At 69.6% G+C, this 56,848-nt stretch carries 52 protein-coding genes (1 of these 52 cut by a window edge); 27 read left to right on the top strand and 25 right to left on the bottom strand.

Annotated features, from left to right (window positions below; translation table 11 throughout):
* The 4 genes in view from HCX50_RS07980 to HCX50_RS07965 are tightly spaced (at most 43 nt apart) and all read left to right on the top strand, a layout consistent with a single transcriptional unit that may run on beyond the window.
* A protein-coding gene (locus HCX50_RS07980; RefSeq protein WP_167633656.1) for a carbohydrate ABC transporter permease crosses the window boundary here: on the top strand, positions 1-97 show its 3' end. Its footprint begins 716 nt before the window's first position; only the last 97 of its 813 coding nucleotides appear in the window; its start codon lies beyond the left edge, outside the window; it ends in the stop codon at positions 95-97.
* A gap of 39 nt (positions 98-136) precedes the next feature.
* Positions 137-2,257, top strand: coding sequence for a hypothetical protein (locus HCX50_RS07975; RefSeq protein WP_205828933.1), 2,121 nt, complete (start codon positions 137-139; stop codon positions 2,255-2,257).
* Positions 2,258-2,300: 43 nt separating this feature from the next.
* Positions 2,301-3,476 carry a DUF4185 domain-containing protein gene (locus HCX50_RS07970; RefSeq protein WP_167633654.1) on the top strand — a complete coding sequence of 392 codons (1,176 nt, stop codon included), beginning with the start codon at positions 2,301-2,303 and terminating at the stop codon, positions 3,474-3,476.
* On the top strand, positions 3,473-4,201 hold the full coding sequence (locus HCX50_RS07965) for an SGNH/GDSL hydrolase family protein (RefSeq protein ID WP_167633652.1): 729 nt from the start codon (positions 3,473-3,475) through the stop codon (positions 4,199-4,201). The genes HCX50_RS07970 and HCX50_RS07965 overlap by 4 nt, the downstream gene beginning before the upstream one ends.
* A 151-nt stretch (positions 4,202-4,352) precedes the next feature.
* Here HCX50_RS07965 and HCX50_RS07960 read toward each other — a convergent pair whose 3' ends face one another.
* Positions 4,353-4,811: a VOC family protein gene (locus tag HCX50_RS07960; RefSeq protein WP_091033166.1), complete on the bottom strand. Its 459-nt coding sequence runs from the start codon at positions 4,809-4,811 to the stop codon at positions 4,353-4,355.
* A 103-nt stretch (positions 4,812-4,914) separates the two neighbouring features.
* On the opposite strand from HCX50_RS07960, the gene HCX50_RS07955 reads away from it, so the two are divergent.
* From HCX50_RS07955 to HCX50_RS07925, 7 genes are all read left to right on the top strand, one after another.
* On the top strand, positions 4,915-5,865 hold the full coding sequence (locus HCX50_RS07955; RefSeq protein WP_167633650.1) for a helix-turn-helix transcriptional regulator: 951 nt from the start codon (positions 4,915-4,917) through the stop codon (positions 5,863-5,865).
* Positions 5,866-5,988: 123 nt separating this feature from the next.
* Entirely contained in the window at positions 5,989-6,231 is a 243-nt protein-coding gene (locus tag HCX50_RS07950; protein ID WP_029263097.1) for a ribbon-helix-helix domain-containing protein, read from the top strand.
* Positions 6,228-6,689 (top strand): type II toxin-antitoxin system RelE/ParE family toxin, encoded by a 462-nt coding sequence (locus HCX50_RS07945; RefSeq protein ID WP_167633648.1) that lies wholly within the window; start codon positions 6,228-6,230, stop codon positions 6,687-6,689. Before HCX50_RS07950 ends, HCX50_RS07945 begins: the two co-directional genes overlap by 4 nt.
* An 81-nt stretch (positions 6,690-6,770) precedes the next feature.
* Positions 6,771-9,101, top strand: a complete 2,331-nt coding sequence (gene purL, locus HCX50_RS07940) for a phosphoribosylformylglycinamidine synthase subunit PurL (RefSeq protein WP_167633646.1) — start codon at positions 6,771-6,773, stop codon at positions 9,099-9,101.
* Complete coding sequence (locus HCX50_RS07935; protein WP_167381597.1) at positions 9,098-9,253, top strand: hypothetical protein; 156 nt, start codon at positions 9,098-9,100, stop codon at positions 9,251-9,253. Before purL ends, HCX50_RS07935 begins: the two co-directional genes overlap by 4 nt.
* Positions 9,254-9,405: 152 nt before the next feature.
* A complete protein-coding gene (locus HCX50_RS07930; RefSeq protein ID WP_167633644.1) occupies positions 9,406-9,729 on the top strand; it encodes a cupin domain-containing protein in 324 nt (107 codons plus the stop codon).
* Positions 9,730-9,876: 147 nt separating this feature from the next.
* On the top strand, positions 9,877-10,581 hold the full coding sequence (locus tag HCX50_RS07925) for a DUF2786 domain-containing protein (protein WP_167633642.1): 705 nt from the start codon (positions 9,877-9,879) through the stop codon (positions 10,579-10,581).
* Between the two features lie 32 nt (positions 10,582-10,613).
* Here HCX50_RS07925 and HCX50_RS07920 read toward each other — a convergent pair whose 3' ends face one another.
* Positions 10,614-11,186 (bottom strand): TetR/AcrR family transcriptional regulator, encoded by a 573-nt coding sequence (locus tag HCX50_RS07920; RefSeq protein WP_167633641.1) that lies wholly within the window; start codon positions 11,184-11,186, stop codon positions 10,614-10,616.
* Positions 11,187-11,256: 70 nt separating this feature from the next.
* Between HCX50_RS07920 and HCX50_RS07915 the strand changes: the two genes are divergently transcribed.
* From HCX50_RS07915 to HCX50_RS07905, 3 genes are all read left to right on the top strand, one after another.
* Positions 11,257-13,803 (top strand): MMPL family transporter, encoded by a 2,547-nt coding sequence (locus HCX50_RS07915; protein WP_167633639.1) that lies wholly within the window; start codon positions 11,257-11,259, stop codon positions 13,801-13,803.
* A 119-nt stretch (positions 13,804-13,922) separates the two neighbouring features.
* Positions 13,923-14,273 carry a TraR/DksA family transcriptional regulator gene (locus tag HCX50_RS07910; RefSeq protein ID WP_091033190.1) on the top strand — a complete coding sequence of 117 codons (351 nt, stop codon included), beginning with the start codon at positions 13,923-13,925 and terminating at the stop codon, positions 14,271-14,273.
* A gap of 39 nt (positions 14,274-14,312) precedes the next feature.
* On the top strand, positions 14,313-14,750 hold the full coding sequence (locus HCX50_RS07905) for a VOC family protein (protein ID WP_167633637.1): 438 nt from the start codon (positions 14,313-14,315) through the stop codon (positions 14,748-14,750).
* 410 nt (positions 14,751-15,160) lie between these two features.
* Here the strand turns inward: HCX50_RS07905 and HCX50_RS07900 are convergent, their stop codons facing one another.
* Positions 15,161-16,819: an Ig-like domain-containing protein gene (locus HCX50_RS07900; protein WP_091033194.1), complete on the bottom strand. Its 1,659-nt coding sequence runs from the start codon at positions 16,817-16,819 to the stop codon at positions 15,161-15,163.
* A 311-nt stretch (positions 16,820-17,130) separates the two neighbouring features.
* Here HCX50_RS07900 and HCX50_RS07895 point away from each other — a divergent pair, with 311 nt between their 5' ends.
* Both HCX50_RS07895 and HCX50_RS07890 read left to right on the top strand, forming a co-directional pair.
* On the top strand, positions 17,131-18,234 hold the full coding sequence (locus HCX50_RS07895) for a GntR family transcriptional regulator (RefSeq protein WP_167633635.1): 1,104 nt from the start codon (positions 17,131-17,133) through the stop codon (positions 18,232-18,234).
* A gap of 67 nt (positions 18,235-18,301) precedes the next feature.
* On the top strand, positions 18,302-19,708 hold the full coding sequence (locus tag HCX50_RS07890) for a mannitol dehydrogenase family protein (protein WP_244175976.1): 1,407 nt from the start codon (positions 18,302-18,304) through the stop codon (positions 19,706-19,708).
* Positions 19,709-19,791: 83 nt separating this feature from the next.
* On the opposite strand, the gene HCX50_RS07885 is transcribed toward HCX50_RS07890, so the two are convergent.
* The 7 genes from HCX50_RS07885 to HCX50_RS07855 all read right to left on the bottom strand — a co-directional run bounded on the left by HCX50_RS07885 (position 19,792) and on the right by HCX50_RS07855 (position 27,203).
* Positions 19,792-20,697, bottom strand: a complete 906-nt coding sequence (locus tag HCX50_RS07885; protein WP_237682403.1) for a carbohydrate ABC transporter permease — start codon at positions 20,695-20,697, stop codon at positions 19,792-19,794.
* Entirely contained in the window at positions 20,694-21,674 is a 981-nt protein-coding gene (locus tag HCX50_RS07880; RefSeq protein WP_237682402.1) for a carbohydrate ABC transporter permease, read from the bottom strand. Before HCX50_RS07880 ends, HCX50_RS07885 begins: the two co-directional genes overlap by 4 nt.
* On the bottom strand, positions 21,674-22,951 hold the full coding sequence (locus tag HCX50_RS07875) for an extracellular solute-binding protein (RefSeq protein WP_167633633.1): 1,278 nt from the start codon (positions 22,949-22,951) through the stop codon (positions 21,674-21,676). The genes HCX50_RS07880 and HCX50_RS07875 overlap by 1 nt, the downstream gene beginning before the upstream one ends.
* A 233-nt stretch (positions 22,952-23,184) precedes the next feature.
* The gene (locus HCX50_RS07870) at positions 23,185-24,048 is read right to left on the bottom strand and encodes a Gfo/Idh/MocA family protein (protein ID WP_167633631.1); all 864 of its coding nucleotides are present in this window, start codon (positions 24,046-24,048) and stop codon (positions 23,185-23,187) included.
* Positions 24,049-24,063: 15 nt separating this feature from the next.
* Positions 24,064-25,095 (bottom strand): Gfo/Idh/MocA family protein, encoded by a 1,032-nt coding sequence (locus HCX50_RS07865; protein WP_167633629.1) that lies wholly within the window; start codon positions 25,093-25,095, stop codon positions 24,064-24,066.
* Positions 25,096-25,151: 56 nt separating this feature from the next.
* Positions 25,152-26,153, bottom strand: a complete 1,002-nt coding sequence (locus HCX50_RS07860) for a Gfo/Idh/MocA family protein (protein WP_167633627.1) — start codon at positions 26,151-26,153, stop codon at positions 25,152-25,154.
* Positions 26,154-26,186: 33 nt separating this feature from the next.
* Complete coding sequence (locus tag HCX50_RS07855; RefSeq protein ID WP_167633626.1) at positions 26,187-27,203, bottom strand: substrate-binding domain-containing protein; 1,017 nt, start codon at positions 27,201-27,203, stop codon at positions 26,187-26,189.
* Positions 27,204-27,341: 138 nt separating this feature from the next.
* On the opposite strand from HCX50_RS07855, the gene HCX50_RS07850 reads away from it, so the two are divergent.
* The 6 genes from HCX50_RS07850 to HCX50_RS07825 all read left to right on the top strand — a co-directional run bounded on the left by HCX50_RS07850 (position 27,342) and on the right by HCX50_RS07825 (position 33,083).
* Positions 27,342-28,124 (top strand): 6-phosphogluconolactonase, encoded by a 783-nt coding sequence (locus HCX50_RS07850; RefSeq protein WP_205828929.1) that lies wholly within the window; start codon positions 27,342-27,344, stop codon positions 28,122-28,124.
* Positions 28,121-29,305, top strand: coding sequence for an N-acetylglucosamine-6-phosphate deacetylase (locus HCX50_RS07845; RefSeq protein ID WP_205828928.1), 1,185 nt, complete (start codon positions 28,121-28,123; stop codon positions 29,303-29,305). The genes HCX50_RS07850 and HCX50_RS07845 overlap by 4 nt, the downstream gene beginning before the upstream one ends.
* Positions 29,302-30,540 carry a D-mannonate dehydratase ManD gene (manD, locus tag HCX50_RS07840; protein WP_167633624.1) on the top strand — a complete coding sequence of 413 codons (1,239 nt, stop codon included), beginning with the start codon at positions 29,302-29,304 and terminating at the stop codon, positions 30,538-30,540. The genes HCX50_RS07845 and manD overlap by 4 nt, the downstream gene beginning before the upstream one ends.
* Positions 30,541-30,607: 67 nt before the next feature.
* Entirely contained in the window at positions 30,608-31,480 is an 873-nt protein-coding gene (locus HCX50_RS07835; RefSeq protein WP_237682401.1) for a hypothetical protein, read from the top strand.
* Positions 31,477-32,238 (top strand): spermidine synthase, encoded by a 762-nt coding sequence (locus tag HCX50_RS07830; RefSeq protein ID WP_337749328.1) that lies wholly within the window; start codon positions 31,477-31,479, stop codon positions 32,236-32,238. Before HCX50_RS07835 ends, HCX50_RS07830 begins: the two co-directional genes overlap by 4 nt.
* Entirely contained in the window at positions 32,235-33,083 is an 849-nt protein-coding gene (locus HCX50_RS07825) for an SMP-30/gluconolactonase/LRE family protein (protein ID WP_167633622.1), read from the top strand. The genes HCX50_RS07830 and HCX50_RS07825 overlap by 4 nt, the downstream gene beginning before the upstream one ends.
* A gap of 14 nt (positions 33,084-33,097) precedes the next feature.
* Here the strand turns inward: HCX50_RS07825 and HCX50_RS07820 are convergent, their stop codons facing one another.
* The 9 genes from HCX50_RS07820 to HCX50_RS07780 all read right to left on the bottom strand — a co-directional run bounded on the left by HCX50_RS07820 (position 33,098) and on the right by HCX50_RS07780 (position 45,419).
* Positions 33,098-34,210, bottom strand: coding sequence for a GntR family transcriptional regulator (locus HCX50_RS07820; RefSeq protein WP_167633620.1), 1,113 nt, complete (start codon positions 34,208-34,210; stop codon positions 33,098-33,100).
* Positions 34,211-34,221: 11 nt separating this feature from the next.
* Positions 34,222-36,477 (bottom strand): FAD-dependent oxidoreductase, encoded by a 2,256-nt coding sequence (locus HCX50_RS07815; RefSeq protein WP_167633618.1) that lies wholly within the window; start codon positions 36,475-36,477, stop codon positions 34,222-34,224.
* Positions 36,478-36,511: 34 nt separating this feature from the next.
* Positions 36,512-37,540, bottom strand: coding sequence for an NAD(P)-dependent oxidoreductase (locus HCX50_RS20165; protein ID WP_167633616.1), 1,029 nt, complete (start codon positions 37,538-37,540; stop codon positions 36,512-36,514).
* Positions 37,527-38,483 carry a carbohydrate ABC transporter permease gene (locus tag HCX50_RS07805; RefSeq protein ID WP_167633854.1) on the bottom strand — a complete coding sequence of 319 codons (957 nt, stop codon included), beginning with the start codon at positions 38,481-38,483 and terminating at the stop codon, positions 37,527-37,529. The genes HCX50_RS20165 and HCX50_RS07805 overlap by 14 nt, the downstream gene beginning before the upstream one ends.
* Positions 38,484-38,488: 5 nt before the next feature.
* Positions 38,489-39,430 carry a carbohydrate ABC transporter permease gene (locus HCX50_RS07800; RefSeq protein WP_167633614.1) on the bottom strand — a complete coding sequence of 314 codons (942 nt, stop codon included), beginning with the start codon at positions 39,428-39,430 and terminating at the stop codon, positions 38,489-38,491.
* A gap of 14 nt (positions 39,431-39,444) precedes the next feature.
* Entirely contained in the window at positions 39,445-40,758 is a 1,314-nt protein-coding gene (locus HCX50_RS07795; protein WP_167633612.1) for an ABC transporter substrate-binding protein, read from the bottom strand.
* Positions 40,759-40,944: 186 nt separating this feature from the next.
* Positions 40,945-43,392, bottom strand: coding sequence for a polysaccharide lyase 8 family protein (locus HCX50_RS07790; protein WP_167633610.1), 2,448 nt, complete (start codon positions 43,390-43,392; stop codon positions 40,945-40,947).
* Between the two features lie 184 nt (positions 43,393-43,576).
* A complete protein-coding gene (locus HCX50_RS07785; RefSeq protein ID WP_167633608.1) occupies positions 43,577-44,431 on the bottom strand; it encodes a fumarylacetoacetate hydrolase family protein in 855 nt (284 codons plus the stop codon).
* 13 nt (positions 44,432-44,444) lie between these two features.
* Positions 44,445-45,419: a C-terminal binding protein gene (locus tag HCX50_RS07780; RefSeq protein WP_167633606.1), complete on the bottom strand. Its 975-nt coding sequence runs from the start codon at positions 45,417-45,419 to the stop codon at positions 44,445-44,447.
* Between the two features lie 76 nt (positions 45,420-45,495).
* On the opposite strand from HCX50_RS07780, the gene HCX50_RS07775 reads away from it, so the two are divergent.
* Both HCX50_RS07775 and HCX50_RS07770 read left to right on the top strand, forming a co-directional pair.
* Positions 45,496-46,245: an SDR family NAD(P)-dependent oxidoreductase gene (locus HCX50_RS07775; protein ID WP_091033223.1), complete on the top strand. Its 750-nt coding sequence runs from the start codon at positions 45,496-45,498 to the stop codon at positions 46,243-46,245.
* Positions 46,238-46,582 (top strand): nuclear transport factor 2 family protein, encoded by a 345-nt coding sequence (locus HCX50_RS07770; RefSeq protein WP_167633604.1) that lies wholly within the window; start codon positions 46,238-46,240, stop codon positions 46,580-46,582. The genes HCX50_RS07775 and HCX50_RS07770 overlap by 8 nt, the downstream gene beginning before the upstream one ends.
* Positions 46,583-46,765: 183 nt before the next feature.
* On the opposite strand, the gene HCX50_RS07765 is transcribed toward HCX50_RS07770, so the two are convergent.
* On the bottom strand, positions 46,766-47,104 hold the full coding sequence (locus HCX50_RS07765; RefSeq protein ID WP_167633602.1) for an SdpI family protein: 339 nt from the start codon (positions 47,102-47,104) through the stop codon (positions 46,766-46,768).
* Between the two features lie 229 nt (positions 47,105-47,333).
* A complete protein-coding gene (gene dinB, locus HCX50_RS07760; RefSeq protein ID WP_167633600.1) occupies positions 47,334-48,530 on the bottom strand; it encodes a DNA polymerase IV in 1,197 nt (398 codons plus the stop codon).
* Positions 48,531-48,632: 102 nt separating this feature from the next.
* Here dinB and HCX50_RS07755 point away from each other — a divergent pair, with 102 nt between their 5' ends.
* Positions 48,633-49,463 (top strand): zinc-ribbon domain-containing protein, encoded by an 831-nt coding sequence (locus HCX50_RS07755; RefSeq protein WP_167633598.1) that lies wholly within the window; start codon positions 48,633-48,635, stop codon positions 49,461-49,463.
* 151 nt (positions 49,464-49,614) lie between these two features.
* Here HCX50_RS07755 and HCX50_RS07750 read toward each other — a convergent pair whose 3' ends face one another.
* From HCX50_RS07750 to HCX50_RS07735, 4 genes are read right to left on the bottom strand one after another with little or no spacing between them, the layout of a single operon-like run.
* Positions 49,615-50,691 carry an enolase C-terminal domain-like protein gene (locus HCX50_RS07750; protein WP_167633596.1) on the bottom strand — a complete coding sequence of 359 codons (1,077 nt, stop codon included), beginning with the start codon at positions 50,689-50,691 and terminating at the stop codon, positions 49,615-49,617.
* On the bottom strand, positions 50,688-51,443 hold the full coding sequence (locus HCX50_RS07745) for an SDR family NAD(P)-dependent oxidoreductase (protein WP_167633594.1): 756 nt from the start codon (positions 51,441-51,443) through the stop codon (positions 50,688-50,690). Before HCX50_RS07745 ends, HCX50_RS07750 begins: the two co-directional genes overlap by 4 nt.
* Positions 51,444-51,497: 54 nt before the next feature.
* Complete coding sequence (locus tag HCX50_RS07740; protein ID WP_091033242.1) at positions 51,498-52,889, bottom strand: hypothetical protein; 1,392 nt, start codon at positions 52,887-52,889, stop codon at positions 51,498-51,500.
* Between the two features lie 34 nt (positions 52,890-52,923).
* Positions 52,924-55,158: a DUF4148 domain-containing protein gene (locus tag HCX50_RS07735; protein WP_237682400.1), complete on the bottom strand. Its 2,235-nt coding sequence runs from the start codon at positions 55,156-55,158 to the stop codon at positions 52,924-52,926.
* A 149-nt stretch (positions 55,159-55,307) separates the two neighbouring features.
* Here HCX50_RS07735 and HCX50_RS07730 point away from each other — a divergent pair, with 149 nt between their 5' ends.
* Together HCX50_RS07730 and HCX50_RS07725 are read left to right on the top strand one after the other, a co-directional pair.
* Positions 55,308-55,964: a GntR family transcriptional regulator gene (locus tag HCX50_RS07730; protein WP_167633592.1), complete on the top strand. Its 657-nt coding sequence runs from the start codon at positions 55,308-55,310 to the stop codon at positions 55,962-55,964.
* Positions 55,965-55,972: 8 nt separating this feature from the next.
* Complete coding sequence (locus HCX50_RS07725; protein ID WP_167633590.1) at positions 55,973-56,815, top strand: SDR family NAD(P)-dependent oxidoreductase; 843 nt, start codon at positions 55,973-55,975, stop codon at positions 56,813-56,815.
* Positions 56,816-56,848: the final 33 nt, after the last annotated feature.

The following is a 56,848-nucleotide window of genomic DNA, read 5'->3' as shown; positions in this document are numbered from 1 at the left end:
GCTCGCCGCGGCCGTGCTCGTCTCGCTCCCCACCGTGATCCTGTTCCTCTGCACGCAGCGGTTCTTCGCCAAGGGCCTCGCGCTCGGCCAGTACTGACCCCTCTCCCGCCCCTCGCCCCGCCCCTCGAAAGGCATCATGCATCCGCTCATCCCCACCGTCGAGGACCTCGCCGCCGATGCGGTCACCCACCACTACGACGACATGATCGCGCCGACCGGCCTCACGAACATGTTCGGCACCGTGCGCGTCGACCACGACCTGACCGCGATCAGCGCCGTGCAGTTCCCGCCCGTGTCGCAGGGGCTCACCCAGACCGCGGTGCTGTTCGTCGACGGCCGGCTGTTCGCCTCGTACGGCGTGCCCGTCACGCACGAGTGGCGGGCGGACCGGGTGGTGCGGCGGGCGACAGTCGGTGAACTCGAGATCGAGACGACCACGGTGTGCGTGCCGGGGAAGACGGCGGTGGCGATCGACATCGCGGTGCGCAACACCGGATCGCAGGATCGGGAGGTGCGGATCGGGCTCTCGGCAGCTGCCCGGGTCACCCAATCGCAGGAGGCGTGGCTCGACGCCGAGTCGCCCTCGGAGCGCGACACCGCGACCGTCGACGGCGAGCGCCTGCTGTTCTCGTCGGCGGATGCCGCGGCCTGGAGCGCGCAGGGACTGGCGGGCGGATCGGCGGCGCTGAGCGGAGTGGCCTCGCTCCCCGAGGCGTTCGACACCGGCATCGGCGGGAACGGTCGTGGCGGCGAGCTGTCGGTGGCGCTCGACGTGCCGGCCGGGGGCACCGCGCGCACCGCGTATGTGCAGGCGGTCGGGATCTCGGCGGCGGATGCGGCGCGGACGTACGACGCCGTGATGGCCGACGTGCCCGGTGCCGTCGCCGCGGCCGAGGAGTTCTGGAACCGACAGCTGCACGCCGCCTTCGACCCCGACGACGGGGAGTTCTCCGGGGCGCTGCCCGTGCTCGAGACGGCATCCGCGCCGCTCCGTCGCCTGTACTGGTGGGCGGTGCTCGGAGTGATCTGGTTCCGCCGCGACTTCGCGGGCAACGTGCTCGGCCGCTCGTACGACACCCTCATGCCCAACTACTGGGGCACCACCACGTTCATCTGGGACTACAGTCTGAGCTCGGTCAGCCACGCGCTGCTCGACCCCGCCGAGATGCGCAACCAGGTGCGGCACTGGATCTCGCTCGACATCCACTCGCACTTCGGCACCTCGTCGCTCACCGGCGGACCGGTCGGCCGCTGGTACTCCGTGAACGACTACGCCATGACCCGGCTCGTGCACGACTACGTGCGCTTCACCGGCGACACCGCGTTCCTCGACGAGATCGTCGGCGATCAGACGGTCGCCGAGTCGGTACGGCAGTGGGCAATGGCGTGGAAGAAGTTACGCGCAGGCACGGCCCTCGCCGATTACGGCGAGATCGACAACCTGCTGGAGTGCGTCAGCTCGTACACGCACGAGGTCGCGAGCCTCAACGCCGCGAACGTCTGGAGCATGCGGACGGCCGCCGCGCTCGCCGAGCTGCGGGGTGACTCCGCCGGCGGCGGCGAGCTGCGCGCGGAGGCCGACGCCCTGCTTCCCGCCGTGATCGAGCGCTACCTTCCCGGCGAGGGTATCTTCGCCGCGGGACAGCCGGACGGCACGCAGCTGCCGGTGCGGCACTGCTACGACTTCAGCGTGGTGGGCACCACGATCGCCGACGACCTCGCCCCCGGCATCCGCGACGAGATGGTCTCGTTCTTCCAGCGCGAACTGCAGACCGACAACTGGATGCGCGCGCTCTCGCCGTGGGACCCCGACGCCAGCTACAGCCCCCGACCCGACCATCAGTGGAACGGTGCCTACCCCGCCTGGCCCGCGGATGCCGGACGCGCCCTGGCCGCCCTAGGCGCTCCCGAGGTGCTCACGTCGTGGGTCGAGGGGCTGTCGCGCACGGCGAACCAGGGACCGATGGGGCAGGCGCACTTCGTGGAGGAGGCGCTGCCCGGGATCAACGGCGGCGCCCGCAAGGCTCCGCCGCAGCTGCCGTACATCATCGACTGGTCGTGCTCGTCGTCGGGCGCCTGGGTCGAGCTCGTGATCGAGGCCCTGTTCGGCGTCTCGGTCGCGGCCGACGGCACGGTGCGCGCGTCCGGCTGCGTCGCCGCACTCGACCCGCACGCGGTGCTGCTCGGGTTGCGCGTGGGCGAGAAGACCTACGACATCGACGCCTCGGGAGGGATCACCGAAACCCCCGGGCGCTGAGCACGACCAGCTGTACCCACACGAACACGAAGGAGTGATCGAGATGAGAAGACGCATGATCGCGGCGGGTCTCGCCGCCGCATCCCTGTGCGCGGGCGCGCTGTTCGCGGCCCCGGCGAGCGCGGCGGTTCCGGCCGGCGGCGGGCACGGCAACGGGCACGGACACGGCCAGTGCTCGCTGGTCGACAAGACGCTCACGGCCACATCGAGCGTGAACCAGAACCTGACCGAGACGTTCACGACCTACGGGAACACCGGCGGCGAATGGACCGGGGGCGACAGCACCTACTCGATGCCGCTCGGCAAGGGGAAGACCGGCTGGTTCTTCTCGGACACTTTCCTCGGCACCGTGAACCCCGACGGCTCGCGGCCGACCGACTCTCCGTTCGTGAACAACTCCGTCGTGGTGCAGGACCGCCGCGGCGACCTCACGACCATCACCGGCGGCACCCCCGACGACCCGGCCGGCATCATCCCGCCCGAGCCCGACGGCAAGTGGTACTGGATCGGCGACCCGACGCCCGGCCGTCACGGCACGGTGCAGGTGCCGCTGCTGCAGTTCGCCCGAACCGGCACGGGGCAGTGGGACTTCGCGTGGACCGCGAACCGGCTCGCCACGCTCGACGGTCAGACGCTGCAGCTCGAGGGCATCGTGGATCTCCCCTCGGCGACCGGCATCAACTGGGGCTCGTGGACCCTCGAAGAACGCGGCACGACCTACATCTACGGCATCGCCGACCCCGGCGGAGTGCGCTCGGCCTACGTCGCCAAGGTGCAGGGCAAGGACGGCCTGAAGGGCACGTGGACGTACTGGAACGGCACGAGCTGGGTGGCGAACGAGGCGGATGCCGTGCCCGTGGTGCCCTACGTGGCCAACGAGTTCAGCGTCGCCCCCTTCCGCGACGGCTACCTGCTCGTGACGCAGGACACCTCGGAGCTGTTCAGCACCCGCATCGTCGCGCGCACCTCGTGCTCGCCGACCGGTCCGTTCACCGACCCGGTCGAGCTGTACCGCACGCCCGAGACCGGGGCGCTCGGCAGCTACGGAGACCCCGACGTGTTCACCTACAACGCGCACGAGCATCCGAATCTGCGTCAGGGCAACCGCATCCTCGTCTCCTACAACGTGAACACCTTCGACAACGTGGGTGACGTGTACGACGACGCCTCGATCTACCGTCCGCGGTTCATCGACGTGCAGCTTCAGGTGAGCCGTTGACGGATGACCGCGCGGCGCTCCGGGGGCTCCTCGCCTCCGGAGCGCCGGTCACCTGGGTGTTCACGGGCGACTCGATCACGCACGGCCTGATCCACACCCGAGGGACTCGCAACTACGTCGACCACCTGCACGAGCTGATCCGCGGCGATGCCGGGCGGGTGCAGGATGCCGTGATCAACACGGCGATCACGGGGTGGCGGGCCGATCTGATCCTGGGCGACTTCGACCGTCGCGTGGCGCACTGGCGGCCCGACGTGGCGACGCTCATGATCGGCACGAACGACTGCACCACCGAGTGGCTCGACCCCGTGATCGAGGTGTCGGCGTTCGCGGAGTCGATCGCGGAGTTCGTGCGGCGGGTGCGAGCGCTCGGTGCGGTGCCGGTGCTGCAGACACCGCCGACCGTCGATCTGCTGCATGCGCCCGACCGCGCACGCATCGGCGAGTTCGCGCAGGCGATCCGCGATGTGGCCGCGCGGGACGGTGTGGTTCTGGTGGATCAGTACGCCGCGTTCGCGGAGTTCTCGGCGGGAACCGGTCCGGGCAACGAGGGCATGCCGTGGGGGCTGCTCGACGACGCGTTCCACCCGAGCGCCGCGGGGCATGCCCTGCTCGCACTCGGGTGGGCCGAGGTGGTCGAGATCGGCGGTGCCGGCTCGCCCGTGCTCGCGGATCTCGCGGCGCGGGTGGCGCTGGCGCGGCATCCGCAGTGGCCACCCGCGTGACGCGCGGCGTGCCGGGTTCGCGCGGGGCGGCGTGCCGGGTGGGGCGGTACACCTGTCGGGAGTTCGGACGGATGCAGGAGCGAAACGCCGCGAACCCTCCTGCATCCGTCCGAACTCCCTGCATCCGTCCCGGGAAAGGGTACGTCGCGGGTCAGCCGGCCTGCACGTCGAGCACCCAGGTCACGCCGAAACGGTCGGTGAGCATGCCGAAGCCGGCCGACCAGGCCGAGGCTGCCAGCGGCTCGACAACCGTCGCGCCCTCGGCCAGACCGTCCCAGTACCCCCGCAGCTCGTCGAGCGATTCCGCCCGCAGCGACTGGAAGAACGTGCGGTCGGTGATGGTCGCGCCGTTCTCCCGGTGCGTGGTGCCGGCGGTCGCCGTCGGGTCCGGGTCGTCTTGCCCCGGGATGTCGTACGCCATCAGCCGGATCCCCGTCGCGGCTTCGAGCTGTCCGAACACGATCTTGTCGAACCCGGGCACTCCCTCCGGCATGCCGAACTGGCCGTATGTCGCGGCGGTGACCTCGCCGCCGAACACGGACCGGTAGAAATCGAGCGCCTGTCGAGCCGTGCCGCGGAAGTTCAGGTGGGTCGTGGTGTTGATGGTCATCGGTCTCTCCTTCTTGTGCGGCCCGCCGTTCGGAACCGCCTGAGAGAACGATCACAGGGGTAGCGGTCGGTTTCTGTCCTCTACTGCGGGCAGACTGAATCGCATGGCCTCAAGCTCGTCACGAATGCTCGCGCTGCTGTCGCTGCTGCAGACACCGCGCGACTGGCCCGGCCACGTGCTCGCCGAGCGACTGGAGGTCAGCCCGCGCACGGTGCGTCGCGATGTCGATCGCCTGCGAGAGCTCGGCTACCGGATCGCTGCGGTCAAGGGTCCGTACGGCGGCTACCGCCTCGAAGCCGGATCCGAGCTGCCGCCGCTGCTGTTCGACGATGACCAGGCCGTCGCTATCGCGGTGGCGCTGCAGGCCGTCCCCTCCAGCGGCATCGACATCGAGGAGGGCGCGGCGCGGGCGCTCGCGACCGTGCGGCAGGTGATGCCCTCACGACTGCGGCACCGTGTCGACGGCATCCGCTTCACGGGTGCCACTGCCGATGTGCGCGTCGATCCGGCGGTGCTCGAAGCGGCGAGCGCGGCCGTGCGCGACCGCCAGGTGCTGCGCTTCGACTACGGCTCCGACCGCGACCGACCTGCCCGTCGCACCGAGCCGCACGCGGTGGTCGCCCGTGAGGGCCGCTGGTATCTGCTCGCATGGGATCTGGAGGTTGCGGATTGGCGTACCTTCCGGCTGGACCGGATGCAGCCGCGCACCCCTACCGGACCCACGTTCAGCCCGCGTCCGCTGCCGGCGGCGGATGCTGCGACGTATCTCGCGGCTCGGGCGAAGGGGTCGGCGACCGAGGATCGGTGGCCCTGCGTCGGCGAGGTCGTGATCGAGCTCCCTGCCCGCGAGGTCGCACCCTGGCTAGGCGAGGGCGAGCTGGAAGACCTCGGCGACGGCACATGCCGCATCACGGTCGGCTCCTGGTCGTGGGTCGGGGTGCTCGCCGCGGTCGCCCGGTTCGATGCGCCCTTCACGGTGGTGGGTCCGGCGCCGCTGCGAGAGGCCGCGGGGGTTCTCGCGGCGCGGTTTGCGGCGGGGGACTCTTCCTCCTGATCCAGGAGTTCTTACGAGCTTCTCCCATTCTCTGCAGCTGCGCCGCCACGGGACGGAATCACTGCAGGCGATGACGTTCACTAGTGCTATGACAAACTTTGCCATCGGTATTAGCGTGGAGGTATGGCCACGATGAACATCTCTCTTCCGGACGCGCTGAAGGACTTCGTCGAAACGCAGGTGGCCGAGCGCGGCTACAGCAACAGCAGCGAGTTCATGCGTGAATTGATCCGCCATGAGCAGGCCCGCGAGCAGCTGCGATCCCTGGTTGTCGACGGGATGACGTCGGGGCCGGGTTCCGAAGTGGACCAGGCGTACTTCGATCGCCTCCGAGACCGCGTCCACGCAGACGCCGCCGACGCGTGACTGCGGGGCGAGTCGTCACCACCAGGCGGGCGGATGAGGACATCGACGGCGCGGTCACGCGCTACCTCGGCGAAGCAGGGCCGCCGGTCGCGATCGCGTTCATCGACGACCTCCAGCATGCGATGAGCCGGCTCGCTGCGTTTCCCTCGCTGGGATCGGTGCGCTTCGAGCTGGTGACCGAGATTCCCGACATCCGCGCCTTCCCTCTTCGAAACCATCCGTACCTCGTCATCTACACCGATGATCCGGACGCCGTGCGAGTCCATCGCGTGCTTCACACGAGGAGAGACATCGCTGCCGCCCTCACCGAGAGCGATCGTGGCACCGCGTGGTCGCGACTCGTGCGCACCGGAAGGGTCACCCTCCCCACGAAGAAGGGCGCCCTGTCGCACCCACCGCAGCAACAGGACGAGACATCCGCACAGATCCTCGACGCCATCCGCGCCGACCGCATCTGACCTCCCGCACCCGCGGGAGAGGCGCCTCACCCGCGCCGGTAGACTGAGCATGCCCCGCCGGCCCCTTCCTTTGGAGTGCGCGTGACCACCGCCCCTGCACCTTCCCCCCAGCACGTCCCCGACTCCGTCGAGAACGCGATCGCGACGCCCGAGAAGGAGCAGCCGTACGCGGCCCTCGGACTCAAGCCCGACGAGTACGAGCGCATCAAGGAGATCCTCGGCCGCCGCCCCACCTCGGGCGAGCTGGCGATGTACTCCGTCATGTGGAGCGAGCACTGCTCGTACAAGTCGTCGAAGAACTACCTGCGCCGCTTCGGCCAGAAGGTCTCCGACGAGATGAAGGAACGCCTCATGGTGGGCATGGGCCAGAACGCGGGCGTCGTCGATGTCGGCGAGGGCTGGGCCGTCACCTTCAAGGCCGAGTCGCATAACCACCCCTCGTTCATCGAGCCCTTCCAGGGTGCGGCGACCGGCGTCGGCGGCATCGTCCGCGACATCATCTCGATGGGCGCACGCCCGGTCGCGGTCATGGACGCCCTGCGCTTCGGTGCGGTCGACCATCCCGACACCGCCCGCGTCGTGCACGGCGTGACCAGCGGCATCAGCTTCTACGGCAACTGCCTGGGCCTGCCGAACATCGGCGGCGAGACGGTCTTCGACTCCGTCTACCAGGCCAACCCGCTCGTGAACGCGCTCGCGGTGGGCGTGCTGCGCCACGAAGACCTCAAGCTCGCCAACGCGACCGGCGTCGGCAACAAGGTCGTCCTGTTCGGCGCCCGCACGGGTGGCGACGGCATCGGCGGCGCGAGCATCCTGGCCTCCGACTCGTTCGACTCCACCGGCCCGACCAAGCGCCCCGCGGTGCAGGTGGGCGACCCGTTCGCCGAGAAGGTGCTCATCGAGTGCTGCCTCGAGCTGTACCGCGGCGAGCTCGTCGAGGCGATCCAAGACCTCGGCGCCGCCGGCATCTCGTGCGCGACCAGCGAGCTCGCGGCCAACGGCAACAGCGGCATGAAGGTCTCGCTCGACAACGTGCTGCTGCGCGACCCCACGCTCACGGCCGAGGAGATCCTCATGTCGGAGTCGCAGGAGCGCATGATGGCGATCGTCGCTCCCGAGAAGCTCGACGCTTTCCTCGAGGTCGTGAACAAGTGGGAGGTCGAGACCTCCGTGCTCGGCGAGGTCACCGGCGACGGACGCCTCATCATCGACTGGCAGGGCGAGCGCATCGTCGACGTCGACCCCTCGACCGTCGCGGTCGACGGCCCCGTCTACGACCGTCCGGTCGCCTACCCGACGTGGATCGACGCCCTGCAGGCGGATGCCGCCGAGAACCTGCCGCGTGCGAACGACCCGGAGACGCTGCGCGAGCAGTTCCTCGCCCTCGTCGCCTCGCCGAACCTGGCCGACACGAGCTGGATCACCAACCAGTACGACTACTACGTGCTCGGCAACACGGCACTGAGCTTCCCCGACGACGCCGGCATGATCCGCGTCGACGAGGAGTCGGGTCTCGGCTTCGCGATCTCGACCGACGCCAACGGCCGCTACTGCCAGCTCGACCCGTACGCGGGCGCGCAGCTGGCCCTCGCCGAGGCGTACCGCAACGTCGCCGTCACCGGCGCCGTGCCCACGGCCATCACCGACTGCCTCAACTTCGGCTCTCCCGAGAACCCCGAGGTCATGTGGCAGTTCGGTCAGACGGTCGACGGTCTGGCCGACGGATGCTACGAGCTGGGCACCCCGGTCACCGGCGGCAACGTCTCGTTCTACAACCAGACCGGCGACGTGCCGATCCACCCGACCCCGCTCGTGGGCGTGCTCGGCATCATCGACGACGTCTCGCGCCGCATCCCCTCCGGATGGCAGGACGAGGGTCAGAACATCTACCTCCTCGGCACCACCTCGACCGAGCTCTCGGGTTCGGCCTGGGCCGACGTCGTGCATGACCACCTCGGCGGACTGCCGCCGAAGGTCGACCTCGCGGGCGAGAAGCGCCTCGCGGGTCTGCTCTCGGCCGCCCGCGACGAGTGGCTCATCTCCTCGGCGCACGACCTCTCCGAAGGCGGCCTCGCGCAGGCACTCGCCGAGGGCGTCATGCGCTTCGGCGTCGGCGCCCGCGTCTGGCTGAACGAGATCATCGAGAGCAACGGCGTGGATGCCGCATCCGCCCTGTTCTCCGAGTCGACCGGTCGCGTGATCGTGACCGTGCCGCGTGAAGACGACGTGAAGTTCCGCGGACTCTGCGAGGGACGCGACTACCCGGTGATGCGCATCGGCGTGACCGACACCGAGGGCGCGAAGCTCGAGGTGCAAGACGTCTTCACCGTGTCGATCGCCGAGCTGCGCGAGCGCTCGCAGGCCACGCTCCCCTCGTACTTCGGCCCGACGGTCACGGAGGTCAGCGCATGAGCGACGTGAGCCGGCAGAACCCGAACGAAGAGGACTACGGCGACCTCGGCGAGAAGCGCAACCGTCGCATCCGCATCGTCGCGTGGACCGTGATCATCGCGCTCATCCTCGGCGGTGGCGGCGCGACCGTGATCACCCTCATCCTCGGCTGAGAGCGGCCGGCCCCTCCGCCCCAGGTCGCAGTTCCGCACCCGCGTCGCAGTTCCGCCCCCGCGTCGCACGGATTCCACGATTGCGTGCGACCTCGATGAGAGAGTGCGACGCGGCCTCGCCAGGCGTACCCTCGGGCGGGAACGGAGGAACCATGACCATCCACCTCAGAGACGTCACCGCTGACGAAGACATCGAGGGGTACCTGCTCGGCTCACCCGTGAGCATCATGCGTGAGTTCATCACGACACCCGGTCGAGGACCACGTCTGCACCGGCATCCGTACGCCGAGACGTTCGTGATCCGTCGCGGCCGCGCGCTGTTCACGGTCGGCGACGATCAGGTGGTCGGCGTCGGAGGGCAGGTCCTCGTCGTCCCCGCGCTCGTCTCCCACCGTTTCGAGGTGCTCGACGGCGGCACATACGAGGCCACGCACATCCATGCGAACGACCGCTTCGTCACGGAGTGGCTCGAGTAGCCACGGCATCACCGCCGAACACCGCGCACAGCATCCCTCCCCAGGACGCCGCGAAACAGGTTTCTCCCCAGGCACCGTGATCGACCCTCTGAATGCGGGTGACCCCGCGGAGGATTCGAGGCATCACACACCACCAAGGGGGATGCCATGACCGAGGCGAAGCTCGAGCTGATCGCGAAGCTGCTGGCGAAGGCCGAGAGCACGACACCGGAAGAGGCGGAGGCTCTGACCGAGCACGCCGAGCGGCTGATCGTGAAGTACGGCATAGATCAGGCCCGCATCGACGAACGCCGTGGCCGGCTGGGCCAGACGCAGGAGCAGATCGTTCAGGAGCGGATGCTCTTCAGCGGCGTGTACGCCCGGGATCTGCAGGAGATCGGCGCGGGTGTCGCGCAGGCGCTGGGCACGGTGCGGCCGCTCGGGATGGAGGTGCCCGTCGGCGCGGGCCTGCTCCTGGTCGGGTATGCGTCCGACGTCACGCAGGTGCGCACCCTCACCGCGAGTCTCGAGGTGCAGGCCATGGTCGCGATGCGGAAGTGGTGGTCCGTGCAGCGCGAGATCTACCACCGGCACACGGAGTCCGAGAAGCGGCGTGCGCGCAGCGGCTTCCTGCGGGGCTTCGCCCGAGGTGTCATGAGTCGCATCCAGGACAGCCGCCGAACGATCGTCGAGGATGCGGGCACCGGCACCGCCCTGGTCCTGACCTCGCGCCGCGATCGGGTGGACGAGGCGGTCGACGCGATGGCGACCAAGCGCGCCCGACCTCGCCGCCAAGCCGATGCCGGAGCCTTCGCATTCGGGCACCGATCGGGGCGAGAAGCGCGAACCGGCGAGCGAGGCCGCCTGACATGACCGAGTCCCTGTACCCCCGGCGCGACGGAAGCTCAGCGGGCGAAGAGGTACCGGACCAGGTCGACGACCCCACCGGGATCGCGAGCCTCACGACCGAGCGACTCCACGATGATCGCCCCCAGGATGGCCCTGCCGATCTGGGCGATCGGTGCATCGGCCGGCAGCTGCCCGTCTCGGATGCCGCCGCGCAGGCGCTCCGACAGGTACTTCTCGACCCCGAGGCTCTCGCTCAAGTGCACACCGACCTCGGCATCATCGGCGGCCGCGGCGACGAGCGATCGCAGCAGGGCCTGCCCCTGAGGGGCCTCGAGGATCGACAGCACCGAACGCAGCCACGCCTCGACATCGCCCTGGAGGTCGCCGGTGTCCGCGACGACGAAGTCCACGGGGATGAGGCGCCCGTCGACCAGGCAGTCCGCGATGAGCGCACCCCGCGAGGGCCACCACCGGTAGATGGTCTGCTTGCCGACCCCTGCTTCCTTCGCGATGCCCTCGATCGTGAGCCGGTCGTACCCCTGCGCGTGGAAGAGTCGCGAGGTCGCATCGAGGATCGCTTCGCGCGCCGCGGTGCTGCGCACGGGCCCGCTCCGATGCTCGTTGACCATGCTCTCAGGATAGCCAAAGATGTCTAGACGAGACGTGCCGTATGATCTTTCGAGTCTGAAGGAGACCACTGTGGCTTCACTGCTCTACCGTCTGGGTTCGTTCGCTGCACGCAAGGCGTGGACGGTGATCGTGTCGTGGGTGTTGATCCTCGGCCTCGGCGTCGGCGCCTTCCTCACACTGGGGGGCACGCTGAGTAACAGCTTCGACATCCCCGGCACCGCATCGGGGGCCGTGACCGACGAGCTCGCCGACAAGCTCCCGGATTCTGCAGGCGGCACCGGAACGGTCGTGTATCGGACCACCGACGGTTCGGCGTTCACCGACGAGCAGAAGCAGGACATCTCCGATCTCGCTGCCAGCGCCGAGGATCTCGATGGCGTCGCCTCCGTGATCGATCCGTTCGACGCGCAGCAGCAGCAGGCCGATCGCGCGAAAGAGCTCGCCGACGGCGAGAAGCAGATCACCGACGGCCGCGCCCAGCTCGACGCTGGGCAGACGAAGCTCGACGAGGGCAGGGCCCAGATCGAAGCCGGCCTCACCCAGCTCACGGCGGCCCGCACCCAGGCGGAGCAGGCCGGCGCCGGCCCCGAGCAGCTCGCCGCCCTCGACGCCCAGGTGGCGGCGTTGAACGCGCAGGCAGCCGAGCTCGAGGCCCAGAACGCGAAGCTGGACCAGTCCCGCATCACCCTGCAGGAGAACGCCGACCAGGCGGAGTTGGGCTCCACCCTCCTCGACCTGGCCGACGGCATCGGCGTGGTGTCGGAAGACGGGTCCACCGCGATCGTCAACATCTCGTTCGTCGACCCGCGCCTCGAACTCTCCGAAGAGGTCAAGCAGGGCACGATCGACCATTTCGCATCCGCTCCGATCGACGGCACCGAGGTCGACTTCGGCACCGACATCGCGCAGGGCGTGCCCGAGATCTTCGGCGTCGGCGAGGCGGTCGGTCTCGTGTTCGCCGCGATCGTCCTCATCGTGATGCTCGGGTCGCTCATCGCCGCAGCCCTCCCCATCGTCACCGCCATCGTCGGCGTCGGTGTCGGTGTCACGGCATCCCTCGCGTTCTCCGGCGTGGTGGACATGGCGTCTGTGACACCGGTGCTGGGCGTGATGCTCGGCCTCGCGGTCGGCATCGACTACTCGCTCTTCATCGTCAACCGACACCGCAAGCAGCTGCTCGCAGGGGTTCCGGTGCGCGAATCCATCGGCCTGGCCACCGGCACGTCCGGCACCGCCGTGGTGTTCGCCGGCACGACCGTGATCGTCGCGCTCCTCGCGCTCAACGTGACCGGCGTCCCGTTCCTCGGCCTCATGGGCACGGTCGGCGCAGTGTGCGTCGCGGTCGCCGTGCTCGTCGCGATCACCCTCGCGCCCGCCATCCTCGGGCTCGTCGGCGACCGTCTGCTCAGCCGCCGCGCTCGCGCGACGGTCGGGCAGGAGCACGCCGCGGGCAAGCCCGTGAAGCGGATGTCGACCCTGCGCGCGGTCGTCACCACGCTCGTGAGCGTGGTCGCGCTGCTCATCATCGCGATCCCCGCGATGTCGATGCGACTCGGCCTGCCCGACGGGTCGAGCGAACCGAGCGACTCGACCAGCTACCGCGCGTTCCAGACCGTCGACGAGCAGTTCGGCGAAGGTGCGAACGGCCCCCTGCTGGTCACCGCGACCCTCGACGACGCCGTCACCGACGATGATCTGCTCTCCACGCAGGTCACGATCGCACAGGCCATCGCCGACCAGGACGACGTCGTGGCGGTCGCTCCGATCGCCACGTCCGACGACAACACCCTCCTCGCGTTCCAGGTCGTCCCCGAGGAGGGTCCGAACAGCGCCTCCACCGAGAAGCTCGTACAGGACCTCCGCGCCCTGCCGGCGATCGGCGACGGCATCACCCTCGGCGTCGCGGGTCAGGCCGCGATCAACATCGACATCTCCGAGGCTCTGGCCGGGGTCCTGCCGCTGTACCTCGTGGTCGTGGTCGGCCTCTCGCTGCTCATCATGATCGTCGTGTTCCGCTCGCTGCTGGTGCCCCTCATCGCCACCGGTGGGTTCGTGCTCTCGCTGTTCGCGACGTACGGCCTGATCGTCGCGGTGTTCCAGTTCGGCTGGGGCGCCGAGATCATCGGGCTGCACAGCACCGGGCCGATCCTGAGCTTCCTGCCGGTGATCCTCGTCGGCATCCTGTTCGGGCTCGCGATGGACTATCAGCTGTTCCTCGCCTCCGGCATGCGCGAGGCGTACGTGCACGGAGCATCGGCGCGCGATGCCGTGGCCCAGGGCTTCCGTGCCGGCCGCTCGGTCGTGACCGCCGCCGCGCTCATCATGGTGTCGGTGTTCGGCGGGTTCATCTTCTCGGAGTCGACGATCATCCGCTCGATCGGGTTCGGCCTCGCGTTCGGCGTGCTGCTCGACGCGTTCGTGGTGCGGATGCTGCTGATGCCCGCGCTCATGCATCTGCTCGGCCGTTCGGCGTGGTGGCTGCCGCGCTGGCTCGACCGCATCCTGCCGAACGTCGACATGGAGGGGGCGGCCCTCGAGCGCGATCACCCCGGCATGAAGGCCGTGGCCGTTCCGACGACGACCGACTCGGTGCCGACGAGCGGGCACTCGGCCTGAGGCGGCGGGCGTCGCAGATTCGCGTCGAGGTCGCAGTGTTCCGCCTGGATCCTGCGACCTCGACGCGAAAGTGCGACGGTTGGGGCCGGGGTGTCGGTGGGGATGCCTAGAGTGGGCGCATGAGTTCTGACCCACGCGCGCTGCTGCAGGAGTTGCGCGTCCAGGCCGAGGCCCGGGTGCAGGCGGCGGCCGCAAGCCTCGACGAGCTCACCCACGACCGCGAGAGCTCGAACGACGACGACGAACACGACCCTGAGGGCGTCACGCTCTCGTCGGAGTGGTCACGGCTGACCGGGCTCGCCGAGGCGGCAGCATCCGAACTCCGACAGGTCGACGACGCGCTGGCGCGAGTGGATGCCGGCACCTACGGCGTCTGCGCGAACTGCGGCCGGCCGATCCCCGCGGCACGACTGCAGGCCCGACCGTTCGCCGAGTACTGCGTCGCCTGCGCCGAGAAGCTCGGGCACTAGCGCTGACACGGGTGGACGAGCGCGAGTAGCATCCCACCCATGCCCATCACACTCGAGAACGTCGGGATCGCCGTGCGCGACCTGGAAGCCACCATCTCCTTCTTCACCGACCTCGGCCTCACGGTGCTCGGTCGCGACGAGGTCAGCGGGGAGTGGGCGGCGACCGCGGTCGGACTCGACGGCAACCACGCGAAGATCGCGGTGCTGCAGACCCCCGATGGACGCGGCCAGATCGAGCTGTTCGAATACATCCACCCGGATGCGATCGAGACGGAACCGACCCTTCCCAACGAGATCGGCATGCACCGCATCGCCTTCTCGGTCGACGACATCGACGAGTCGCTCGAAATCGCGGCCCGCCACGGCTACCAGCCACTGCGCGGCGTCGCGAACTACCAGGACGTCTACAAGCTCACCTATCTCCGCGGCCCCAGCGGCATCCTCGTGATGTTCGCGCAGGACCTCACGAAGAGCTGACCGCGCGTCCCCAGACTTCCCGTGCACGGCTTCGGCACCTCGTGCACGACTTCGGAGTTCCCCGTCGACACGCGGCCGTTCGGTCGATCCGCCCGGCGCGTCATGCGCGATCTCCGAAGCTGTGCGGCGACGAGGGGGCCAAGCAGTGACGAGGCCGCCTGACCCGAACGGGCTCGCGCGGTCTCAGGCGGAGAACTCCCCCTCGGGAGGAGATTCTCGGCGAATCCGTCCGCCCGAGGGGGAGAAGTCCGCCCGAAGCCGGGTGCCCGACGCCGGGTGCCTGAAGGGGGACAGCCGCAGCGAGGCAGCTCAAGCGGTCACCCCCACGCGCGGCAGCCGAACACGCGACACCGAGCCGGACAGCCGAAGCGGGGCAGCCCCCGAAGGGACTGCCCCGCCACGACAGGAACCTACGGCAGCGCCGGGCCCCCTGGTCCCGCACCCGGCACGGGGTAGTACACGGGCGGAGTGTCGTCCCACGCCGACGGCAGCATCAGCAGGTCGTCGTAGTGGTGCATGGCGATGCCGCCGAACGAGGCGTCGTCCTGGAACGCGGCGTACGTCTTGTCGAGCTCGCCCTCGAGGTAGGTGCGTCCCTCCTCCCAGAACGTCACGGTCTCGGGGTCACCCGTGCCGGAGAGGTCCTTGGTCTCGATGCCGACCACGACCGAGTGCGGCTTGCCGATCTGGTTCGCGTAGTCGATCTCGTGCTGCGCCTGGGCGATGATGCCCGCACTGCCGTCGGCCGTGTCGCGGTAGTCCATGATCGCGATGTAGTCGGTCATGTCCTGGATGTGATCGCTGAGCGGCTTGGTCTGGCCGTTCCAGGTGATCGAGGTGCAGCAGGCCGAGGAGTCCAGCCAGCGCGGGATCGCGGGCCCGACCAGCACCGGCAGCCCGGAGGCGTCGCGGCGCTCGATGAGCGTGTCGAGGATCTCGAGCCACCGGTTCGGGAGGCCGCCGCTGTCGGGCAGCTTCCAGTCGGTGAGGATGTACGGCTCGATGTCGACGTTGATGCCGTCGAAGCGCGCGGACTCCGGCACGGCGAGGTTGTAGTCGAGGACCTTCTCGAACTCGTCGACCGCGAAGTGCTCGAACTGCTCCAGGGCGCCCAGATACGGCGGACGCGTGCCACCGGCAACGGTGGCCTGCACGTGGTAGCCGCGGGCGCGCGCCCACTCCACGAACGCCACGACCTCGTCACGCGAGTCGCGCAGCATGTCGGTCGTGCCGTACTTGTCGACGCCGAGGTAGATCGTGCGGATGGGGTCGGACCCGAACGTCGTGGTGTCATCCATTACGGCGCCGAGGCGGTCGCGGGCGTCCTCATCGAACACGGCCTCGTACGAGGCGCGCTCCCAGATCCACATCGCGCGGTCCTGGTCGTAGATCACGGGGGTCTCGGCGGTGGCTCCACCGAGCGCGACGTAGGTGGTCGGCGCGTCAGTCGTGTGCCCCGACACGTCGGTCGCCCGGGCCTCGATGCTCGCGAACTCGGAACCTGCGACGGGGAAGGATGCCGTGTACTCGCATCCGCCCTGCGCCGCAGCGGCCTGCCAGGCACCGCCGTTCACCCGCACCTCGACGGCGGACAGCGCGCGGTCGGATGCCACGTCGACGACCACGTCGAGGGAGGAGCCCGCATACGCGCCCTCGGTCGGCGAGACGACCGTGACGACCGGGCGGGATGCGGCGGGGTTGTCGACCTCGACGGCGAGGAACTCCGACCAGGTCGTGTAGAGGGTGGTGAGGTCGAGGGCGCGCACGGCGAGGTCGAGTCGCCCGTCGCGGTCGGCGATGTCGATGTCGATGCTCCACGTGCCGGCCGTGCCGGTCACCGGGATCGGGATCACCTCCTGGGCCCCCACGACGAGTACGAGCTCGGAGGTGTTCGCGAACGTCCCCTCCACCGTGAGCGTCGATCCGCTGACGGTGCCGCCGTCGACGGGCGAAGTGATCGCGAGCTCGGTCGTGACGGTCTCCGCAGAGGCGGCGCCGCCGGCGGCGACCACCCCTCCGGTGAGAAGGCTCGCGGCGACCAGCGCCGACAGCCAGCGTGTGCGTCTCATCGGTGTCTCCTTCCGCTCCGCCAGGCGCGGAGTCGTCGTGACTGCCACCGTGACGCGCGGGCATCCGGTGGTCAACGAAAGGTCCGAGAAGGGGAATGACTGGAGGAAGGAATCGGGACTTCGCCGGCTTCGGCCCTGCACTTCGCTCGGCCGATCGCACGTGCGTCGGCCCTTTCGCCCGGATGCGGCGGAGGGAAGCGCGAATCCCCGCAGCACGCGCCGCGAGTGCCCGACACCTTGCCGAACCGAGTCCGAATGAATACGGTTGCATAGCAAAGACTCACGGGCATCCACGGGCCGAGGAGGGCGACATGGGAGCTTTTCCGAACACCCAGCCGCTGTTCGTGAGCCTGGCGCAGCAGCTCCGCGACCGCATCACCGCCGGCGAGTGGTCACGGGGCGAGCGCCTGCCACCGGAGGCGACTCTGGCGGCGACGCACGCGGTCGGCATCAACACCGTGCGTCGGGCGGTGGGGATGCTCGTCGACGACGGAGTGGTGGTCCGCCGCCAAGGATCCGGCACCTACGTGTCGGCGCGCTGGACCGGGACGACGCCCCTGATCGGCGTGATCGTCCCGTCGCGCAGCTACTACTTCCCCACGGTCGTCGACGGGATCACGGAAGTGGCCCGGGCCGCGGGCGCGACCGTGCGCATCGTGTCGAGTGAGTATGACGACGCCCTGGAGATCCGCCGCATCCGCGAGCTCCTGGCCGCCGGATGCGACGGCCTGTTGATCACCCCGACACTGCACCGCACCGACCCGACGGCGCGACTCGACCTGCTGCGCGCACTGCCGATCCCGGTGGTGCTGATGGAGCGGATGCCGACGGATTCGCCGCCGGACGACGGGCTCTCGGCGGTGTGCACCGATGTCGTCGCGGGCGGATACGCGGCCGTGCGGCACCTGGCACGGCAGGGCCGTCGGCGTATCGGATTCCTCGGGCGTCGTGACACCGCGACCGCCGATGCCGCGCTGCGCGGCTACCGTCGCGCGATCGACGATCTGACCCTTGTCGACCTCCCGGGCGCGGTGGTGCGTCGGGACTCGTGGGACGACGCCGCACTCGCCGACTACGCGCACCGAGCGCTCTCGGTGGGACTCGACGGCGTCGTCTGCCTCGGCGACCGCGAAGCGACGGCGCTCCTTCCGCACCTGAGGCGCGTGGGGCTCTCGCTTCCCGACGACCTCGCGCTGGTCGCCTTCGACGACGAAGAGGCGGCGGATGCGTCGCTCCCGCTCACCGCCGTGTCCCCGCCGAAGCGCGAGATCGGACGCCTCGCGGCGGCCACACTGTTGCGGCAGCTGGGGCGCGGGGGCGACCGAACCCCGGTGCGGATGCTGCTGCAGCCGGTCGTTCGGGAGCGGGCCTCCACTACCGTCGCATCCACCCGCGTCTTGCAACCGCTTGCATGATCGCGCCGCGCGTCATAGGTTGAGATCAGGCCCGCCCCAGGGTTCGACGATCGACCCGAGGATTCCCGTGCCCCACAGCCCGCGCCGCACCCTACCGCGCGCCCCCGTGCGCATCGTGCACCTCGGACTCGGTGCCTTCCACCGTGCACACCAGGCCTGGTACACCGCCCACGCCGATCCCGATCACGAGTGGGGCATCGCCGCGTTCACGGGTCGCGCGCCCGATGCCGCCGAGACGCTCACACGACAGGATGACGTGTACACCCTCCTCACGCGCGGCGCGGAGGGCGACCATCTCGAGACCATCGAGAGCATCGTGGCCGCGCACGACGGCGGCGACACCGACGCGCTGCGCGACTACCTCACCCGCCCCGAAGTCACGGTCGTCACGCTCACGGTGACCGAGAAGGGCTACCGACGCGGATCGGACGGCCGCCTCGACGTCGCCGACCCCGACATCACCGCCGACATCTGTGCGCTGGGCGAAGCCTTCGCCGATCGGGAGAACCCGCCGGACACCATCGCGAACGGCGTCCTGCGCACGATGCCCGCCCGCCTGCTCTGGGCGCTCGACGCTCGACGCCACGCCCTGCCCGACGGCACGATCACGCTGATCCCGTGTGACAACCTCGATGACAACGGCTCCGTGCTCCGGGCCGTGCTCGGCGACCTCGCCGCGCTCACCTCCCCTCCCCTCGGCGCCTGGATCGACGCGCAGGTCGACGTGGTCAGCACCTCCGTGGACCGCATCACCCCGCGCACCACGGCAGACGACATCGACGCCGTCGCCGCCCGTGAGGGCATCCGCGACGAAGCCCTGGTGGTGACCGAGCCGTTCCACAGCTGGATCCTGAGCGGACGCGTCCGCGCCGCCCGACCGCGCTGGGAGGATGCCGGCGCCTCGATCGCGAACGACATCGAGCCGTTCGAGCAGCGCAAGCTCTGGATGCTCAACGGTGCGCACTCCCTTCTCGCCTCCGACGGCATCCTGCGCGGACATGAGACCGTCGCCGAGGCCATCGCCGACCCGGAATGCGCGGCGCTGGTCCACGACCTGTGGGATCTCGCCCAGCGGCGCCTCGATGCCTCCGCCGACAGAGCCGGCGTCGAACTCGACCTTCCCGCCTACCGGACGGCGCTGCTCGAGCGATTCGCGAACCCCGCGATCGTGCACCGGCTGCGCCAGATCGCCGCGGACGGCAGTCTCAAGCTGCGTGCCCGCATCGTCGAGCCGGTGCGCCGCGCCCGCGCCGACGGCGAGACGGGGGCGGCCGGCATCGCCGCGATCGCCGCCTGGGCCCGGTTCGTCATCGCCGAGGTGCACGCAGGACGTCCGCTCGACGACGTCGCCGCGGAGGAGCTGGCCGCACGCGCGACAGATGCCGATCCGCATCGCGCCCTGCTCGACCTGCTCGCGCCCGATCTCGCCGCGGACCCCGCCGTGCTCCAGATGCTCACCGACCACGCCCGCTGATCCGTCCCCGCTGATCCCCCCACACACCCCACGCACGAAGAGCGCCGATCCCGAAGGACCGGCGCTCTTCGGCGTCTGCGGCATCAGCCCTTGACGGCACCGGCCATCATGCCCGCGCCCAGGCGACCCTGAACGAAGAGGAACAGGATGACCACGGGCACCGAGATCAGCGTGGCGCCCGCCATGATCCCTGCCCAGTCGGTGGCCGACAGCTCGCTGCTGAACGTCTGCAGCCAGAGCGGCAGGGTGGCGTTGCCCGGCTTCGTCATCACGACGAGGGCCAGGGTGTACTCGTTCCACGCCTGCAGGAACGCGAAGACGGATGCCGTGACGATGCCCGGTCCGAGCAGCGGCAGCGTGACCCGCATGAACGCCCCGAACCGGCTGCAGCCGTCGACCATCGCCGCCTCTTCGAGCTCGGCCGGGATGCCGTGGATGAACCCGCGCAGCAGCCACACCGTGAACGGGACGACCGTGCCGATGTAGAGCAGCGACAGGCCACCGACCGTGTTGAGCAGGTGCCAGCCGTCGAGCATGCGGAACTGCGAGATGAACAGCGCCTCGGTCGGGATCATCTGCACGATGAGCACGAGCAGGATGATGAGGCCGCCGCCCTTGAAGCGGAAACGGCTCACCGCGATGGCCGCGAAGAACCCGAACAGCACGGCGACCACGACCACGATGGCCGTCACGCCGGCACTCATGCCGAGCGCCGACCAGAAGCCGCCGTCGGCGAGGATGCTCCCGAAGCTGTCGAAGCTCAGCGGGAACGGGAAGAACCGCGGCGTGCGCGAGAACAGCTCTTCGTTCTCGGAGAGCGCGGTGTTCACCATCCAGTAGATCGGGAAGACGAGGAGCAGCGCGGCGGCCACTGCGACGCCGTTCCAGGTGCGTCGGCGGGTGTCGTTGCGGTTGCCGATGGTCCGACGCGAGCGCGGTGGCACGACGGCGGCGATGTCGGTGGTCCTGGTCATGGTCGGGGCACTCATTCCGAGACCTCCTTCTGCTGGGCGAACATCTTCGCGATGTACTTCCAGGTGAGCAGCAGCGTGAGGATGAGCACGATCGTCGCGAGAGCCGACGCGTCGCCGTACTCGCCCTGGCCGATGCCGATCCGGTAGATGTAGGTGCCGAGGAGGTTGGTCTCCTCGATCGAGACGCCCGCCTGCTGCAGCACGTAGATCTGCGTGAACACGCGCAGGTCCCACACGATCTGCAGGAGTCCGACGATCATGACCGCCGGGGTGATGAGGGGCATCGTGACGTGCCGGAAGCGCGTCCAGGGCCCGGCCCCGTCGAGCTCCGCCGCCTCGAGCACTTCGGTGGGCACCTGGGTGAGGGCGGAGTAGATCATGAACACGATCAGGGGCAGGCTGCCCCAGATCACGGTGATCGCGGCGATCGTGAACACACCCATCGGGGTCGAGGTCCACGGGAACCCGGCCATGTCGGGGAATCCGATGCGCGCGAGGATCCAGTTCACCAGGCCGTAGCGGGCGTCGAACAGCCACTGCCAGATGACCATGGTCACCAGCGCCGGGGTGGCCCACACGAGCAGCAGTGTCACCTGCAGGGCGATGCGCGCCCAGCTGCTCACCTTCGTCAGCAGCAGCGCGATCAGCATGCCGATCACCATCGACAGCGAGGCGCATACGGCGCAGAAGAGCACGGAGCGGAAGAACACGACCCACATGTTGGGGTCGGTCAGGATCCTGCCGTAGTTCGCCAGGCCCACCCATTCGGGCTCCTGCCCGAACTGCTGCGCCAACCCGAACTTCTGCAGCGACATGACGAACTGCTGCAGGAGCGGCCAGCCGAGGGCGATCAGCACCGCCGCGAGGAGCGGCGCGATCAGGAGGTACGGGAGCAGCGCTCCCCGCGCGCGACGCGGGCGCGTGCGGGGAGCGGGCTGCTGCGGGGCCGCCTCGGGGGCGACCTCGACATCGATCACGGGAGTGGTCATCATCAGTCGGCGTTGAGGGTCGCTTCGATCTTCGCGCCGATGCGCGTGACCACCTCGTCGATGTCCTCACCCTTGGCGATCGCCGAGTACAGGTCGACCGGGATGTTGTTGCCCTCCACGATCGCCCAGTTCGGCGCCGCCGGGGTGAGCGCGCTCGTCTCGGCGATCTGCTGCTGCAGCTCGGCGTCGACGATGCCGTCGGGGATCGCCGATGCGAAGGTGGTGTTGCCGGGGACCCAGCCGGAGTCCTCGGCGAGCTGGGTCATGAAGTCCTCGCTGAGGATCAGCTTCATGGCCTTCTTCGCGAGCTCCTGCTGCGACGACTTCGCGGCGATGCCGACGTTGGATCCGCCGAGGAACTGGTGGCTCTCGCCGCCGGCCTCGACCGGGGGAAGCGCCATCACACCGGTGACGTCGGCGAGCTCGGGGGAGATGCTGTCCTGTGCGAAGACGCGGTAGGAGAACATCGCGACCTCGCCGTTGTTGTACGGCACCCACGGGTTGCCCGCGGTCTCCTTGGCGTCAAGCGCGCCGAGGGCCGAACCCTGCCAGATGGTCTGCATCTGCTCGAGAGCGGCCTTGGCCTCGGGGGTGTCGAGTCCGCTGACCCACGCGCCGTCCTTCTCCTCGGCGTAGTTCGCGCCGTGGGAGAACAGCCAGCCCTCGAGCCCGTGCACGTCGACGACGGGGAAGTAGATGCCCTTGAAGCCCTCGACGCCGTCGGGGTTCGCCTGCTGCACCGTGGCGGCTGCGGCGACCAGGTCGTCGAGCGTCACGGGAGCGGCGATGCCCGCCTTCTCGAGCAGATCGGTGCGGTAGAAGACGACGCTGGTGCCCGCGTAGAGCGGGTAGGCGTAGGTCTTGCCGTCGAGCGTCGCCTGGTCGACGAAGCTGGGGATCAGGTCGTCGCCGTCGACCTCGTCGTACAGGTCGGAGATATCGGCGAGCGCCCCGACGTTCGCGAACGTCGCGGTCTTGGTGTTGCCGATCTCGACGATGTCGGGGGTCTCGGACTCACTCGCGAGCGAGGTCTGGAGCCGGGAGACGATGTCATCCCAGGGCTGCATCTCCACCGTCAGCGTGGAGCCGGGGTTCTGGGCGGCGAACTCGTCTTCGAGCCACGCGACCGCATCCTCGGACACGGAATCCTGCATGAGCCACACGCGGAGGTCTCCGCTGTCGGCGTCGCCTCCGTCGTTCCCGGTGCCTGAGCTGCAGCCGGTGACGGCCAGCACCGCGGCCAGTGAAGCGGCCGCTGCGATCACAGTGCGTCTTGCCATTCTCGTTCCTCCATGGTCTTCCTCGACGGGCCCGAAAGGCGCCCGATGAACGGGTGTTTCAACCATTTCTCACGCTAACGTGCAAACGGTTGCATTACAATAGCTTCTTCGTTGAAGAGGGTGTAACGGTTGTGTTTCTGTTTGATTACCAGGGATAAGTCAGTGCGTGCGGGTAGCGCGATGCAGCGATCACGACCTTCGGGGGCGTGATCCCTGCACCGCGTTGCACAGGGTCAGACGGCGATGGCCGCCGTGGCGCGGGCGACAGTTTCCAGCACCGCGATCGGTGCGAGCAGCTGCGCCGTGGGGATCGGGGCCTCCCCCGTCGCGAGCATGCCGGCGAACGCGTCCACGCCGGGCTGCACGTAGTCGGCGCCGAGCACGATGTCGCGACTGATGACCCCGTGGCCGCCGACAGCCGTCGCGCGGAACGGCACCTGACCGTCGCCGTCGGGGCGGATGAACTCGAGCGTGACGAGCACGCCGCCGACACGGTAGCGCGCGACGACCCCTCCCGGGAGGCGCTGCACGTCGGTGTCCTCGGGTTCCCCCGGCACGAGGCGCTGCGCCACGTCGGCGATGTGGATGCCGTAGAAGAAGATGCCGCTGTACGGGCTGGCCGCATCCGCGGGTCCGGTCACGGTGACCGCCTGCAGCTCGCCGATCGACCCGAGGCCCTCGGCGATCGCGTCGGTGTCGGCCACCCAGCGCAGCGCCGACGACGAGGTGAGCACCGTGCCACCGCGCTCGGCCGCGGCGACGATCTCGTGCGCATCGGCGACGCTCGCCGCCAGCGGCTTGTCGACCCAGACCGGCGTTCCCGCCTCGAGGAACGGCACGGCGTGCGCCCGGTGCAGCGCCCCGTCGCGCGAGGTGACGATGAGCGCATCGATGCTGCCGAGCAGGTCGCCCGACTCGGCGACGATCCGCTCGATGCCGCCGAGCTCCGCGAGCTCGCGCGTGCGGTCGTCCTCGCCCGCGACGAGCGCCACCACACGCACCGGCACGTCATCCGGCCGCTCGACGTTGAGGTAGCGGATGATCTCCTCGGCGTGGCTGTTCTCGATGCCGACGATCGCGACGTTCTTCGTTTCCATGTCTCTCATCCTCTTTCACTCGTGCAGGTCGACGGGACGACCGGTGCGGGCCGACTCGTACACGGCGAGCACCACCTGCAGCGCTCGGCGGCCGTCGTCGGTGGTGATGGCGGGGCGACCGCCGCTGCGGATCGCGCTCACGACGTCGAGGTACTGCCGACGATGCGCCATGTCGACGTCGCTCCACCCCTCGGGCACATCGTGCTCGACGAGCGAGTCGGCGTCGGGCTGCGGCGCAGAGGCCGAGGCGAAGAAGGAGAGCCCGTCGTTCTCCATCACCGCGGTGCCCTGCGAGCCGTGCACGGCGAGGCGCACCGGCAGCCCCGGGTAGGCCGCGGTGCTGGCGAGCAGCAGGCCGATGGCGCCGCTCTCGAACTCGATCGTGGCGCCCGCGACATCCTCCACCTCGATGCCCTCGTGCGCGAGGCGGCCGGTCTTCGCACTCACCGACACCGGCGTGCCGAGCATCCACAGCAGCAGGTCGAGCGCGTGGATGCCCTGGTTCATGAGTGCACCGCCGCCGTCGATGGCCGCGGTGCCGCGCCAGTCGCCGGACTCGTAGTACTCCTGCGGGCGGAAGAACGCCGACTCCACGACGCCCGACGTCACGCGTCCGAGCGCGCCCTCGTCGATGGAGCGGCGGATGAACGAGGCCACCGGCTGGAAGCGGCGCTGACTGATGACGGAGACCGTGCGTCCGGAGGCGCGCTCGGCCGCCCGCACCCGATCGGCGGATTCGAGTGTGACGTCGATCGGCTTCTCGACGATCACGTCCACCCCCGCGTCGAGGGCGGCGACCACCGCGTCGGCGTGGAAGGCGCTGGGCAGGCAGATCGCGGCGAGGTCGACGCTTTCGGCGCGGTAGGCCTCGGCGGCCGACGCGTGGAACGGCACGCCGTACTGCTCGGCGAGCGCACGCCCACGAGCCTCGTCGACGTCGACGATCGCGGCGAGCACGCCGGCGTCACCGAGAGCCGCGACGAGGCGCGCGTGGACGGCGCCGATCACCCCGGCGCCGACGATCGCGATGCGCAGCGGTTCGGTCATGATGTCTCCTGTCGTGGGGGTGGATGCCGGAGGTGTCGGCGCAGTCGGCGGGGGTCTCAGTCGACCGGGCGCGACCAGGCCAGCGCGGTGCCGCCCTGGTCGGCGGATGCCTGGGCGAGGAGGGCGAGTCGGGTCGCGGCGAGCGAGTCCCGGGTTCCGACCTCGGGGGTACGCCCGTCGGCGAAGGCGTCGAGCGCCTCTTCGGCCGGACGCCGCCCCGACGGCAGATCGAGCGCGCGGGTCGGCTGATCGTGGGTTGTGACCTCGACCCGGCCGCGAGCCCAGAAGATCTCCGCGGTCCCGCGGGTGCCGACCAGGCGCAGCCGATAGTCGCCGTGCACGTCGGAGGCCTGCGGGGTGAGCCAGCTCACCTCGGCGGAGACGACGGTGTTCGGTGTCGTGAGGGTGGCCGAGCCGTAGCGCGCGAATCCCTCGGCGCCGTCGAGCGGGGCCGAGACGGCTCCCCGGATCACGCCCTCGTCGGCCGGCGCGAACAGGAGCGCGGCGTCGAGGTCGTGCACCGACAGGTCGGTCAGGATGCCGCCGTACTGCGCCGGGTCGAAGAACCAGTCCGGCCGCTGGGCGCGGTTGAGCTTGTGGGGGCCCGACGAGGTGACGCCGACGATGTCGCCCAGCTCGCCGGCGCGCACGACGTCGAGTGCGGCGAGGGTCTCGGGGTAGCCGCGCTTCTCGAGCAGCAGGTTCACGGTGCGGTCGACCTCGGCGGCCGCCGTCTCGATCTCGTCGAGTTCCGCGAGCGAGGTGCACAGCGGCTTGTCGGCGAGCACATGGGCACCGGCACGGAGCGCGGCGATGGCATCGGCGCCACGCGCTCCGTAGACACCGGCGATCACGGCGACGTCGACGCCCTCGGCGAGCAGATCCTCGGCGCGGTCGAAGGCGGGCACGCCGAAACGGGCGGCGTGATGCGCGGCGACAGCAGGGTCGGCGTCCTGTACACCGACGAGCTCGAACGCGGCGCGGTCGGCGCGGGTCAGCTCGTCGAGCACGTAGTCCACGTGCGGATGGGCGGCACCGATGATCGCGATCCGAGGCATGGGCGACAGTAAATCATGCGACCGGTTGCATGGTCAACCGCCGATCGTGTGCGCAGCCTCCGTGGTGGCCCGGACGACGAGGTGCGTGGCGATCGTCACGCGGGCATCCGAGCGCTCCCCGCTGGCGAGCACGCCGAGCAGAAGCTCGGCCGCGGCATCGCCGGCCGCCGCGGATGCCGCCGAGATCGTGGTGAGCGCCGGATGCGTGCCGGAGGCGAGGGTGTCGTCGCATCCGATCACGCTGATGTCGTGGGGAACGTCGATGCCGCGCAGCGCGAGTCCCGCCATCACGCCCTGGGCGACCACGTCGTCGAACGCGATCACGGCCGTCGCCTCGGAGGCGAGGATGCCGCCGACCGCGTCGCGTCCGCTGGCCGAGCTCGGGCGTCCCAGCTCCTGCACGATGACCTCGAGTCCCGCGCGCTCGGCGGCCCGGGCGAGGGCGGCCCGGCGCTGCTGGTCCGACCACGACTCGCGCGGCCCCGACAGGTAGACCACGCGGGTGTGGCCGAGGCGATGGAGGTGCGCGACAGCCTCGTCGAGGCCTCCGCTCGGATCGATCAGCACCCGCGCCAGGCCCTCGATGTCGCGGTTCACGAGCACCACGGGGCGCGAGGCGTCGAGCTCGCGGATGCGGTCCTCGTCGAGGCGCGGGGAGGCCAGGACGAAGCCCTCGACCTGGGCGCTGAGGCGCGAGGTGAGGTTGGCCTCGCGGTCGGCGATCTCGTCGGAGTCGCCGAGGAACACCGCGTAGCCGGCGGCGTCGGCCAGCGTCTGCACGCGCCGCACGAGCGGCGGGAAGAACGGGTTGGCGATGTCGGGGACGACCACGGCGACGTTGCCGAAGCGACCGGTGGAGAGCGCGCGCGCGGCGTGGTTCATGACGTAACCGAGCTCGTCGGCCGCGGCTTTGACGCGTCGCACCGTCTCGGGGTTCAGCAGCTCGGGGCGGCTGAACGCACGGGAAACCGTCGACCGCGAGACGCCGGCCACGCGGGCGATGTCGCCGATCGTCACCGACGTCGATGCCGTCTTCCTGTTGCCTGTCACGTCACACACACTAAGCCCGTGCACCGTGGCTGCGCGCGTGCGAACCCCCGGGAATCTCCTCCTGGGCGCGGCGAGAACGTGGAACGGATCCCATTCGGGGGCTTGACTTTGCAAGCGGTTGCATTAATCTTGCGAATCATGAGCACGACGACGTTCGCCCTGCATGCCCACCCCGACCGCGCCGCGATGGGCGCTGCCGCCGCGCGATCGGCGGCGCGCACGCTGCGCGAAGCCGTGGCCGCTCGCGGCACCGCTCGGATGATCGCCGCCGCCGCCCCCAGCCAGCTCGACGTGTACCGAGCCCTCACCGCCGAGCCCGACGTGCCGTGGGACCGCATCACGATCCTGCACATGGACGAGTACCTCGATCTCGACCCCGCGGCCCCCCAGCGCTTCGGCAACTGGCTGCGCACCCACCTCGTCGATGCGGTGCAGCCCGCCGCGTTCCACCCCATGCGCACCGAGCTCGGCGCCCAGGCGGCGACCGACGAGTACGCGGCCCTGCTCGCCGAAGGGCCCATCGACCTGGTGTGCCTCGGCATCGGGGTGAACGGCCACATCGCGTTCAACGATCCGCCCGACGCCGACCTCGGCGACCCGTGCCCGGTGCGCGTGGTGCAGCTCGACCTCGCCAGCCGCGTGCAGCAGGTCGACGACGACTGCTTCGATACGCTCGAGGCCGTGCCCACCCACGCACTGACGCTGACCATCCCGGCGCTGATGAACGGCGCCCACCTCGTGTGCGCCGTGCCCGATGCCCGCAAGGCCGAGGCCGTGCGGGCCCTGGTCGAAGAGCCGATCAGCTCGCACTGGCCGTGCACCGTGCTGCGGCGGCACTCGCGCTGCGAGGTGCACGTCGACCGCGACGCGGCGTCGCTGCTGCATCCCGCACCGGCCGTGGCGGCCCAGGCGGCACGATGACCGCGCGCACGCTGCACGGTCGCGACACCCTCGGCGCGGGCGGGCTGGAGGTCGTCGTCGAGCACGGCCGGATCAGCGCACTCACCCCGACCGCCGACCCCGGTGACGGCGCCCCCTGGATCGGCCCCGGGCTGATCGACCTGCAGGTCAACGGCCACCTCGACGGCGACGCCAACGCGGCAGAACCCTCGGCGGCCCACATCACCGCGATGGCACAGTCTCTCGCCGCACACGGCGTCACGCGATTCCTGCCGACCGTCATCACCGCCTCACCCGCCGAGATGCTCGCCCGCATCCGTGCGATCGACGAGGCCGTGCGCACCTCGACCGCGACCTCGCGCGCAGTCGCCGGCATCCACGTCGAGGGTCCCAGCCTGTCGGAGCAGGACGGCCCCCGCGGCGTGCATCCGCTCGCGCACATCCGCCCACCGGCCATCGCCGAGCTGCAGACCTGGCTCGACGCCGCTCCCGGCCTGCTCCGGGTCGTGACCCTGTCTCCGCACCATCCGGGGTCCGTCGAAGCCACGCGCTTCCTCGTCGCGCACGGTGTGCGGGTCGCGGTCGGACACACCCACGCGACGGATGCCGAGATCGCCGCGGTCGTCGACGCCGGCGCCACGCTCTCCACGCACCTCGGCAACGGCGCGCACGCGGTGCTCCCCCGGCATCCGAACTACCTGTGGACGCAGCTCGCCGAACGCCGGCTCGCCGCCGGTGTCATCGCCGACGGCCACCACCTGCCCGATGCGACGCTCGCGACCATGATCGCCGCGAAGCGCGACCACGGCATCTTCCTCGTGAGCGACGCCGTCGCCACGCCCACGGCCCTGCGGGAGAACGGCGTCTCAACCATCGGCGGTGGCGTGCACCTCGCCGACGACGGAGCGCTGCGGCACGTGTCGACCGGATTCCTCGCGGGCTCCGTGCAGACCCTCGACGTCGGTGTCGCCACCGTCGCCCGCCTCACCGGTTCGCTGGCGGCGGCGGTGCGGCTCGCGACCTCGGCCCCCGCAGCCGTCCTCGGCGACGGTCCGCACTGGACGGTCGGCGCCCGTGCCGACGTGCTGCTGTTCGACTGGGCGCCCGGCGAGCGCGCGATCACGCCACGCGAGGTGCTGATCGCCGGCGAACCCGCCACCGACATGACCGACGCACCCGCAGCCGCAGGAGGAACCCGATGACCATCGACAGGGCTGACGTGATCGTCACGAGTCCCGATCGCAACTTCGTCACACTCAAGATCACGACCGCCGACGGCGTGACCGGGCTGGGCGACGCGACCTTGAACGGGCGCGAGCTCGCCGTCGTCGCATATCTGACCGAGCACGTGGTGCCGTTGCTGATCGGGGCGGACGAGTCGCGCATCGAGGACACCTGGCAGTTCCTGTACCGCAGCGCGTATTGGCGGCGGGGCCCGGTGACCATGGCCGCGATCGCCGCGGTCGACATGGCGCTGTGGGACATCAAGGGCAAGGTCGCCGGCCTCCCCGTCTACCAGCTGCTCGGGGGAGCGTCGCGGAACGGCCTGATGGCGTACGGGCACGCGTCGGGCAAGGAGCTGCCGGAGCTGTTCGACTCGATCCGCGCGCACCAGGAACAGGGATACAAGGCCATCCGCGTGCAGACCGGGGTGCCCACGCTGAAGGCAATCTACGGGATCGCTTCGCAATCGGCCGACGCCGGGGGCGGCGAAGCCCGGTACGACCACGAACCCGCCCGCCGCGGCGCGAAGCCGGTGGAGGAGGACTGGGACACCCGCGCCTACCTCAACCACCTCCCCGGCGTGTTCGAGGCGGTACGGAACGAGTTCGGCCCCGACATCCCCCTCCTGCACGACGGGCACCACCGGATGACCCCCATCCAGGCCGCCCGGCTCGGCAAGGATCTCGAACCGTACGACCTGTTCTGGCTCGAGGACTGCACCCCGGCCGAGAACCAGGAAGCACTGCGCCTGGTGCGCCAGCACACCACCACCCCGCTCGCGATCGGGGAGATCTTCAACACGGTGTGGGACTTCAAGGACATCATCCGCGACCAGCTCATCGACTACGTCCGTGGCGCCGTCACCCACATGGGCGGCATCACCGCACTGAAGAAGACGCTCGACTACGCGGCGATGTACCAGATCAAGTCGGGCATGCACGGGCCGACCGACATCTCTCCGGTCGGCATGGCCGCCGCGATGCACCTGGGATTGTCGATCCACAACTTCGGCATCCAGGAGTACATGCAGCACGGCGCCCGCACCGACCAGGTCTTCCAGCAGTCGTTCACCTGGACCGACGGCTACCTCCACCCCGGCGACAAGCCCGGCCTCGGCGTCGAGCTCGACGTCGACGAAGCGGGCAAGTACCCCTACGAGCAGGCCTACCTCCCCTACAACCGCCTGCTCGACGGCACCGTCCACGACTGGTGAACGCGGGGTGCTCGCGCCCGTGACAGACCCCGGGGGCGACCACCCCGCGCAGTAGGCTGAACGCATCATGGACGAGTTCATCCAGGGCTTCTGGAACTTCGCGGGCAACTACTGGTGGCTCATCTTCCCCATCATGGGGATGGCCGGCGGTGCCGCGAAGGCGTGGGAGCAGGGTTCCAAGCGCCGTCACGAGCGCCGCCTGGAGACTCTTCGCATGAAGGCGCAGCTGAAGACCGCCGAGATCGAGGCCCGTGCGCTCACCCAGCAGGCCAAGCGCCGCGGGCCTTCGGTGGTCGACACCACGGCATCCGTCGTCCCGAACGACCTGGTCGCGCGACTGTTCGCCGAGCACGACGAGATCACCGCCCGCTGGCTCGACTACGAGCTCGACGTCGCGAAGCTCATCGCCTTCCCCGCCATGAGCGACGGCCGTCAGCCGCTGACCGCCGCGTTCCTGCGCGCCAAGAAGACGGCGGATGCGCTGCGTCCGGCATCCGCCGAGGCGAAGGTGTCGGAGCAGCAGATCACCGAGTATCTGCAGGCCGTGGGCGACTACGCGGTCGCATTCGAGATCGCCGAGAAGGATGCCCGGCGGCTGCGCGACTCGACGTTCACCGCGCCGGAGCGCAAGCGCCTGGAACGGGCTCAGCAGCTGCTCAAGGTCGCGGTCGACGAGTCGGCCACGCAGGCCGAGCGCAACGTCGCCTACAAGCGCGTGCGCGAAGAGCTCGACGGCCTCATCCTGCTCTCCGATGACGCCGTCACGGTGCTCGAGAAGCAGGTGGCGAAGGAGATCTCCGCTCCCGCCGCGGCCGCCGAGGAGCCCGAGCGGATGAGACTCCCCCTCCGCGACGAGAAACCCCGAGACGCGAACACCCCCGCGGGCCCCGCCCGCACCCTGCCCCTGCCGGGCGACGACGACGGAGGCACGCCGCGGTGATCACTCGGTTCGAAGAGCTCGACTGGCAGACGACGCCGATCGGCGACCTCATGCTGCGCCGGCGCACGGAGCCGGCGGTCGGGCAGGAGATCTACGAGGTCAAGCTCGGCGACGAGTACCTGATGTCCAGCCTGTTCACGGTGGCAGAGGAAGAGCTCGCGAACCTGGGCCTCGCCGCGGTGGTCGGCGACGACCTCTCGGTCCTGGTCGGCGGGCTCGGGCTCGGCTACACCGCCGTCGCGGCGCTGCGCGATGCGCGGGTGGCATCGCTCACGGTGATCGATCGACTGGGCGCCGTGATCGGCTGGCACGAGCGCAAGCTCCTGCCCGCGTCGGCGGAACTCGTCGAGGATGCGCGCACGAGTCTGGTCGAAGACGACTTCTTCGCCGTCATGCGGTCGGCACCCGCTGAGGGGCACCGCGGGTATTCGGCGATCCTTCTGGACGTCGACCACTCTCCCCGCCACCAGCTCGACCCGACGCACGCCGACCTGTACGACGCCGCCGGTCTGCGTGCGCTCGATCGTCACCTCGCCGTCGGCGGGGTCTTCGCCCTGTGGTCGGATGATCCGCCCGACGACGAGTTCATGGTCGAACTGCACACCGTGTTCGATGATGCCGTCGCCCACATCGTCGACTTCGACAATCCCGTCACCGACGGGGTCTCGTCGAACACCGTGTACGTCGCGCGCAGTCGTGGGGCGGGCTCCGTGTCGCTCGACGCCGCCGCGCGCACCCAGCCGAGAGAAGAAGTATGACCCCGGAGAACGTCACCGGTCCCGTCGCCCGTCACGCCGAAGGTCCCGTGTGGTGGCCGGGCTGGGGTGGACTGCGGTGGGTCGACGGGGAGGCCGGCGATCTGCTGACGCTGGGCACCGACGGTGTGACCCGCCAGCACATCGACGACGAGTACCTGGCGTTCGCCCGGCCGCGCACGAACGGCGGCCTGGTGGCGGTCGGCGCCCGCACGCTCTACCTCGCGGATGACGTCGACGGCGAGACGCGCGCCGTAGCGACCCTGCACGAAGATCCGCACGTGCGCATGAACGACGGATGCTGCGACCCGCGCGGCCGCCTGCTCGCAGGTTCCATGGCCTACGACGCCGCACCGGACGGCGGATTCGTGCTGCGGCTCGACGCGGAGCTCACGGTCTCGACCGTGCTGCCTCGGGCGACGATCTCGAACGGCATCGGCTTCTCGCCCGACGGCCGCCGCGCCTACTACGTCGACACCGCCACCCACCGCATCGACGTGTTCGACGTGGCCGAGGGCGAGCTGCGTGGACGGCGGGCATTCGTCTCTATCCCCGAGGAGCAGGGGTCCCCGGACGGACTGACGGTCGCCGCAGACGGCAGCGTGTGGGTCGCCCTCTGGGGCGGCAGTGCCGTGCACGGCTACGACGCGACCGGAGTGCTCGTGCAGACGATCGAGCTCCCCGTGCCGCAGGTGTCGGCGTGCACGTTCGGCGGCGACGACCTCGGCACGCTCTACATCACGACGTCAGCGCAGGGCCTCCCCGACGGCCACGGCACCGAGGCGGGTTCGGTGTTCGCCGTGCAGCCGGGCGTGCGCGGTCTGCCGGTCACGCTGTTCGCCGGCTGAGACGGGTTCCGCGCCTAGCGGGTCCGGGCGCCGCAGGAATCGCGGATCGTCAGCCTCGGCACGATCGAGATCTGCTGCACCGGCGACTGATCTCCCTCGGTGATCCGCGTCAGCAGGAGCGCCGCGGCCATCCGCCCGATGCGGTGCTTGGCCGGCGACACGGCCGTCAGCGGCACCGGGGCGACGTCGGCCACCTCGTCGTCATAGGAGACGATGGCGAGATCCTCGGGCACGCGCAACCCTCGACGCTGCGCAGCGACCTCGAGGAGCGTCGCCTCGCGGTCACCGAAGACGAGGGCCGCGGTGCAACCACCATCGACCATCTCCTGGAGCACGTCGTCGGCATGGGTCTGCAGCCACTCGGCACTCGTCCTCGAGACGATCGTGCTCACCATGCCCTCCAGGTGCGGGACGGACGCCTCATACCCGCGGCGGACTCCGGACGACGGCGCGGAATCCGCCCGCAGCGCCAGCGCGATCCGGCGATGACCGAGACGGTGCAGGTGGGACACCCCCTCGAAGGCACCGGCTTCATGATTCGAGCAGACGTACTCGGTCGGATCGAAATAGCCCAGGCTCCGGATACGTCTTTCCAGGAGCACCACCGGTATCGGAATGCTCTCCAGCCGGCGGAGCAGGGCGCCGGGATCGGCATCGTCGGAGATGATGGGCGTGATCAGCAGTCCGTCGACACCCGCTTCGACGAACCGGGCGATCGCCTCCTGCTCGACTCGGGAGTCGTACTGCGACGTCGCGAGGGCGATGGAGGTACCCGAACCGGAGAGTCCTGCCTCGATGCCCTGCAGGACGGTCGGGAAATACAGCCGCGTGTCGGGGATCAGCACCCCGATCGTGCGCTGTTCGGTCCGCTGCCGGGAGGCGCTCGAGACGTACATGCCGGAGCCCTGACGGCGAAGGATCAGTCCTTCGTCGACGAGCACGTCCACCGCCCGGCGCACCGTGCTGAGCGAGTAGCCCGTGGACTCGACGAGCTGCTTCTCGGTCGGCAGAAGACTGCCCAGCGGCCAACTGCCCGCCGCGATTCCTCGACGGAGCTCCTGCGCGAGCACTTCGAACTTGAGCGCTCGAGGCGTGAGGTCGGACGGGCTGGGATGCACTGCTGTCATTGTTCTTCCGATCAGTACACCCGCACCTGGCCCACCTGGACCAGGTCGGAGCCGTTCGTGCGGTGGCAGACGAGCCGGATTCGCGTCGTCGCGACGGGTTCGAACGCCACGGTTCGGTGACGTCGACGATTGTCCCGCACCGCGCCGAGGGCGCGCCAGTGCCCATCCACGAATGCCTCGAGATCGAAGTCGGCGACGATCTCGGGCGGTATCCGATAATCGCTCCGGACGTAGTGGAGGTTGTTCACGTAGGCGTTGACGTCGTCGTTGAAGACGACACGCACCTCCGACGCCTGGATTCCCCGTTCCCACTCGAGCGTGAGGATCTCCGGTTCATCCGCCGCCAGGTCTCGTCGCGGACGCGACGACCACATCCGCGGTCCGCCGTACGGTCGCCCGTACCCTCCGACGACGTTGGCCGCTTCCAGGCCCACGACGGCACCCTCGCATCGCATGGCAAGCCGAACACGCGACAGCTTCTTGATCCCCCACCGCACCACGTCGTCCGGTCGATCGGCGACGAGATGGGCGTCGATCTCGTCGACGTGGTCGGTGCCGCGACGCGTCATCGAGACCGCGCCGAACAGGTACTGACCGCTGCTCCCCCACCGCACGCCCGGAGTCGCTTCGAGGACGATGACCGTCGACGCCACCGGACCCTCGCCGACCGGGAGCTCATCCGTCAACGCCACCCATCCGGCGTGCCCGGCGGGAAGCTCGACGCTCCCGGAGTCGAGCGGCACCTCCGGGAAATAGGTGCGACCGTCGGTAGTCTCGAACACCGCCCACGAGACGGTGGCGGCCTCCTCGCACGAGAGGTGCACCTGCACCGGCCCCGACTGCCCTCGCGGAATCAGGAAGGCGGTGTCGTCGGTGAGAGGGAGCGAGGAACTCGGATCGTCGAGCTGATCCCACCGGAGTTCCGACGTCGCCGTCACCGACGCCTGCAGAGCGAGATTGGCGGGGTCGTCGTCCTGCACGCCGATGAGCGCGGCATCCTGTCGCACCAACTGGCGCTGCAGGGTTCGGATGTGCGCATCGTGAAGCTCCTCCGGAGTCCAGTCCGACGCGGCACACAGAGCCGCTGCGGTTCCAGCGGCCTCGCCCATCACCGCGCACGTCGCCATCACGCGCAGCGACCCGAAGGCGATGTGCGTCGCGCTCACGTTACGGCCGGCCATCAGCAGATTGCCGACGTCGATGGAGCGCAGGATACCGAAGGGGATGTCGTAGGTGCCGCGCGGGTAGATCTGCTGCGCGGCCGATCGCGGCTCGTACACGCCCTTCGACGGGTGCAGGTCGATCGACCATCCGCCGAATCCGATGGCATCCGACTTCTGTGTCGCCGACGCGACGTCGTCCTGGGTCATGGTGTGCGCGCCGACGATCCGGCGATACTCTCGCTTGCCGGGAACCGAACCGACCCACTCCAGAGTGAGGTTCTCGGCATCGGGGAATCGCCCGGAGTTCTTGATGTGATCCCAGATGCCGTAGATGACCGCCCACAGCTCGTCCCTGATCCGCTCGTTGTCGGCGACGATGTCCAGCTCGCCGCCCCATTCGATCCACCAGTAGTCGGCTCCGTTGTCACCCGTGCGAAGCACCCGGCTCTCCGGAATCGTCGTGGCTGCCAGGTCTATCGCGAACGCCGGTGGCACGAACGGCACCGGTTCGGACTCCCTGCGGGTATAGAACAGCAGCGTGCTGCCCAGCGTGAGCTCGTCCTCCTCCTCCGGTGCCAGATCCTCACCGAAAGCTGCACTCGCCTCCCGGCCGAGTCGCGTCCGAGCACCGGCCCGGGCCGCCACGGATCCGTCGCCGGTGGCATCCACGAAGGTGTGCGCGGCCACAGTGACCTCGCCCTCCGAACCCAGCACGATCCCGCCCACCGACGAGATCCGGTCTCCGTGCATCCGCACCTCGGTGATGTGTGTGTTCAGCAGCAGGGTGATGCGCGGCTCCGCCTTCACGGCATCGAGCACGACGAGGTCCCAGTAGTACGGGTTGCCGAGCGGATTGCGGTACTCGTTCTCGACATAGAGCTCGCCGATGATCCCCGTCTCGCGCGCGAAGCGATGATGCCCCGTCGCCGTCGCACCGCAGACCCAGACCCGCACCTCGCTGCTCGAGTTCCCTCCGAGCACCGGACGATCCTGCACCAGCGCCACGGTCGCTCCGTTGCGCGCCGCAGCGATCGCTGCCGCGACACCGGCGAGCCCACCGCCGATGACGGCGACGTCGACATCGTGCCTCGTCCGATTGCTCATGATCCCTCTTCCGTTCTTCCCGGTTCCCCCGGGCTCACGCGATTCGCGAAAGGTCTTCGGCCCGCACCCGGTGCGCGAGCTCCTCACCCGTGAGCACGCGAATCGCCTCGTCGACTGCGCCTCGGCCGAGCCGCTGGAGATCCGACCCCGTAGCACCGGCGATATGGGGTGTCAGGAAGACGTTCTCCAGCCCCCACAACGCCGAGTCGGCGGCGGGGACCATGGGTTCGGTGACGTCGAGGATCGCGAAGAGGTCGCCCGTGCGGAGCACGTCGATGAGGGCATCCTGATCGACGACCGATCCGCGGGCGGTGTTGATGAGCGTCGCACCGGGGCGCATGCTCTCCAGCAGCCGGCGGGTGATCATCCCGCGCGTGCCCGCAGTGGCCGGAGCGTGGAGGGACACCACGTCGCTGTCATGCACGAGCGTCTCCAACGATGTCAGCCGGGCACCCAGGGAGTCCGCTTCGACGGCGTCGATATAGGGGTCGTAGACGAGCACCTGCAGATCGTGCCGCGCGATGAGTCGCGCCACCGCACGACCGACGCGGGACGCCCCCACCAGACCGACGGTCTTGCCCGTGATCCCAAGCGTGTCGAGACGCGGCCCCCGATCGAGCGCCGCGCCTTCGCGGACGTAGTCGCGACGCAGTCGGAACACGCCTTTCAAGCTCGCGACGATCATGGCCGCGGCGTACTCGGCGACCGCCTCCGCGTTGCGTTCGACCTGGGTCGAGACCCGTACGCCCGTCGCCCACGCGTCGTTCGTGAGGAGCCGCTTCACCGAACCGCCCGTGTGGATGATCGCCTCGAGCGAGGGGAACCCGTCGAGCATCTCGGCAGAGATCTCGTGCGTCCCCCAGCTCGTCAGGAGCACCTCGGCCGATCGCTTGTCCTCCCTGTCGAGCACGCTCGGGTCTCCGCCCACCTGCACCACTCGGCCGTACTCGCGCAACGGCGCGAGTACGTTCGCGGGGAACAGCCTGTCGACGTCGCCGGCGTCGGCGCTGATGACGATGCTCGGGAGCTGTCCGCGACTCCGACGACGATCACTTGACGGCACCGGAGGTCATCCCTTCCATGATGCGACGACCGACCCACAGATACAGCAGGATCATCGGATAGATCACGATCACGACGCCGGCGAACAGGCCTCCCCAGTTGGAGTTGTACTGCATGGTGCCGTACAACCGGAGAAGTGCCGCGGGCAGGGTCTGCTCGCTCGGCGAGTTGATCAACACCAGGACGAGGAGCGCTTCGTTCCACATGTGCAGGAAGTTCAGGACGAACGCGCTCTTCACCGCGGGCCAGGCGACCGGCATCATGATGCTCCAGAACGTGCGCGCGGGTGTCGCCCCGTCGAGCGCCGCGGCCTCGGGAAGCGCTGACGGAAGCCCCCTGAAGGCGGCTGTGAGCAGGAAGATCGTGAACGGGAGAGAAGTGCCGACATAGATGAAGATGAGCGTGATCCGGTCATCCCACCAGCCGAAGAGGATCTCCACGGCGAACTGGTGCACCTCCGTCTTCGCGATGAAGAGCGGGACGAGGATCGTCTGCACCGGCAGCGCCACACACAGCGCCGTATAGGTGTTGATGCCCGCGATCCATCGTCGCGAGCTCCTCGCGAGCACATATGCGGCGGGGGCTCCCAGCGCGATCGTCAGGGAGGCGGAGATCGTCACGATGACGATCGTGTTGAGCGTCACGCCGCCGAAACCGGACACCGTCCACGCGCTCACGAAGTTCTCCCACTCCGGCGATGCGGGAAGACCGAAGGGGGTGGCGAAGATCTCGCTGTCCGACTTCAGGGACGTGATCCCCACCCACACCGCCATCAGGAGGTTGAACGACACCCACACCCACAGCGCGGCCTGGATGCCGCGGGGGATGACGATGTCGCCGATGGGAGCCGTCCATCGTCGGTGCCCGGTACGCCGGAGGCGAGGGTGGCGACCGGTCTGCACCGGTTGCTCCGCCGCCTCGGGGGCGCGAGGAGGCCTGGTCATGATGCTCACGACAGTTCCACCTTGTCTCTCTTCAGAAGTCTCCGCACGAGCATCACCAGGACCGAGGTGAGCAGGAAGAGCACCATGCCGATCGCCGACGCGTAGGCGAGCTGCGGGCTTCCGTCCGGGCCGCCGGTCGTGGCGAGGTACTGCTGCACCGAAGCGGTGCGCGCCTGGATGGGCGGCACGCCCTGGGATCCGACGAACGCGATCACGATCTCGAACGTCTTCATGCTGCTGATGATCCACAGCACGATCGCCACGGAGAGCGACTCCCAGCTCAGCGGGATGGTGATCATCCGGAACTGCTGCGTGCGCGTCGCACCCGCAAGTTCCGCCTCCTCATACAGGTGCGCGGGGATCTGATCGACGCCCGTCGCGACGATCGCGAGGTAGTACCCGCTGACGCTCCACACGAGACCGACGATGATCACCTGGAACACGACGTCCGGTGACAGCCAGGCTCTGCGCAGAGCATCGAGCGAGAGCGCTTCGAGGATCTGGTTGAAGCCGCCGTTCGGGTTCAGGAGGAAGCCGAACGCCACACCGATCGCGATCGGCGAGATGATCACCGGCACGAAGACGACGGACCGGATGAACGCTCCTCCCCGCATCCCGCGTAGCGCGATCAGTGAGGCGAAGACCACCGTGAACACGAGGATGCCACCGACGATCAGCAGCACCGCCGTGTTCACGAACGACGAGCGGAACGCGTCCGACGCCCACAATCCGATGTAGTTGCGCAGGCCCACCCAGACGACCTCGTCCCCCGGACCCGACCACGAGGTCAACGAGATGACGGCCGTGAAAACCGACGGGATGACGAGGGTGATCGTCATCATCGCCACCGCGGGGACGAGGAAGGGCAGCGCGAGCCGATCGACACCGGTGGCATCGGTCGATCCCTGCCGAGCAGTGCGCCGGTGGAGGAGGAGAGGGGTCGCCATGGGGAGCCTGCCGATCAGCCGTTGGCGGCGAGGTATGCGGCGGTCTGCTCCTTGCCGCGTGCGACGAACTCTTCCGCGGTGATGGTGCCCGAGAAGAGAGCGTCATCCAGAGGCAGCAGGATGTCGTTCCACCACGACGGGTGCAGCGCTGCGGCGAGATCGTGCGACTGCGTGACGGAGTCGGCGTTCTCGATCTGTTCGACCAGACCGCGCAGCGTCTCCGGCTGTTCCACGCCCGAGCGCGCCGCGATGAACCCGGCCTCGGACGCGTACAGCTTCTGGAACTTCTCCTGAGCGGCGAAGGCGAGGAACTGGTTCGCCGCGTCCATGTTCTTGCTGTCGGCATTGATCGCGAGCCCGCTCGCGGTGACCTCGACCGTCGGTGTGCCGCCCGGGACGGCAGGGAACATGAACGTCCGAGCCGTGAAGCCGTCCTTCTGCTGGTCTCGCGTCTCCCCTTCCATGTACGACCCGCCCAGCATGAAGGAGTGCGCTCCCTGAGCCCACTGATTCTGCGCATCCGGGTACTTCGTGCCCATGTAGTCGTCCTGCAGGTAGCCGCCGTCGACGATCTGCTGGACGCGCTGCGCCGCCTCGAGGACGTACGACTGATCCCAGTTCTCCGGTGCCTCCGCGAGCGAGCGGAGCGCTCCCGGCCCTTCGGCCTGCACGAGCAGCTGGTAAAGCCAGAAAACGTTGTAGCTGGGCACCGTGCCATCCGCGCCGAGGGGGGTGAGGCCTTCCGCCTTCTGCTCGTCCAGGAGGGCGATGAAGTCGTCCCACTCCTGCGGCGGGTCGCTCTCGAGTTCGGGGAACTGCGACGCGTCGAACCAGATCGCCGAGGAGTTGACGTAGGTCGGCAGGATCCCGACGCCCTCCTCACCCGATGCCGCCTCTCGGACGGCGTCCGTGAAGCTCTCTCCCACCGAGATGTCCTCGCCGGGGATGTCCGTCTCCATCAGCGCGTCGAGGTCGGCCAGGAAGCCACGGCCCTCGTAGTCCAGGATGTTCCGGCTTCCCGCGTCGAAGAGGTCGGGCCCGGTCCCGTTGCCGAGAGCGTTGATCAGGTTCTGCGTGACCTGGCGGCCGAGGTACTCGACCTCGACCTCGATGCCGGTCTCCTCGGTGAAGGCGGTGCGCACGGTCTCGAAGATCTCCTGCTGCGCCTCGCCGACGTTCCACGCCGACCAGTAGGTGAGAGTGCCCTTCGCTTCGTCGTCGTCGCCGCGGATCTGTGTGCCGCAGCCGGCCGTCACGAGAGTGGTGACGAGCAGCGCTCCTGCCGCGGCCGCGACGCGGCGGCGAGCGCGATTCGAACTCAGATTCATTACGTACTCCTTTGTGACGTAGCTTCAGGATCCGCTCGGGATGCGCGGTGTTCTCTGATTCAAGGGGCCCGCAGAAGAATGAATCAAGCATGAATTCCGATTGATTCTGCGGCCGATCGTGCGGGCGCGCCGGAGAGCGCTCGACCGCAGCGCGATGCCTGCGAGGCGCGTGAGGAGCGAGGGTCCTCAGAAGTGGAGTTCGCCCTCCGCGTGGCGCGCCCCGGAAGCGAGGGTCACCACCACGCGAGAGCCCACGATCGCCACAGACCCGCCCGTGCAGGACGAGCTCGACGGGATACCGAGGCCATCGAACGCCACGCTCAGCGCCGTCACGGATCCCGCGTGCTCATCGATCGCGACGACCACCGCGCCGTCGGTACGAGTGCTGACGGCGACAGTGCACGGTGCACTCGCCGTCACCCCGTCCACCGTCACCGCCCGCCAGAACGCGAACAGACGCGTATCGCGCGCGTCGAACCGCAGCGCCTGACACTCGGCGGAGTTCTGGAGCACCGCGAAGTTCGGTGCGGCGGCGAACGCCTGCGTCGCGGTGAGGGATGCTCCAGGCAACACGGCGTACTGATACGACCGGCCGGAGAAATTCTGGCCGTGCCAGAGCCACAGGGTGAGATATCGGCGTGCATGTGGAGTCGCGTCGATTCCTGCCGTGGTGTTGATGTCGGCCCACGATCCGGTGCGCTCCTCGCGCTTCATCTTCACGCTGCCGCCGACGGGGAAGAAGTATCCGCCGACACCGTCGATGTGGACGCTCAGCGGACCGGTCGCGTTCTCCGTGCGCGAGCTCGGCAGCGTCCCGATGCGGACGACGCCGTCGACGCGCAGGGGGGACGCGCCCGCGGCGTGGAGGTTCCGATTCTCGACGACGGTCTCGACGATGCCCCCGGTGGTGGAGGAGATGTCAGCGCCCAGGGCGACGAGGACGCCGTCCTGGAGGAACCAGGCCTTGCGCGCGTGCATGTCGCTCCCGCGGAACGCCCCGCCCGTCCCCGCGTGATCGTGCGGCGCATGGAGATCCTGCGCGAAGACCGTCGCCGCGTCGGGGGAGTCCGACATCACGGACGATCCGCCCGTCCATTCACCCGGTGGACGCCCCTTGCCGGATGTGCCGCCGATCCGATCGGGGAGGGCGAGCTGCTCCACGGTCGTGCCCGGCAGGCGATAGCGGTCGACAGTCGGCCAGAACTCATCGTCGTAGTGGGAGGTGTCCGCGTCGTACACGTACGTCATGCCGCTGCCGGAATGGTAGCCGCGGATGTTCTCCAACGTGCTGCATTCGTACCAGGCGATCGTCGGACTCGATGCCGAGATCGCGATCGCGTGATCGGCGTCGCGCACGATGCACCGAGCCATCGCGTTGAAGACGGTCGCACCGGCGGATGGTTCGGGGAGAGCGGCCACCGCGCTGTTCGTCAGCGCGACGACCAGGCCCGTCCTCGCCACCGACCCCGTCTCGAAGATCCGCCCCGTGGAGTCCTCGTTCACCCAGGAGCGCACGCGCCCGCGGATCTGCGTCGCCACCGGTGCAGGAGCAGCTTCTGCGAGCAGGAGCAGCCCCTCCACCGCCTGGAAACCGGCATCCTGACTGCGAGCGAGCGGGCGGGCGACAGCACGGCCCCGCACGTGGTCCATGACCCTGCCGCGGTAGACGACCGGCAGGTAGCTCTTCCCGACCAGGTCGAAGAACGCCTCGTACTCCGGTCCGGCCGCTCCCAGGTCGAGGAGCGCGAACAGGCGCGACGCCGCGAGCAGGAGCTCGATTCCGTACGAGCCCGTGTACGGGACGCTCGCATGCTGGATCATCGAGCCGTCGGCGTGGAAGCCGTCTCCCTCCAGGACGGTCGCCCACACCGGCGCGAGGCCGGCCCGTGCCCTCTCGAGCCTCGAGACGTTCCCGTCCAGCAGCGCGCGCACCACCACGGTCTGGCACATGTCCATCCGGTTCGCCCCGGTCGATTCCTTCACGGGAAGCCCCTTCAGCGGATCGAGGAACCACGGGTCCGGCACGAAGTGGTCGATCGCCGCGCATCCCGCGGTGACCTGCGTGGCAGTCAGCTCGTCGCCGACGAGCACGAGGATGCTCGCGAGAGCGCGGGGCGATCCGATCTGCCAATCCCACCAGTTGTCCGCGGCGGCCATCGGCGTCCCCGATGCGAAGCCGGCCGCGGCGAGCGAGCCGAGACCCGAGGAGATCTGCGCGACCAGGGTCGAGTCGGCATGATGCATCGACCCCGGGGTCGCCCATGCGACGGCGAGGTCGAGCAGCCGCGTGTACGACTGGCGGATCTTCTGCGCAGTACGCACGCCCTGAGCATCGGGATTCGCGCCCGTCACGAGGAGATCCGTGAACACTGAGACCGCGGTGGGATCGAGCATCGCCCGCCACCCGGTGACACGGGCGTCCAGCGCCGAAAGCGCCGTCGCGAACCTCGCATCGGAAGGGACGACCTGGTGGCGACCGGTGAGGATGTCCGTCCAGCGCGCTCGCAGCACCGGGTCGATCGTCGTCGTGCCCGCCCACGGCGCGGGGAGCGTGGAGAAGATCGACTCTGCGAGCGTGAGTGCCGCCATGCCTGTGGACACCCGAAGCAGGGTGCGTCGTGTGAGCTGAACCATGAACCGTCCTCCGCATCGTCGCGTCTGAGACGGAACGTAGCTTCGGGCGAAGGAATGAGTCCAGAGTGAATGCGACGGCGGAGACGGGCGCATGCCGAGAGCCCGACGGCCCCTGCCCGAGGCACGGTGCACTCAGCAAAAGGAACCGTGCCCCGGACACAGGCCGCCGGGCGCGAGCGGGCGGTCAGCCCAGGTGCACCCGTTCGGTGCGCTGATGCTGGCGGCCGAGACCTTCGATCTCGATCGTCATCTCGTCGCCGTCCTGCAGGTACGGAAAGCGCCCGGAGAGCGCGACGCCCTGCGGAGTTCCGGTGTTGATCACGTCGCCGGGTTCGAGCACGAGGTACTGGCTCAGCTCGTGCACGATCTGCAGCACGGGGAAGATCATGTCGGCCGTCGAGGAGTCCTGACGCGGCTCGCCGTTCACGAAGGAACGCAGGCGCAGGTTCTGCGGGTCGACCTCGTCGGCGGGGACGAGCGCGGGCCCGAGCGGGTTGAACGTCTCGGAGCACTTGCCCTTCGACCACTGCCCACCCGAGACGTCGAGCTGGTACGCCCGCTCCGACACGTCGTTCGAGATCGTGTACCCGGCGATCACGTCGCGCGCGGCATCCGGCGACGACAGGTAGCGGGCGGTCTTGCCGATCACGATCGCCAGTTCGACCTCCCAGTCGACCTTCTCGGCACCGGGCGGCAGCAGCACGACGTCGTTCGGGCCGACGACGGTGTTCGGATGCTTGAAGAAGATCACCGGATGCTCGGGCGGCAGCGACCCCGACTCGGCCGCGTGCGCGGCGTAGTTCTGACCGACGCAGACCACCGCCGTCGGACGCGTGACGGGCGAGCCGATGCGCAGCCCCTCGACGTCGGCCGTGGACAGCTCGCCGCGGCTCAGTGCCGCGCGCACGCGGGAGATGCCGTCCGACGCGAGGAAGGCGCCGTCGATGTCCGCGGTGAGGGGTGCGAGGTCGTAGACGACGCCGTCCTCGCGGACGTACGGGTGTTCGTGACCGACCGGGCCCAGTCGCAGCAGTTCCATGATGATCCTTCGGTCAGCGCGCGGCGGCGTAGGTCGGGTTGACGATCGGCACGGACTCCCCGGCGAGGTACCGGATGATGTTCTCTGCCGCGTGCACGGGCAGATCCGCCAGGGCCTGGGGAGAGAACCAGGCGGCGTGCGGGGTCAGCAGAACCTGCTCGAGATCGCGCAGCGGCGAGTCGGCGGCGAGGGGCTCCCCCGCGAACACATCGAGGGCGGCGGCACCCAGGTGCCCGGCGCGCAGCGAGTCCGCGAGCGCATCCTCATCGATGAGCGGACCGCGGCACGTGTTCACCACGACAGCGCCGGGCTTCATCGTCGCGATGGCCGTGGCGTCGACCAGGTGCCGGGTCTCGTCGGTGAGCGGCACGTGCAGAGTGAGGATATCGGCCTGGGCCACGGCATCCGGAATGCTCACGGGCTCGCAGCCGGCGTCGCGCACGGCGTCGACGGGGGCATAGGGGTCGGCGACGACGACGCGGAAGCCCAGCGCACGGCATCCGCGGGCGACCATCGATCCGATGCGGCCGAAGCCGAGCACCGAGACGGTGGTGGCCGAGGGGCGCACGGCGAGCGGGCGGGCATCGACGGCCTTCCAGGTGCCGGCGCGCACGGCGCGGTCGTAGGCGGGGAGACCGCGGGCCTGCGTCATGATCATCGCGATGGTGTGCGCGGCGACCTCTTCGATGCAGTAGCTCGGGGTGTTCGCGATGGCGATGCCGCGGGCGGTGGCGGCCTCGACGTCGACCATGTCGTAACCGATGCCCACGCGGCTGATGATGCGCAGGTTCGGCATCCGGTCCATCACCTCGCCGGTGATCTGCGCCCACTGCACGACGAGCCCCTCGGCCTCGGAGCCGGCGGCGGCGATGTCGTCGAGGCTGCCCGATACGGCGCGCTCGGCGCGCAGCCCGGCCTGCCGGAGGGTGTCCTCAATGACGGTTCCCGGCAGGTCGCAGTCACTGACGAGGATGAAGGGCGCAGTCATGAGAGCGATGCTATAGCATCTAGCAGATGTCTGCACGGCACTACGGTTGGCCATCATTTGCTATAGCATCGGACGCATGACTACCCGCCGCGCTCTGATCACGGGGGCCAGTTCCGGTATCGGAACCGCCGCCGCCCTCGACCTCGCCCGCGAGGGCACCGCCCTCTGGATCACGTACGCCGGACGGGAAGCCGAAGCTCTCCGCGTCGCCGAGGAGTGCCGGGCGGCCGGCGCCCCCGAGGTGCACGTCTCGCGCCTGGACCTGCGCGAGCGCGAGTCGATCGACGCGCTGGTCGGCGAGATCACGGACGCCTGGGGCTCGCTGCACGTGCTCATCAACAACGGCGGCGTGTGCCCGTACACCGCCTATGACGACATCGACTTCGACGAGTGGGACATGGTCCTCGAGACCAACGCCCGCGGCACGTTCTTCCTCACCCGCGGCGCCCTTCCGCTGCTCCGGGCCGCCGAGGGAGATCGCTCCGTGATCAACATCGCGTCGATCGCCGGGCAGGTCGGCGCGCTGCAGACCGGCATCCACTACGCCGCCAGCAAGGGGGCGATCCTCGCGATCACGCGCAGCTTCGCCCGACACCTCGCGTCCGAGGGCATCCGCGTGAATGCGGTCACCCCCGGTCCGGTCAAGAGCGCGATCACCGACCAGTTGCAGGGCGCCGGCCGCGAGAAGCTCGAAGCCGGCATCCCCCTCGGCGCGTTCGGTCAGCCGGAAGACGTCGCCTGGATCATCACATCACTCGCGTCGGAGCGCGCCCGCTTCATCACCGGCGCCACCTACGACGTCAACGGAGGCGTTCGCATTGACTGACTTCTCTGCCCGCTCCGCCATCGACACCGTCCAGGCGCAGCTCGACGCGTTCAACGCGCACGACCTCGACGCCTTCGTCGCGACCTACGCCGCGGATGCCGTGATCACCGGCGTCGCTCCCGAACCGGTGATGGGCTCAGCCGCGATCCGCGCGTTCTACGAGCCGCGGCTGCAGAACCCCGAGCTGTCGTGCGTGATCGAGACCAGCGTGCTGTTCGGCACCCGCTGGGTCGTCGCGCAGGAACAGGTCATCAATGCGGGCGTCGCGACCGAGACCATCGCGACCTTCGACGTGGTCGACGGACTGATCTCGCGTGCCTCGATGCTCAAGGCCTGAAGCCGCGGCGACCTCGCCGGCCGGCCCTCCCGACATCCTGTGTCAGCGGGCCTCTCCACCTGAAGGAGATCTCGCGACATGAAGGAGCCGTAGGCGAAAAGGCTCCTTCATGTCGTGCTTTCTCCTTTAGAACGCGCGACTCTCGGGACACTGGCACGCCGCAGAACTGCGATCCGTGAGCCCCTACCCCGCGTGCGCGGCCGCACCGGCGCGGTTCGCCTGAACGAGTGAGACGACAGACGTGGCGAGGAAGATGGCCGCGACCGCAACGACAGCGATGAGGGAGACAGTGCCTTCGGTGACGAGCGCGATGAGGGCTGCAGCGAGACTCACGACGAAGCCGATCCAGACGGTCTTGGCGGCCGCGCGGTGGGATGCTGCCCACGCCGCGTCACTTCGCATCGTCGCGTTCGTGCGGATGCCGGCGAGCCGATTGCGGCTCAGTCGACCGCGGCTGGCGAGTTCCGTCAACACGGCGGTGAGCAGCAGCAGCGCGGGGAAGATCACGGCGATGACAGGCATGTCGGCAGTCTAAAACGCCCTGGCTCGGCCACGCGAGGCGAAGGAGATCTCGCGGAATGAAGGAGCCATCCGCGAAAGGGTTCCTTCATACCGTGCGATCTCCTTCAGAACGTGCGGGAGCAGCCGCAGAACGTGCGGGCGCAGCCGCAGAACGCGCGGGCGCAGCCGCAGAACGCGGGGTCGCAGCCGCAGAACGCGCGGTCGCAGCCGCAGAACGGTCGGTCCCGGATCACTCGTGCTCGGGAAGGATCGGCGACGACCACCCCGGATCACGGCCCAGCTGCGCCGCCCGCGACACCGAGGTCGACCCGTAGCGGTCGCGCAGGGTGTCGAGCACGGAGTCGAGTCGCGCGTCATCGCCCCAGTCGATCGGCAGCTCGGGCTGCACGTTCCCGACGCGGTCGAGCTGCGACAGCGAGATGCCGATCAGGGTGATGCCGCGCGCCGAGATCTCGGCCTGCGCCGCGGCGAGCAGCGCGCGAGCGACGGTGAGCACGATGGCGGTGCGATCGGTGGGCGCTCGGAGCGAGCGGGAGCGCGTGGCCTTCGAGAAGTCGCCGAAGCGCAGCCGCAGCACGACGGTGCGGCAGACGCGGTCGCCGTCGCGAAGTCGCCGCCCGAGCCGGTCGACGATCTGGGTGAGGATCAGGTCGAGCTCCTCCGCGGACCGCGGGCGGCTGCCGAGCGCCCGCTGCGAGCCGACCGATCCGCGCCGCCGGGTGGTGTCGACCGGACGCGGATCCCGCAGCCGGGCCAGCGCGTGCACGTGGGCACCCGTCGCCTTGCCCAGCATCCGCTCCGCCGTCGCGGCCTCGAGCTCGGCGAGCTCACCGACCGTGCGGATGCCGTAGCGGTGCAGCTTCTCGGCCGTCACGGCCCCCACACCCCACAGCCGTTCGACCGGAAGGGGAAGCAGGAACTCCTCCTCGCGCTCGGGTTCCACGACCAACAGGCCGTCGGGTTTGCTCACGGCGCTGGCGACCTTGGCGAGGAACTTGGTGCGCGCGACCCCTACCGAGATCGCCAGCCCGGCCTCCGTCCGCACGCGTTCCCGCAACCGTGCCGCGATCTGCTCAGGCGTGCCCGCGATGCGTCGCAACCCCCCGACCTCGAGGAACGCTTCGTCGATCGAGAGCCCCTCCACGAGTGGGGTGGTGTCGCGGAAGATCGCGAACACGTCTTTGCTCGCGGCGGAGTACGCCTCCATGCGCGGGGGGACGACGACGGCATCCGGGCAGAGCTCACGCGCCTGCCGGCCGCCCATCGCCGTGCGGACCCCGCGCGCCTTCGCCTCATAGCTCGCGGCGAGCACGACGCCACCGCCCACGATGACGGGTCGACCGCGCAGTTCCGGCGCATCACGCTGCTCGACCGACGCGTAGAACGCATCGAGATCGGCGTGCAGCACCGTGGCTTCCCCACGCATCCGTTCTCCCGTCGACGTGCGGATCGTCGCACGGACCGCGGACATCCGGACCGTCGTCGACCGGGGCGACGCGATGTCCGTGCTCGCGGATATCGTCGGCGCGTGCCGGAACCGGTGAAGCAGTGGTGGGCGCGACGGCAGTTCTCCCGCGGTCGCGCCGTTCCGTATGAGGTGGGCACATACCGCGCCGGGTGGGCGGCGTACCCGGAACTGATCCGGCAGTACCACCCGGAGCTCAACCACGGCATCGCGCTGTCGCAGGTCCCGCTCGCGGCCGATGTGCTGCTCTGTTGGGAGTGCCCGGTCGGACACCGGTTCGCCGCCACCCCGACCGAGCAGCGCGAGCGACCGGGCCAGGTGCGGCGCCGCTCCGCGTGGTGTCCCGAGTGCTCGGCGCTCGCCCGTCCGCAACCGGTCGTGCTGGGCGAGGGCCGTGCTCTCCCGCGAAAACCCCGTCGCCCCGCGCCCGCGCTCTGCACCAAGACACCCGACCTGCCCGCCGGGACCGCGTTCGTGAGCGCGTGCGCCCCGCGCCCGGCATCCGCGGTGGAAGGACGCCTGCGCGCAGAGCTCGGTGCGCTGATCGAGTTCGACGCGGCCGTGAACGCGGTGAAAGTGTCGCGCCCGTTCTTCCGCCACACCGAGGTCTGGCCCGACATCGTGTTCCCGGAACTGCGCGTTGCGCTCGAGTACGACACGGTCGGCCGTCACGGCCTCGAGCACGTCGGCAAGCGACAGGATGCCGATCTGCGCAAAGACCGCGCCCTCCGCGCTGCGGGGTGGGAGGTCATCCGCATCCGGACCGGGAAGCTCGAGCCTCTCGGCCCGCACGACCTCGCACTGTCGTCGGTGAGTGCGAAGAGCGTGGCGCGCATCGTCGACGAACTGCGGGCCATCCGCGGCGCGCTGCTCGTGGACGCGTATCTGCGGTGAGGCGTTGCCGCGCTCCCGGCCACCCGCCGCGAAGGAGAACTCCTGAAATGAAGGAGCCGACAGCGCAGAACGTCCTTCATTCCGCGACTTCTCCTTCAGAACGCGCGGAGCGACTCCCAGAACGCGCGACGCGACTGCCGGCGCCGCCCCGTCAGCTCTTCCCGAACCGGAACACTCCAGGATCGAGCGCGAACCCGAGCCCCGGCGCATCCGTCGGCCGGATCCGCCCCTCGAACGACGGACCGCCGAGCACGAACGACGGCGCCGGGTCGTACGGGTTGATACCCCGCGCGAAGGTCTCCACGCCGATGCCCAGGTGGGCGGTGACCTCGGGGTAGACATGCCCCGAGACGGGCACGCCGCGCTCGGCCGCCCAGGCGATCAGCTCCTGGGCCGGGGTCACGCCACCGATCGCGACGACGTCGAGGCGCAGCGCTTCGACCCCGCCGACCTCGACCAGCGCCTTCAGCACGGCAGGGTCGGTGACCTCATCGCCGACCGAGACGGGAAGGCCCGATTCCCGACGGATTCGCGCGACACCCGCGGCATCCTCCGGCAGCAGCGGGTCTTCGAGCCAGGCCAGCTGCGGGTCGCCCCACTGCGCGATCTCGGCCAGGGCGGCATCGGCATCCGGCCAGCCGAAGCCGACGTCGACGATCAGACCGGTCGCGGAGGGCAGCTCGGCGTTCAGCAGGGCGAACAGTTCGCGCATATATGCCGGATCGGGAATGCGGGAGATCTTCACGTACGTCCAGCCGTCGGCCTGCGCGAGAACCTCGTCGGCGACCTCGCGCGGAGGCCGGTCAGGCGACGGGTATGCGGCGACGAGAATCGAGTCCCGCGGCGCGTCTCCGGTGCCGAGCAGCGTCCACAGCGGCACGTCCGCGCGTCGTGCCGCGATGTCCCACAGTGCGATGTCCACGAGGCCGATGGCCCGCCGCACGAGACCCACCCGCCCGACGATCGCACTGCCGCGCAGCATCCGCTCCCAGGTCGCGATCGGGTCATCGGCATCCGCACCGACCGCATGTGCAGCGACGAGCCGGTCGACGATCTCGGCCATCGGCGCCTCACGCGACAGGCAGTATGCGACGCCGGTCGTGCCGTCGTCGGCGTTCGCCTGCACCGCGCTGTACTCGCGGCGGGTCACCGTCATCGCCCCCAACTGCAAGGGCGCGGGGAGGGGCAGAGCGGCCGTGGCCGTCTCGATGCGCGCGATCGTGCTCATTCGGGCTTCTTCGCCAGGGGGATGCCGTAGTCGACCATGAAGCCGCCGTCGACGTAGAGGGTCTGGCCGTTCATGTAGCGGGACTGGTCGGAGACGAGGAAGCTGACCGCCGCGGCGATCTCGCTCGCGTCGCCCAGGCGCTTCGCGGGGATGCGCGACAGGATCGTGTCGAGGCTGAGTGTGCCCGCCTCGACGCCCTGGCGGAAGACTCCCGTGTCGATGTAGCCGGGCGCGACCGCATTTACCCGCACGCCACGCGAGGCCCACTCGGCACCGGCAGTCGAGGTCAGGCCGATCACGGCGGCCTTGGTCGTGGCGTAGGGAGCGCGTCCCGCCGAACCGCGCGACGAGATCGACGAGATGTTCACGATGCGGCCGTCGCCGCGCTCCAGCATCCGCCTGCCCGCGGCCTGCAGCGCCGAGAAGACGCCGTGCAGGTTGACGTCGACCACGGCCGACCACTCGTCCCAGCTGAGGTCTTCGATGCCGCGGTGGCGCTGGATGCCGGCGTTGTTGACGAGCACCTCGATGGGTCCGAGCTCGGCCTCGATCTCGCCGAACACCCGGTCGACGCCGGCGTGGTCGGTCACGTCGAGCTCGCGCCACAGGATGCCGGCGGGGTTCTCTCCCGAGGTGAGTCCGGGCACGCGATCCGCGGCGACGACCGTGTAGCCGTCGGCGGCGAGGCGCTGGCCGATCTCCCAGCCGATGCCGGCGGATCCTCCGGTGACGATGGCGACGGGCGCGGTCATTGCTCTCCTCAGGGTGTGCGAGATTTGCTATAGCAAGTGTAGCGGGCGCGCGACTCAGCGGTCGAAGAGATCGGCGACGACCGCCGCGACATGCTCCTCGAGCAGGTCGAGCGCGCCGGGGGCCAGCGGCGTCTGCCACGCCTGGTACGCGCCGCGGTCATACGCATCGCGCGTCGGCAGGTACACGAAGCCGGGGCCGTTCGTGAGGTTCATCACGACGATCGGCGTCTCGGGGAACCGCGCTCGCAACGCGGTCTGCAGGCGCGAGTACGCCTCGCCCGGATGCCCGACGATCACCGCATCCCCGAGCCGCCAGGCCCAGACCGGATGCTGCACCGTCGGGCCGTCGATGTACCCGTCACGCAGGTTGCGCGCGCGGCCGAGGCGCTCCTCGCGCGACCGCGGGTCGATGTCCTTCCACTCCTCGGCGAGCTCGTCCAGCGTCGGCAGGTCGCGCAGCGGCAGCTCGACCGACGCCACCGAACCGGCCGCGCCCTCCCCGCCGGAGGCCTCCTGCCCCGCCCAGATCGCCAGCGGGGCGCCCGACTCCACGACGCCCTCGAGCGTCAGCTCTTCCCCCGGCGCAGGCAGCGCGTCGAGGGCCGCGAGCACCGCATGCCCGAGCGAGCGTCCGTGGCGGTCGGCGACCGAGACATCGCCGGTGTACTGCTCGCGAGGGGCCAGCTCGCCCGAGGCGCCCTGCACGAACAGGCACGGTGCATCCGTGGCCGCCTCGACGATCTCGCGCATCGCGCCGACATAGTCCGGCGATACCTCACGGCTCTGCCAGGCGAGCGTGGTCGGGTGGCAGGCATAGTTCACGAGCGTGCCGCGCACGACACCGTCGACGCTGAGGCGGCCGATCATGACGGTGTCGTCGGCGGCGCCGGCGGGATTGAAGCCCACGAGCGCACGACCGTCGACGTCGAGCTCGCGGTCGGCCGCGAGCGTGCAGCGGCCGGTCGTCCACTCGATGAGTCCGAGAACCGCCCCGTCGAGTGCCTCGCGTCCGGCGGCGATGCCCGCGGCGGCGAGCGCCTCGAGGTACCCGGGGATCAGCTCTCCACCCGGGAGGTGCGCATCGGCCGCGCAGAGCACCGCGCCGGCATGCGTGTGCGAGAGCGACAGCATCAGCTGATCGGGGTCGAGTCCGAGGCCATCGAGGATCGCCCCGCGGACACCCTGCTCGTCGGCCACGCGGCGCCACCAGGTGCCGTCGACCGCGAGCAGCAGGCGCGGCCGCTCGTCTCCCGCGATCACGGCGAGCGCGGTCAGCTCGAACGGGCGGTGCGCCCCCTCGGAGCGCTCCCAGTCGGCGGGACCCCAGTTCTTGGCGCGGATGCCGATGGGCGGCGTGACGTCGCGCCGGGCGATGCCGATGCGCGCGCGGGTGCGCGGGATGCGGATGCGGTCGCCGAGATGCGTGGGCGATGCCGTGTCGTTCACTCGAAGTCCTCCATGTGCTCCATGATGCCGCCGCTCACGCGCTCGTGAGCACGTCGGCGATCAGCACGCGGTCTCCGGCCTCGGGGAGATCCGCCTCGACGCCACGCTCGACGTTGTCGCTGTAGAGGAGCGTGGAAGGCTCCGAGAAGCCGTCGGCCAACCGCAGCCGCCCTCCGACGAACTGGCTGCCGGTGACGCGCGCGTGGTTGACGCCCGTGCCGATGTCGACGTGTGCCACGCCCTTCGGCGCTGCCGAGGTCAGGCCGCTCAGACGCCAGGTGATGACCCCCGAGCCGGCGGCTCGGGACAGCATGGCGCCCTCCGCGCGCTCTGTGCTGAGCTCGACGCCCTCCAGCGCGATGGCCTGGTCGCGCACGGCGGTCGCGGAGAGCACGGCATCGCGCACCGAGCCGCCCCGGATGGTGACCCTCGACGCGCTGATCTCGGCGGGCGCGCCTTTCACCGGGCCGCTCAACCGGCAGTCGACGAACTCGACGGGTCCGGAACCACGCGCCTTCATCCCGTCGATTCCCGTGACCGTGCAGCGCACGAAGCTCACGGAAACCGTGACCGGGGTCTGGATGAGCACCTGGTCCTTGGGGAGCGCGAAGGTGCTGTCCTCGATCGTCGTCGGGCGCGACGATCGAGCCGACCGCTGCCCGATGGCCAACAGCCCGGCGGTGCACCCGCGCACCTGGGCGCCGTCGGCGTTGATCGTCATGGTCGCCTGCGGGTCGAAGGTCGACCGTCCGATCACGCGCACGTTCTCCAGCGTCAGATCGCTGATCTTCGTGCCGGCGACGAACCACGAGCAGACGTGGTCGCGCACCGTGATGCGCTTGGCCGAGGTGCCCCACTGCGCGCCGGAATTGGCGATGTCCATCAGCCCCGAGCATCCGATGAAGGTGAGGTCGTGCTCGTACTGACCGTGGGTGGTGAACGGGTTGCCGCCCTGATCGTCGCCGTCACCGTGGCAGTTCTCGACGAGGCAGTACGCGCTGGCGGTCAGGTCGTTGAGGTGCCGCGCGTTCGACGACGTGCAGTCGCTCACCCGCCCGTAGAGGCAGTAGATCTGCTGCGTGAGGTACCCCGCGCCGCCGTAGAACACCGTGGGCGGGTTCTCGACCGAGCAACGTTCGGTCGTGAAGTGGGTGTTCCACCGCCGCATCACGACGGGCCACCAGGTGCGGCTGGCGTGCACATCGGCGACATCGCATCCGATGGCGTACTCGAACGCGATCGGATGCGACCCTGTCAGCTCGCGCGCGTCGGGGAACGAGCCGTCGGTGGGCCCGTCGAAGGGACCGGCGCCGAGGAACCGCATGTTCGAGATGCGCACGCCTTCGACCGGGGCCATCTGCCGCCAGGTGAGCTTGCGGCCCTTGTCCAGCGGCCAGCCGTTGAGGTAATTGATCCGGATGTGCTGCCCATCGATCTGCTGCGTCACCTGGACGAACCGCTGGATCTCGCGCTCATCGGCGCCGCCTCCGGCGACCGTGTCGCACTGCACCGCCCACCACGTGTCGACGGGGAACTTCGCCGCATCGGGGACGGCGACCGCATCCGTCAGCTCGGGCCAGGCTTCCGCCAGCTGATGCTCGACGACGACGTCTCGCGAGACCCCTGTGAAGAACATCACCGCACCGAACGGGTTGTCGTGGGTGTTCGGCTCGATGCCCTCCGTCGCGATGACGTGCCCGCCGAAGTCGATCTCGAGGTGGGAGCGCGTGAACCGATGCCGCCGCTGGAACAGCAGATCCGTGTGCGCTTCGATCCGTGCGACGCGGGGATCGTTCACCATCGCGGCGAGCGCATCGTCGGCCGCCGTCTCGGGCCCCGTGATGCCGAAGACCCGGAAGTCGAGCGTGCCGTCATGCTGCAGCAGCCAGGTGGTACCGCGCTTGCCGGCGATCACCGTGCCGCCGTCGGGCGTGATCTTCGCCGCGTCGGACCCCACGTACACGAGCAGCCCCGCGTCGCCCGGTGTCCGGTAGCCGGCGACGATGGCCACGTCGCCGGCCCGCGCACGGAGGCGGGCCAGCTCGGCGACGGTCTCCGCCCTGGTGATGTCTTTCGCACCCATGGCGACGGGGGCCGCCTGCGCGGGTGTCACGACAGCGAGGGAGCCGGCAGCGCCGAGCGCGACCGCACCGAGTCCGGCCATGAGGGCGCGGCGACCGGTGGACCGCACCGCGCCCTCCGCGTCAGCGCTCGCCGGTGTCGTGGCACCTGCGTGCGGATCCGCCGCAACGGTCGATCCATCGGTCATGACAACCCCTTCGTCATCGTTTCGAAGTCTTTGCTATAGCATCTAGCAAATACGCGACGGTGTCCACCGATCCGAGAAATGCCATAGCATCGAGCGAACGAATGCGCACCACTCGACGAGGCTGCGCCGCGGATCGAGAGGGCACCCGAATGCGCAGCGTCTCGGATCAGAACATCGCCGAACAGGTCACGGACGAGCTGCGCGCCGCCATCCACTCCGGAGAGCTCGCGCCCGGCGAGCGCCTCGTCGAACGCAAGCTCGCCGACCGTCTCGGCGTGAGTCACATCCCGGTGCGCGAAGCCCTGACCCGTCTCGCCGAAGAGCGCCTGATCACCCGCGAGCCCCGCCGCGGAGCCCGCGTCGCACAGCTGAGCGCGCAGGATCTGGAGGAGATCTCAAGCCTGCGGATCGTGCTCGAGCAGTTCATGGCCATCCGGGTGCAGGAGCGATGGAACGAGGAATCCGCCGCCCGTCTCGGCGCCATCGTCCAGGCGATGTCGGATGCCGCTCCCGGCGACATCGACGAGGTGCTGCGCCAGGACCGCCTGTTCCACGAGACCCTCGCCGACCTCGCCGAACACCGCTTCCTCGACGAGGTCAGCGGGCAGCTGCGCGGACGCATCACCGGGTTCCTGCACGCCGCCAACGCGGCACTCGACCCCGCCGAGCTCGAGGAGCACGTGCGCAGCCACCAGCAGATCGTCGACGCCATCGCGAGCGGAGACCCCGACCGGGCACAGGCGGTCATCGCCGAGCACGTCACCCGCGCGGTCCGGCGCATCACCCCCTCGGCCGAAGCCGAGTGACGCGGCCCGTGCCTCAGAAGACGATCGTCCTCACCGGAGCATCCGACGGGATCGGGGCAGCCGCCGCTCGCCAGCTCGCCTCGCCGTCGAACCGACTGATCCTGGTCGGCCGATCGGTCGAGAAGACCCGCACGGTCGCGGAGGAGACCGGATCGGACTGGTTCACCGCCGACTTCGCCCGCCTCGACGACGTGCGGGCGCTGGCCGGGAAGATCACGGATGCCGTCGGCGATGGCGGCATCCACGTGTTGGCGAACAACGCCGGCGGCATCTTCGGAGATCAGACCCCGACCGTCGACGGCTTCGAGAAGACGATGCAGGTCAATCACCTGGCGCCGTTCCTGCTCACTAACCTGCTGCTGCCGCAGCTGCTCGCATCCGACGGCGCGGTCATCAACACCTCGAGCATCGGCCACCGCCTCTTCGGGCACATCGACGTCGACGACCTCGACAACACCCGCCGCTTCAGCCCGAACAAGGCCTATGGCGACGCGAAGCTCGCCAACGTGCTGTTCGCGAAGAGCCTGCACACGAAGTTCCATGCCGACGGGCTCAGCGCGGTGGCGTTCCATCCGGGCACCGTGCAGACGAACTTCGCGTCCGACTCGTCGAGCATCATGCGGTTGCTCTACCGCACGCCCCTCAAGCACCTCCTGCTGATCGGGGCCGACAAGGGCGGCGACACTCTGCGCTGGTTCATCGAGGGCACCCCCGGCGACACCTGGCTCTCCGGCGCGTACTACGACGAGCGCACCCTCACCACGAAGGTCAACCCGCAGGTGAACGACCCGGATCTCGCCGAGGCCCTCTGGCAGCGCAGTGCCGCCCTCGTCGGCATCCCGTCGTGGTAGCCCGTCCCGCCCCTTTCGCCCGCTCCTTCCCCC

This window comes from Microbacterium sp. B19(2022) (assembly GCF_012030385.1).
Taxonomy (GTDB): domain Bacteria; phylum Actinomycetota; class Actinomycetes; order Actinomycetales; family Microbacteriaceae; genus Microbacterium; species Microbacterium oxydans_B.
The sequence above is the reverse complement of the archived record's forward strand: the minus strand, read 5'-3'. Positions and strand labels throughout refer to the sequence as shown.

What these genes read in the sequence shown, in the direction of transcription:
- HCX50_RS07795 (WP_167633612.1), bottom strand. Translation starts at nt 40,758, where the DNA reads ATGAATCTGAGTTCGAATCGCGCTCGCCGCCGCGTCGCGGCCGCGGCA.
- HCX50_RS07845 (WP_205828928.1), top strand. Translation starts at nt 28,121, where the DNA reads ATGACCGCGCGCACGCTGCACGGTCGCGACACCCTCGGCGCGGGCGGG.
- HCX50_RS07820 (WP_167633620.1), bottom strand. Translation starts at nt 34,210, where the DNA reads ATGACAGCAGTGCATCCCAGCCCGTCCGACCTCACGCCTCGAGCGCTC.
- HCX50_RS07780 (WP_167633606.1), bottom strand. Translation starts at nt 45,419, where the DNA reads ATGACTGCGCCCTTCATCCTCGTCAGTGACTGCGACCTGCCGGGAACC.
- HCX50_RS07835 (WP_237682401.1), top strand. Translation starts at nt 30,608, where the DNA reads ATGGACGAGTTCATCCAGGGCTTCTGGAACTTCGCGGGCAACTACTGG.
- HCX50_RS07730 (WP_167633592.1), top strand. Translation starts at nt 55,308, where the DNA reads ATGCGCAGCGTCTCGGATCAGAACATCGCCGAACAGGTCACGGACGAG.
- HCX50_RS07765 (WP_167633602.1), bottom strand. Translation starts at nt 47,104, where the DNA reads ATGCCTGTCATCGCCGTGATCTTCCCCGCGCTGCTGCTGCTCACCGCC.
- dinB (WP_167633600.1), bottom strand. Translation starts at nt 48,530, where the DNA reads ATGCGTGGGGAAGCCACGGTGCTGCACGCCGATCTCGATGCGTTCTAC.
- HCX50_RS07785 (WP_167633608.1), bottom strand. Translation starts at nt 44,431, where the DNA reads ATGGAACTGCTGCGACTGGGCCCGGTCGGTCACGAACACCCGTACGTC.
- HCX50_RS07955 (WP_167633650.1), top strand. Translation starts at nt 4,915, where the DNA reads ATGGCCTCAAGCTCGTCACGAATGCTCGCGCTGCTGTCGCTGCTGCAG.
- HCX50_RS07910 (WP_091033190.1), top strand. Translation starts at nt 13,923, where the DNA reads ATGAGTTCTGACCCACGCGCGCTGCTGCAGGAGTTGCGCGTCCAGGCC.
- HCX50_RS07925 (WP_167633642.1), top strand. Translation starts at nt 9,877, where the DNA reads ATGACCGAGGCGAAGCTCGAGCTGATCGCGAAGCTGCTGGCGAAGGCC.
- manD (WP_167633624.1), top strand. Translation starts at nt 29,302, where the DNA reads ATGACCATCGACAGGGCTGACGTGATCGTCACGAGTCCCGATCGCAAC.
- HCX50_RS07815 (WP_167633618.1), bottom strand. Translation starts at nt 36,477, where the DNA reads ATGAGCAATCGGACGAGGCACGATGTCGACGTCGCCGTCATCGGCGGT.
- HCX50_RS07950 (WP_029263097.1), top strand. Translation starts at nt 5,989, where the DNA reads ATGGCCACGATGAACATCTCTCTTCCGGACGCGCTGAAGGACTTCGTC.
- HCX50_RS07885 (WP_237682403.1), bottom strand. Translation starts at nt 20,697, where the DNA reads ATGAGTGCCCCGACCATGACCAGGACCACCGACATCGCCGCCGTCGTG.
- HCX50_RS07895 (WP_167633635.1), top strand. Translation starts at nt 17,131, where the DNA reads ATGGGAGCTTTTCCGAACACCCAGCCGCTGTTCGTGAGCCTGGCGCAG.
- HCX50_RS07930 (WP_167633644.1), top strand. Translation starts at nt 9,406, where the DNA reads ATGACCATCCACCTCAGAGACGTCACCGCTGACGAAGACATCGAGGGG.
- HCX50_RS07865 (WP_167633629.1), bottom strand. Translation starts at nt 25,095, where the DNA reads ATGACCGAACCGCTGCGCATCGCGATCGTCGGCGCCGGGGTGATCGGC.
- HCX50_RS07850 (WP_205828929.1), top strand. Translation starts at nt 27,342, where the DNA reads ATGAGCACGACGACGTTCGCCCTGCATGCCCACCCCGACCGCGCCGCG.
- HCX50_RS07860 (WP_167633627.1), bottom strand. Translation starts at nt 26,153, where the DNA reads ATGCCTCGGATCGCGATCATCGGTGCCGCCCATCCGCACGTGGACTAC.
- HCX50_RS07880 (WP_237682402.1), bottom strand. Translation starts at nt 21,674, where the DNA reads ATGATGACCACTCCCGTGATCGATGTCGAGGTCGCCCCCGAGGCGGCC.
- HCX50_RS07805 (WP_167633854.1), bottom strand. Translation starts at nt 38,483, where the DNA reads ATGACCAGGCCTCCTCGCGCCCCCGAGGCGGCGGAGCAACCGGTGCAG.
- HCX50_RS07905 (WP_167633637.1), top strand. Translation starts at nt 14,313, where the DNA reads ATGCCCATCACACTCGAGAACGTCGGGATCGCCGTGCGCGACCTGGAA.
- HCX50_RS07870 (WP_167633631.1), bottom strand. Translation starts at nt 24,048, where the DNA reads ATGGAAACGAAGAACGTCGCGATCGTCGGCATCGAGAACAGCCACGCC.
- HCX50_RS07875 (WP_167633633.1), bottom strand. Translation starts at nt 22,951, where the DNA reads ATGGCAAGACGCACTGTGATCGCAGCGGCCGCTTCACTGGCCGCGGTG.
- HCX50_RS07975 (WP_205828933.1), top strand. Translation starts at nt 137, where the DNA reads ATGCATCCGCTCATCCCCACCGTCGAGGACCTCGCCGCCGATGCGGTC.
- HCX50_RS07825 (WP_167633622.1), top strand. Translation starts at nt 32,235, where the DNA reads ATGACCCCGGAGAACGTCACCGGTCCCGTCGCCCGTCACGCCGAAGGT.
- HCX50_RS07745 (WP_167633594.1), bottom strand. Translation starts at nt 51,443, where the DNA reads ATGACCGCGCCCGTCGCCATCGTCACCGGAGGATCCGCCGGCATCGGC.
- HCX50_RS07900 (WP_091033194.1), bottom strand. Translation starts at nt 16,819, where the DNA reads ATGAGACGCACACGCTGGCTGTCGGCGCTGGTCGCCGCGAGCCTTCTC.
- HCX50_RS07750 (WP_167633596.1), bottom strand. Translation starts at nt 50,691, where the DNA reads ATGAGCACGATCGCGCGCATCGAGACGGCCACGGCCGCTCTGCCCCTC.
- HCX50_RS07960 (WP_091033166.1), bottom strand. Translation starts at nt 4,811, where the DNA reads ATGACCATCAACACCACGACCCACCTGAACTTCCGCGGCACGGCTCGA.
- HCX50_RS07800 (WP_167633614.1), bottom strand. Translation starts at nt 39,430, where the DNA reads ATGGCGACCCCTCTCCTCCTCCACCGGCGCACTGCTCGGCAGGGATCG.
- HCX50_RS07970 (WP_167633654.1), top strand. Translation starts at nt 2,301, where the DNA reads ATGAGAAGACGCATGATCGCGGCGGGTCTCGCCGCCGCATCCCTGTGC.
- HCX50_RS07775 (WP_091033223.1), top strand. Translation starts at nt 45,496, where the DNA reads ATGACTACCCGCCGCGCTCTGATCACGGGGGCCAGTTCCGGTATCGGA.
- HCX50_RS07920 (WP_167633641.1), bottom strand. Translation starts at nt 11,186, where the DNA reads ATGGTCAACGAGCATCGGAGCGGGCCCGTGCGCAGCACCGCGGCGCGC.
- HCX50_RS07790 (WP_167633610.1), bottom strand. Translation starts at nt 43,392, where the DNA reads ATGGTTCAGCTCACACGACGCACCCTGCTTCGGGTGTCCACAGGCATG.
- HCX50_RS07935 (WP_167381597.1), top strand. Translation starts at nt 9,098, where the DNA reads ATGAGCGACGTGAGCCGGCAGAACCCGAACGAAGAGGACTACGGCGAC.
- HCX50_RS07735 (WP_237682400.1), bottom strand. Translation starts at nt 55,158, where the DNA reads ATGACCGATGGATCGACCGTTGCGGCGGATCCGCACGCAGGTGCCACG.